Below are 57,671 nucleotides of genomic sequence, written 5' to 3' on the forward strand. Positions count from 1 at the left end.
AAGTGTTGCTGCGTTACCCCCGCACCCTGCATAAGCAGTACAGCGCCTTCAGTCAGCAACAGCGAGTCGGCTTCGGCGCGGAACCAAGCAATGGCATCGGCGTTTGACCAACTCAAGGCATTGTTGTGCGCGAAGAGTTTCTCGAGCACCCGATGAGCGAGGATGCCCAGCAGGCGGTTGCCCTCATCAACCCCCAGGACTGAAGTAGGATCTAGCTTCGCCACTCGTTTCAAAACGAATAGAGCCGCGTCATTGAAGAGCTCGTTGAGCGTAGTAAACGACTGTGAGGCGTCGCCGAGCTGCACGGGATGAGGGAGTTGGATGTGTCGTGGAATAGCGGGCAGCGCCTGAGGTGCAAGCACCTCGGCGGTTACCCCGAGAAGCGTGGAGTTGAGTGCAGTGTCCAAGTCAAGCGAAGTGGACTCGATATCCGGTACGAGCTTCTTAATAAGCTGGCGAATCGGATGTATTTCTGTACCAGGAGGAGGGCAGACGATGATGAATCTTTTTCTCGCGGCAAGTAGTGGCCGCAGCCACTTCAGTGCTAACGACACGAGTTCACGCGCCGGGTCTCGCAACTGCACACCTGATTGAGTCAGAGCGTTCACCTCGGCAGGAGACCAAGGTAGAGGCGAGGGCAGGGCAGGCGTCGACGGCATCCACCAGATCACTTCATCAGCTGCTTCGATGCACGCGGCTGCCGTACTGGTCGAGCGCATGCAACCAACTTGGGAAACCGCAGTGGGGTCGGTTGCTCCGGCGGGTGTGGCGTGGGCAACCAACTGCTCAACTTCTCGAGGCAATAGCGTAGCCATACCTTGCCGAGCCAGCTCGATTAACGCTTCTTGAACAGCCGCACATTGGCTATGCGCCGCAACAAAGCTTGCCGCGTCAGCGGGCTCACCTGAGAGGCGACGCCGCATAGCCTCCTGCATCCGATCGACACGAGCAATCAGTGCATCTAGCGGCACGCCAACTGTGCGTGACCAGCGCTCTGACTCCAGCCAGAAGGTGATTTCATTTGTCACTTCCTGGGCATCGTCACCTGCAGCGATCCTGTTCTTGACCGTCGTCCAAGCTTCGCCGCCTATCCCGGGTTGGTTGGCGACAGCGCGTGCGAGCTTGCTTCTCGCAGCGCGACTGAATGGGCCGACCGGATGGGTCAGGAAGTCCAACAATCGGTTCATGTCCACTGGGTCCCAGCACAGCTCCAATGCAAGGGATAGAGCCTGAAGGGCTGGGCGGAGCTGACTAGGGCGTTCGAACCCGCAGTTGACGTTGCCAGTCACGGACAGCGATACGTCCAACGAGTCTCCAGCCTCCTCGGCCAAGATCATTCGGTCTTCGGGCATGTGCGCGTGTTGCATGCTTAGCCAGTGTTCGGCAGTAGTGGCTGCGAGGGTGTGTACCAGCAAAACGCTCCCGTCGGTCTGCACGGCCAAACTCCCCGCAGAGCCTCCGTTCAGTACGGTCAGGGCGTGCTCCTGCACCTCGCGAAGTTGGCCTGCTCCCTGTGGTTCAGGAAGGCGAACTTCAACCTCGGGCAGGTAATCCAACACCTGTTGCCAGAGGCGCGGGAAGTCCTCCGGCGGGTCAACCAGGTGAACTGACTTGATGGGACCAGGGCCGGAAGCACTCAGAGTGTATATCACCAGATGCAAGCGTTCGGCCTCTCCTGGCGGTAGAGCTGCGAGAGCGGCGTTTTCGACGGCTGCAAGGTCCTGGATTCGCGGTGGGTGCTCCGGGTTCGCGCAACCGTCCCAGCCGCCAAGCCGCCACTCGTCACGCCAAGCAAGGAGGCGCGCGGCCGTACCGATACTGTCGACTTTCAAGGACTCACTGTAGAAGCGCGAGCCGTTGTCATTGGCCCGCAGCAGACCAGAGTAGATGGTCACGCGTCTGGCCGCTGAGGCTTCTGGCGCGCTTAGACCAAGGTAGGTCTCCAGCAGTGACAGAAAACCGAGGCGACCGACTATCGGGCTATTGAAGAAGTTCGTTGGGGACGGTCCCTGACGGGCATCCAAGAAAAGGCCAAAAGTGATGTGCATGCTGCGCTGACTTCCTTGACGGCAATCGAATGCAGGTGTCCTATTGCATCTTGTTCCCCTGCTCCTAGTCGACAAGACTAACCGAAAGTCAGCATTCGCGTACCGTTATTGGCCTCTGTTTGACTGATTGAAGGAGCGCCACCACTTGGCAACCATTTACTGCAACCTCGCAAGAAATATCGGTTTTCCGTCACGCACTGGGCGCCGTTCGCTCTGGATGAATCACCGCCTACAAGCATTGGCTGTGGTGGTTACGCACTAGAATGGAAATAGCACGGCCTATTCGCGCAGACTGGAACGCGTGCAAGTTGCCAGCACATGGCTTACCTCGCCCTGGACTGTACGCAGAGCGGGCTGAATGAGCATGAGTTCGAACAATCTTGCGCCTCACTATAATAAGATGTGAAACCAGCCGGGGAGTGGAGCCTAGCCACATGGAGAAGTACACGTTTATTGATCGGTATTTTCACAGCCAGCGCGAACTGTTGGACATCAGGCATTCTGAAGAGCGGGACATCAACACGCTGTTTACCTACCTGAATAACCTCCACTCTACGGCTGATAAGCTGCTTGAGCTATTCAACTGCAGCATCAAAACTGCTCCAGAATTCAAAATACTCCGGCTTATCAGAAACTATTTTCACCATGTCGACGACGTTGACGAAATTCGTCTCCGTGTCAAGGTCGAGGAAAATGTTCTCGTTAGCCATTCGCAACACCTTCTAATACCACTAGAAGTGCTCGCAAAAAGCGTGAAATCATTTATCGATAACACGATACCTGACGAAAAAAACAAAAATTACAAAGCCAAATTGCGATTCATTCAAAGGGAAATGAGTAATATCGCTGAGATCTTCGACTACGCCGCAAATCTCACGAAAGACCTCGAAATGTTCTGCCAAAAGCCTAGCCTAAGGCTTGACGGAAGGGTCTACGAACTCGGATTTGATATGTACAAATTCGTTTTCAACATTACGAATACTATTGCAGACAAATGCCGAGAAATCCCAGAGCTACGCGAAAAGAAGGTAATCCTGGAGCTCGATTGGTCTTATCGCGCTGAAAACAACATTGGCAAACACGACGTTTTTTGCAGCCCGTCCAACGTACCAATCACCACCACCGAAGGCTTCGTATACGCTAAGGACATTGATCTGGTTCGTTAACTTGCTTGCTGTGAACCGCCTGCGTTTGCAGCCCGCGGAAGCAATGCGCTGGTTCGACAACTCACTGGATTTTCAATCGCGGTTACCAACCCCTCGAAATTTGGTGGTGTCGGCGTACGCGGAAGGTTTCATCTACCTGTTCCGCACCGACGCTTCTGCGCTGACATTCACTCGTATTGTGGCGCAGTGGCAAAACACGATGCGCCCGTTATGCCGGCTCACTCTCATTGGCCTGTTCCTGGCCAGTGGCGGTTGCTTCTTGTGGTTTGTCTTCCTACAGCTGAAGATTCTCCTGCCGAATCTGCTTTGAGTTGCTGTCTGACGAAGTCTCAGCGGCAGGCAGTGAGCCTGCCGCATCAAACTCCCAAGCAAGAACCTAATTCAGGCTTGAGGGGAGGTTGGAGTGGGCGGTTTGACCGGCTCCGCCTCACCAGCCCGAGTCTGTCCACTCCGGGTTTTATCAATGCCCCACACCGCCTTCGCGACCTCCTCAATTTTCGCCACGAACTTGTCGACGTTGAAGCCGGCTATGAAGGCCAGTGCGAAAAATCCAATTTCGCTTGCTCCGGCGTTCGCGGTCGACTCCAGTACCAACAAGCCTGCCTTCAAGAAGAGGTAGCTCACCGCACCGGCGATTGTGCTGGTGATGGGGCGGATGAAATACCAGACGTGCCAGTCCGGATCCCAGCGCTTGTGGACGCACTTGTTGAGGTAAATCGCACGGAAGCAGTACAGGGCACCGCCAACGTAGGCGATCGCGCCACACATCAACGGCACTCTCAGAGGCCTATAGGGCTCAGAAAGCCAACCCAGAGCCATCGCACCGATGGAGTAGGTCGCGAAGACCAGAAGTGCCAGCAGATAGATGATGATGACGATCGTCAGATCTGTCTTTGGCTTGGCTGAAGTGGTTTCACTCATCTTCTGCTGACTCCTTGCGAGCATTCTCAATCCGAAGCATCACAATCTGCTGATGCTCACTGACCGGGTCGCCTGGCTTCACATTCAGGTTCAGCCGGCGGTTTAGGTAATACAACTGTGGCTTGCGAGCTCTGAGCCGAGCTTCGCCATTCACCATCTGGTAATCGTGCTCGATTGCTTTTTGCTTTTGTGGCGGGTAGCTCGGATTCGGGCCGATCACCACATCGATGAAGGTCTCCCATTCAACGTCCTCTGGCACCTCTGAAGGAGGGGCAAACGAAGTCTTCAGGGCGTTGATGCGACCTAAAACGAAATCCTTGAATATCCCTGACTTGAAGCAGAAGGCGCGGGTGTGCCAACGAAAGCCGTCATGGGCGAACGATGTGGGGAAGATAGTCCGAACAGCTGGCTCGTCGAAATTGGTCATTGATCGATAGTCGACGTCCACTGCCTCGCCTGCCTGGAGCGCCCTGATGAGCTTGATCAGGATCTGTTGATCAACCTGCCTCATGGGAGAAGGTAGGTTCGCCACTGGGGGCGCCCAGCCGATGAAACTATCCGTTGGGGCGATATTGCCTATGCCACGCTGCTGTAGCTCATTTAGATAGTGCGCTGGATCCGGGTTGGTCAAGACGGGTTTGAAGTCAGGGCCTGCCACGTACGCTTTCAGCGTTCGGTCATAGGCCATGTTGTCAGGAGCGAGTTCTTGATAGGTCGCGAAATCCAATGACGCTTGAGGAACAGAAATCCCAAAAAAAATGGTCAGGTCTGAGCGATTGAGTTTTCGCTCCCACAGCAGCCGAAAATCTATAAATTCAAGGCGGCGTTCCTGGCCCCAGCGTCCGGTACGAGTAGCGGTAGCAGTCATCTGAAATCAGCCTGGTAGGTAATTGGTATAAAAAATATTCGAATAGTATCTAGACGGGTTGAGTTTCTATACGTATCTTACAGTATCTGTAGCATTTCTCAAAGATGGCCCAGTGCCCGGGGAGGGATATATGGCTGCCAAGGTGACGTTTTTTCAAGTGGGTACCGGTGACATGACGTTGATCCGGTTGGCCGATACGTTGGTCACCACCATTCTGATTGACTCGCGGATCCGCCAGGCTGCGGACAACCCAGACGATGACACTCCTGACGTGGGCAGGGCATTGCGAGAGCGGCTGCAGTGGGATGCCAAAGACCGCCCATTCGTCAACGCCTTCCTATTGAGTCATCCTGACCAAGACCACTGTGCAGGCCTGAGAAATCACTTCTGGCTTGGCGATCCTGCGGACTACCCTGACGACGGCAAGGATCGTTGGGAGAGGCGGATTTTGATCCGTGAAATGTGGTCGTCGCCTCTGGTATTCCGTCGGAGTTCGAAGAACCACATCCTCTGTGACGACGCGAAAGCTTTCGATAAAGAAGCGCGGCGGCGAGTGATCTACTGGCGCAATTATCGCATTGCAGGTGATGGGAACCGCATTCGCATCATGGGCGAAGACAACCAGGGGAAGACTGACGATCTTGGCCCAATCCTGGTTAAAGCCGGTCAGACTTTCAGCCAGATCGCAGGTGAAAACCTTCCGCAGTTTTTCACCTCGCACCTGCTCGCACCGGCACCGCATGAAGATGATGCGGATCTTGAAGAAGACCTGACAAAAAACGAATCGAGCGTGATCATGAATATTCAGATCTCGCCGTCGGCTTACTCGCAAACCAAAACCAAATTCCTTGTTGGCGGTGACGCTGAGGTATTGATCTGGGAGCGGATGTGGAGTCATTACGAGTCCACGCCCGAGGTGCTTGAATATGATCTGCTCCTAGCTCCGCACCACTGTTCCTGGCACACGCTTTCGTGGGACAGCTGGTCGGGCAAGGGCGAGAACGCCAAGGTAAGTTGGGATGCCCGTCAAGCCCTGAGCCAGGCACGCAATGGTGCAACGATCGTTTCCAGCAGTGTTGAGATTCTCGACGATTATTGCGATCCACCCTGCATCCGGGCGAAGCGTGAGTATCAGGGCATCCTGGACGAAGTTGATGGTTGGTTCTCTTGCACTGGGGATCTCGGTGAGAAGGCTTGCATGGACTTCGAGGTTCGGTCGGATGGTAAGGTCAAACTGCTGGCCGTTGCTGCAGCGCTTGCTGGAGCTGTACCGAGTTCCGTAGCGGCGTCGATTCCGCCACGCGCTGGCAAGTTCAAATGATCGATTACTACGAGCTCGGTGAGGTTTTGGACTGTGCAGATGAGGATCACCTCTATCCCCATACCCAGGCACTCCTCAAAGCTTTACGTGCTTGTCCCTACACCGATGTTCGAGAAATCAGGAAGGACAAACCAGGGACGATAATCAGCGAATACATTGTCATCGATGCCGGCGACGGTACAGTGGATTCGGGTAATCTCGGAGGAGTCAGGCGACGCGAGCGATTGGCGGTCGGTGTAAACCCCGACTTCCGCGTGCCGGTAGTAGTCTACACGCTGCGCAAAGACTTCCCTGTGCTGTCGCACCAGCATCCACCTTCCATAGGCGGGGCTAGGGTGCTTTGTCTGTACGACAGCAATTGGTCGACGGTCGAGCGAACCTGGACGCCGGAGCGTTTCATCGCTCGAATGTTCTGGTGGTTGCGAGAGTCTGCTCTGTTGAAACTGCACCGGAGTGATCAGCCGGTTGAGCAGCTTTTTTACATGAGCCCTTACCAGCTTATCCTGCCTTCCAACTATACCGATTACGCAAAATCGGGTAGCAACACGTTGACCATTTGCAAAGTGGATGTAGGTGACTCGATCATCTTGAGGGCCGATCCCACTCGGCCAGGCGACCAGTCGAAGCTGGTCAGGATGGTCTCAATGGTGGTCAATCCTGTGGGATCCCCAACGTTGGCTCGCTATCCAGAGACCTTGGGTGATCTGCATGATCAACTCGTAAGCTGGGGCAGCGACCTCTATCAGTCGCTTCATGCGACCGTTTACGACGCCATTGAAGGCGGTGTTTCTGCTGCTCCCGCCCAAGGCCAAGGTGTACTCATTACTGTCTGGATTCCGCGCGTACGCGACGGCGAGGCTGAACGCTTTGACGTAGCTGGGTACATGCTGGACGTCTCTCTGTTTGACCTAGCAACGGCCCTAGATATGCTAGGCCCCCCTGATTCGAAAGGGCTGAGTCACCGTAGCGTGATCCTCGGTGGAGCTGGCAGTATTGCCTGGCGATTGATCCCGCTCATGTCGGTAGAAGTTCGAAGTGCTCTCACAGCCAAAGTCGCTCGTGATCTATCGGGCACCCCTGAGGAGAACAGTGACATCCAAGGCGTCCTGGCCGGGGTGGGGGCGTTAGGTAGCGTGTTGGCTGATCTATGGATTCGCCAAGGCTGGGGGCGATGGACGTTCATAGACCCTGATCGGGTGCTGCCTCACAATTTATGCCGCCATGTGGCGTTCGATTTATACATTGGCCGGCCAAAGGTCAACGTAGTGAGGGATCTGGCTGTAGAAATCTTTCCGAACTGGGATCCACCCAAGGCAATTGCCAAAAGCATACTTGAGGATACCGAGGAGATCGCCTCGTCGTTGAGCGTTGCCCAAATCTTGGTGGATGTAACGACAACGTTGGAGGCACCACGTGAGCTCGCCCGTAGACCGGAAGCTCCCCGCACCGTGAGCTTGTTCGTTACACCTTCAGGTCTCTCAAGTGTGATGATTCTCGAAGATCAGGACAGGCTTCGGCGCATTGACGGTCTGGAGGGACAGTACTACCGAGCGATACTGGAAAACGAGTGGGGTCATCAGCACTTGGCCCAGCCTCTGGGGGATCGCTGGGTGGGCGGTGGCTGTCGTGACATTTCGGTAAGGATGTCGGGTGAATCTATTCATGGTCATGCAGGAATTCTTTCCAGGCAGCTTCGGCAGTCAGTCGCCAAGTCGCAGGCAAGGATTTGTGTCTGGGAATCAGATGACCGATCCGGATCAGTTACCGCTCATGAGATCGACACCGCGCAAGTGCATACTGCGCAATCATCTGGCTGGACGGTGAAGTACGACGAGTCACTGGTTCAGAAATTGTACACCGCTCGACAGAAGGCCCTTCCGAACGAAACGGGTGGCGCAATCCTCGGCGTCACGGATCTCAAAACGAAGACGATTGTCATTGTTGACGTTCTGCCGGCACCGCCGGACAGCGAGGCCAGTCCGAGCCATTTCATTAGAGGGCAAGAGGGCCAGGCAGAAGCGCTGGAGGTAGTACACAAGCGTACTGCTGGCATGGTGGATTATGTGGGCGAATGGCATTCGCATCCCGACGGTTGTCCGGCTCGCCCGAGTGAGCTCGACGAGAATTTGCTGAGTACCCTGCATAGGCAGATGAGCGTTGAAGGATTGCCAGCGCTGATGGTGATCGCTGCCAAAGGTGCTGTAGGGATCTTTGTGTGTTGATTCACCAAGCACCCAGGCCCACTGCTCGTCAGTAGCCATGAGATGAACCTTTTGGCTAATAGAGGAGGCAGTGGGATGATGCCTCCCGCCGTCGGGGTAGAAATCGTATTTTTCTCTATCGGGCGAACTCTGGTGGGGGAATGCGTTGACGGCGTGATCCAGCAGGTTTTCTCATCACCCCTTTCAAGCGCTCAGCAGGACCTTCTAACTCGGACGGCGACTGAATCGCCCTGCGTTTTGTAGATACCTCGCTTCCCTAAACTGAGGCCGAGTACGAGGAGCCCTCAGCAAGCCGCGTCTGGTTGAAAACACAACGGCGATAAAAGGGTGAATACGAGGGAACGTCTTATGAGAGTTCAGAGCAATACAGCAGAAAGGCAAAAGCCCGGTCGTTACCGGGCTTTGCAGATCCCTCAAGGGGAGGTAAAGCTGAAGTGCCTCAAGGGCTACAAGCCAAACTCTACGAGCGGTTGGCGCTCATGTCAACGCTCTGCGTGTAGGTCGAAGTAGTTAGGATATGTGTACCGTAATGTGTAGTCGTCAGAGCTGAGACAGTCCTGTCTAGCACTGTGGGCAGGTTACCATGCCGCAATCTGTAGTCGATACGAAGACTACTAATCTTATCTATTGGGTGTTTCTCAACGGTGCCATAACTGACTCTACGTCCAGACCGTTCATGAGGCAGTTGTGTGCTATCACTGACAGAGCCTCGAAAAGCTTGTCTCGCTGTATTGCCAACGCAGCGTTCTCCGCTTGAAGACTTGCAATACGCTCTTCGAGACTCCTGCGCCGGCGGGCACCATCCGGATCCCTCCCGCTTTCCCTCATTTGAACAACACGAGCGGCCTCAATTCTGTCTCCACGGTCACCTCCTAGCGTAGCTCGGCTTGTCAGGCCCAACCGGCGCTGCACCTCCGGTCGGGAAATGGGAGCGATCTCCACTCCTGAGCTAATCATCTGGGCGAGGAGAGCGTCTATTGCTTCGTCAAGAGTGCCGCCCCTCAATGTCTGTCGTCGTGCCATAGTTGCCCCTAGTCATCTGATACCGAACTGTGTCGTTTGTCCGAGTCCACAACCGTGATTGGACGCCCGTTTGGAAACACGCGTTGCACACCTCCATTGGTATCGCGTGCAAGGACAGATTTTAAATTCTTGAGCTTGTTTTCCTGGTCTGCTAGCCATACATCGCTGCCTGCCTCCCCGGTGCCTGCGTCGCGCATGATGGATATTGCCTTCGTCAGATTCTTGGCTTGTTTTTCAAGGTTGACCCGCTCCGATGGAGTGCCCATCAGATGTAGATGCGAGCAGCCATTCCAGCATTGAAGATGCTTAGGGCAGGGGGCCTGGGAGAAATCGTGGATACAACCTCCGAAAGGGGTCACATGCAGCGCCGTGGCGTGTACGGTGAGGAATGCTTCTGCAGTTGTTGTACCTTTATCTGATAGCAAAGCATGGTAACTGTCGGTCAAAACGCCATGAATGCGCTTATCTCTTATGGCTGTATGTAGAAAGTCGAGGCGCTCGTGATAGCTATTGAACGCCAGAAACTCATGATTGGCAGCAGTGTTTTCTTCAATGCTCGTATGTTGGTAATAAACATTCTGGTCGAGGCGTTTTCGCCCCAGAGCCAACGCTTGCTGAACATCGCTCATACCGGTCAAGTGGTAAATTGTGTTCCGCCAGTGTCTAGGTTGGTGGCTTGTTAGCCTAATCGGAGTTCCATCGGATTCGGTTAATGAACGACGCGAAAAAATGGACGTATATTTTTCATCGTCACCTAATGCGTGATTGATATCCCCGAGGGTGACCCGACGCGGTACCGCACGAAACACATTCGCCTCACGTCCACCGAAACGAAATTGGCCGTCGAAAGCGATGGCAAGCGTTTCGCTGGTTCTAAGTACGATACGAACCTGTCCCCCGACATTTTCTGTCAATGCCGCGTGCCCACGGAGCCTCGGGACGATCAGTCGCTCAATCTCCCCGGCGACGTAACGTCGCTTTAACGACCTTCCTCGCTTTTCATCCGGTTCATCGTCAAATGGATAGACACCGTTGCGTGTGAGAAAAAGGTATAGATTTCTGCTTGCGCTTCTTGCTTCGCTAAAACCTAGCCAGTCCAAGACCTTTGCATCGGAGATCACTGACTGAGGGGGGTAGCTCCAAATACGTCCTGGGTGGAGTTCTTGCCAGGCGGCAATTTCTCGTTGTTCATTGGTTAGCGTTTTTAATCGCTCTACTGCGCGCCTGGCTAAAGGAATGTCGCTTTCAGCCAGCCAATGAACACGGGATTGAAATTGCTTTTCCGCGAAGTACCTAATTCCGCATTCGACCAGAGGCTTGCCATGGGCATCGACAACTACTTCTCCTGTCGTCCCTTTGATCGGCCTTTCGACCCAACAATAATAGGGTATTACGGCTACTTCGTTACCCCGTTGCCCAGTCGCTATCAATAAGTCGATCACTCGCAGCAAAATTTCTTCGCCGTCACTAAGTGGGTTGTTCGAGCATAGTGCATATGCCTCCATCGCCTCACGAGAAGGTAATCTATCATCAGATTTACGCTGTTTTACCGCAAGATCAGGGTCGTGCAATGAAATGTAATCGTGTCGGCGTTTTTCTGGTTTTGCATCATGCTCAAAGTGGATGGCGAACTCGGTTAATTGCAGATTATCAATCGTATTCGCTATTACTTGGAGGTGAGAGATCGCGTCATAGAGATTCTTGTAGCCGCTCTCACGGAGAAAGCCTATGACTCGGTCGAAATCGCCTCGCGTCAGGAGTGTGGGGTCGGATACGCCGCGCTCAAACAGGGTGTTGTACAGCCGTCGAACAGCAATATTGTATGCAGCCACCATCGAAAACTTCAGGCTTCTGGTGCGTTGTAAATACACAATTAGAGCCTTGCTAAAGTCTTGGAAAGCAAAGGGGAGTGGGCCCTTCGGCGGTGCAGGATAACCTGTCTTTTCCAGGGCTTGTCGGTGCGTCTCAAACGTAAGTGCATGTTTGTTAACATCCCTTTGCGGCAACCAATTTCCGATACCCCAGAATGATTCTGCCCATGGTGTTGAAATCGGTAATGACCGAAAAATCGCTTTCTCCTGTGCAATAAAGCTTTCGAGGCTCAGCCTTGCCCTAGACAGCGTCATCTTCGGCACCCTCCGTGTGCCGCCGGCAGCGTTCGATCGTAGCGCTTACTGCCAGGATGGTTGTCTGATGCTGGGCGAGGGGCCGGTTGTGACTCAGATCACCGGCTCGTTCTGCCATATCAATGAACCGTTGGGCCTCCCGCTGGAGCGCATCCTTTACCTGCTCGTGGTGGCCGTCAGCAAAGGGGTGGAACTTCTTGCAGGTGTAGCACGCGTATATAGGGTTGTAGGGACAGTGGGTATGAACGGGCAGGGCGCAGGCACCAATATCGCCTATGTATTGCGTATCAATGACGCCGCGGACGGCTGCTTCAGGAGCCGCATCGCGGCGTTGGACGATTTTCCCAGTTAATAAGCTGCGCATGATGCGTTGATAGGCCGGGCTCTTACCCAGTGCTTTCTCTTTGATCCGGGCAATGTTAGGGGTGGCCGTTACGTAAGCACGCGCTGCAACCGTGCTGTTGTGACCGAGCAGTTCGGCAATCATGTCTGCTGGAGTACCCTGATCCGCCAAGCCTTGCCCGAGGTGATGACGCAACAACATGGATACCTGATTCGGCCTATCTATCCCAGCTTCACGCAGCTCGTATTTGAGGCCTGTACCGATTTCAATAACCGAGAGACGCCTTCCACAAGGATTGACAAATAATGGTTCACAGTCGCTACCAAAACGGCGTTGAATTTCTAAAACGTGGTGTGAGATTTTCTCACCCAGGCGGGTGGTTATCTTGCGGGGGCGCCGCTCAGGTCTGCGCTGGCCGACTTTTTTGGCCATGGGTAACCACAGGGTGTAGTACTTCTCGTGATCAGCGCTCTCAATAAATTCAAAATCAGCAATGTCGAGCGAATGAAATTGAATCGACCGAGGTGCGAGTTCGAAACCCAAATGAAGCACTATATTAAACTGAACATCCTCCCAAGAGTCAGATTTGAGTTCTCGCTCAATGCGTTTGAGTAATCGAATTTCCTCATCAAGCTCTAAACCAGACTGCGAGAGAAAAATTCGAGCATACGGGTCAACACGATCTGACTTTACCTCCTTGATTTTTAAATATGTGATTGGATCGAAGCCATTGATTCCTCTATCCATTGCCCAACGATAAAGCCCTCGAAATCCTACCAGTACTGTCCTCGTTTTTTTGATTTCTTCGAGAGCAGTGATTAGTTCATGTGTGGCCCAAGGAAGTCCGACCGCGAGATTTGTACCAGGTAAAAATCGAAGGGTATCCGCGAACATTGCCGCAGTTCGAGGTGCATATTTCTCAAGTGCATAAGCCATAAAGCCTTTGCCTATTTCGATTAGCTCTGAATTCAACTGGATCGCAGTCCAATCGATTTTCATTGCAAGTCCACCGTCGTACCATGTCCACACCTTCAGCCGCGTATCGACGTAGCGTGGCTGGTCATTAGTACGAGTTCGAATTGCAACGTAAGCGGGCCCCCTGAACACGTAAGCTGGCAAAGAGGAGGGCGGTGACGCGTGTTCTTGATCGGCTGATTTGGTCACGGCGAACCTCCTTAACTGTCAAGTCGACTCCAGGCTGCCGAGCTGCGCTGGGCATTGTGGAGGTTGGCCGACTCGGCTAGATAACGACCTGCGTAACGGCGTGGCATAGTCGAGGTCTCAGACCAACCGCAGACTCGCCGCAGTTCGTCCGTGGCCCGCTCGAGGTCATGCCCACGCTTTTCGACCAGGTAAGCCAAAAAGTGGTCTGCAAAGGTGTGGCGAAAGTCATGCGCAGAAAGTGTAGGCAACAATCCTGGATGAGCCAGCTCAATGGTCAGAAACAGCCGATCAAGAACGTTAGACAACGCGCGGATCGACAGCGGGCGGCCACGATCCGAGATGAACAAATAGCGATACAGCAATTTCATCGGTTTACCGTCACGCAGAGGGCGCCGGTCGCGCTGGATATAGCGCTCGTAGACCTCATACAACTGTGCGGAGATGCCTACGGTCCGCCCATGTGTTTTGAGCGCAGGCTCTTCAACGCGCGGGTCGCGGGGATCATGTTCGCGATCATTGATGCTGACATAGGCGTGCTGAGAACCTTTATTGATATCCGTGGTGTAGAGCTTCAGAAGCTCTCCGCGACGGATGCCGGTCTCCAAGAGCAATTCAATCATTAGCCAGTTACGCAGTTGCAAACGTTCCGGGAACGGATTCGCCGCAGCGCCAGGGCGAATCAGTGTGCGAACGATCTGTAGTTGCGTATCTGTCAGGCTGCGGTAACGAGTGCGATCGGGACGAGCATTGATGATATGGCTCTCAAAGCGCCGCTCAATGACGTCGGCAACATCGGCAAATACCACGTTGATGTCAGCCTGTGTGGCTGAACTCTGACGGGCGCGCGGGATGTAACGGGTGACGCACCAAGACAGGTATTTCTTCAGCAGGCGCAGGTACTGGTCACGTGTTCGTGAACTGATCTGCTGAAAAAGTACAGTGCCAGCTTTGCCGATTCGGGCGATCAGATTATCGGCATGACGGCCACTTTGGAGCCAAATAGCGTAACCGTCCAGCAAAGCCAGAATCGCCTCAAAGTGGCAGGCCAAGATGGCCTCATCGATATCCAGATCTCGGCTTTTGGCATAGGCGTAGAAAGCCTGGATCGCGCGCAGGTGCGCCGCAGCCGTGTTGTAAGCCCGGTGCCTGAGTTTGAGTTGGACGTAGATGAACGGAATGAGTATGGGCAACGGCGTCGCATCACCAGCTTGTACAAGCAGCGGTAGTCGTTGACCTGAAGAGAACCTGCACTGAATCAGTTTCATCGACAGCTACCTCATTCAAGGACTCGCCATGAACACGAAACACATGGCCCGTTGAGAGAGTAGACGTCAAATACGAATTGGTCGAATCAGTGACTTACGTGGCTTATGAACATTTCTAACATGGCCTGTCGTTTAACATAATATACATTATGCGAACCGTCCTATACGGAGCTGGGGGGCTCTGGAGGCTATATTTCACCTGGTGATCAGCGCTCAGGTGTTGCTACTAGCAACACAGGTTCAGAACGATGAATCCTGGGCTTGGCCATCTGCCTCGATACGAATCTTGGCGCGTGCAACAACGGCCATAGCCTCGGCAATGAAAGCCGCATCACCGGTGTCGTGTGCATCAGCCAAAAATACAGCTACGGCCTCTGAATCAACCAGCGAGTCTGCTGGGTCATAATCATAAATTGCCTCTGTCATCTGACCACCTGGAGAAAATAATAAACCCGAAACCTAAGGCTAAAAATACGCTGGAAAGTAAAATGCCAGGATGCAGCTGATGGCACTGGCGATTTGATCATACCGCTGACTGACGATCTCCTGTCGGCCATCAAGTTGGCCTGCGGCGACACACTCGATCTGGAAGTAAAACCTAACGGCACGATAATCCTGACGGCAGTTCGTGCGTAGGATCAATTCAGCCATCCACACGCTTGATGGTTGCAGCCCATAAACGACGTGACTTGTTACCGACTACACGTGATTTCACTGGGTGCTAATTTCTAATCCTTGAGAGATAGCGTTCAAATTTGGAAGATAACGAGCAAGGATGAGCTACCCCGAGTTCATCTGCTGAGCTACCCTCCTCCTTTTTAATAGCGTTTGTACATAACTAAACTAAATGACTATTTAGTTGAGTTATAAGCTGTTACCCCAGATCAAAGCCTAAACCGATCCACCGACTGCGAAAGCTTCCCCGCCAAACTCGACAATTCATCCGTCGTCGACGCCGTCTCGCCAATCACCCGACTGTTACTTTCCGACATCCCCGCAATTCTCTCCACCTGATGAGCGATCTCATTACTGGCCAGGCTCTGCTCACTAATCGTGCGTGAAATATCGTTGACCAATTCAGTGGTACTCAGCGTAGCCTGGAGGATCTCGCGAATGGCGCGCTCCACCTCGGCAGTCACCGCCATGCCCTTGTCCACTTGGGCAACGCCCTCCTCCATGCTGATCACCGCTTCACGGGTGTTCTGCTGGATACTCCCGACCATGCTGGCTATTTCCTGGGTGGAGGCGCTGGTGCGTCCGGCCAGGCTGCGCACTTCGTCGGCCACGACCGCAAAGCCGCGCCCTTGTTCACCGGCGCGAGCGGCTTCGATGGCGGCGTTCAGGGCCAGCAGGTTGGTCTGGTCGGCAATCCCCTTGATCACCTGGATAATGCTGTAGATCGCCTCGGACTCCTTGTCCAGCGTGCGGATCACTTGGGCTGACTGTTGGGCAGAACGGGCGATGCCATCCATGTCGCTGACCACCTGGTGGATAACCCGGCCGCCGTCCTTGGCCAGGGTTTCAGCCTGGCTGGCCATGTCCAGGGCACGTTGGGCGTGACGGGTGATTTCTTCGATGCTGGCGGTCATTTCGCTCGCGGCGGCGGCCATGGTGCTGGCGGCGACGCTTTGTTGCTGGCTGCTGCCTGCCACTTCATGGCAACCCTGGCTGAGGCGCTCGCTCATGCCATTGACGCCGTGGGCGTTGCTGCGAACCACTTCGATCATGCCGCGCAAATCCCGCTGCATCGTCGCCAAGCTGCGAATCAGTGCACTGGCTTCGTCCTGGTTCTTGGGTTCGGCAATCGGCTCGCTCAGGTTGCCATGGGCAATGCTCTGGGCAATACGGCTGGCGGTGCGCAACGGCCCCATGATGCTCAGGGTCACCCAACGTCCTTGTGCCAGCAGCAACAGCAGGCTCGCCCCCAATACAATAATCAAGGTCCAGTTAGCGTTACTGATGGTTTGCCGGGTACCGGTGCTGGTGAGTTGGGTATTGTTTTCGATCAGTTCGCTCAACGCCGCCATTTGTTCTTCCAACTGGCTGAACGCGGCATTGAAGGTCTGCAGTTCGCCTCGTGCGGCCTCGGGATTGTCCAGGGCCAGCGCGACGATGCGCTCGCCGGCACTGATGTAGGTGTCCAGGCTGGGTTTGATTTTTTCCAGGCTGGCCTTGATCGAGGCGTCCAACGGCAGCTTGAGATTGTCCGCCAGCACCTCGCGAAAGTGCTCGGCATGCTCCTTGATCGAGCTGTTGACCTCGGCCGGCGTACTGGTGCTTTTGCCCAGCCCGACCAACATCGCCGACAGTACATCCGCACGCAGGGCGTCGTGCATCATGTCGGCTTCCATGTGGTTGCGCAGTACCGTCATGCTGACGTCGTTGTCCTGTACCGCATCGGCCATCCGCGTATTGCCCAGGTAGCCAGCCAGGCTCATGATCAAAGCGGTGAGCAACCCGGTCGCAATCAACAGCACCAAGCGTAATTTGATCGTCATAGTGGTACCCCGTGCCAGGACCGCCGGTTGGGAACCCAACCGTTTCAATGTCGCTGCTAGCTGTATCGGCAGCTGTTGCTTGTTAGTGAAGCCTAAGTTTGCGGATCTGCGCGGTTCCCTTAAGCTGACCGTCCGTTGCTCTACCTGGATCTGCCAAATGCCTCAACGTATCGCCCGCCTCGCCCTGTTGCTGGGCTTGATCACCGCCGTCGGCCCGTTTGCCATCGACATCTACCTGCCGGCGCTGCCGACCCTGGGCGCCAGCCTCCAGGCCTCGCCGGCGGCCGTGCAGATGAGTTTGACGGTGTTCTTCATGATTATCGGCGTGTGCCAGTTGTTCTACGGCCCCCTCAGCGACGTGTTCGGGCGTAAACCACCGATTTATGCGGGTTTGGTGATCTTTGCCATTGGCAGCGTCGGCTGCGCGCTGGCACCGACCATCGAAGTGTTGATTGGTTTTCGTGCGGTGCAGGCGTTCGGTGCTTGTGCGGGCATGGTGATCCCACGGGCGATTGTCCGTGACCTGTATACCGGCCATGAAGCGGCGCGTCTGATGGCTTTGTTGATGCTGGTGATGAGTGTTTCGCCGATCCTCGCGCCGCTGGCCGGTAGCCTGGTGATTTCGATCTGGAGCTGGCGCGAAGTGTTTGCCGTGTTGGCGGTGGTGGCCGTGCTGTGTCTGGTGATGACCGCCGTACAACTGCCAGAAACCCACCCGGCCGAGCGCCGCCTGGGCAAGACACTGGGCCAGGCGTTCGGCAGTTATGGCGCCCTCCTCCGCGACCCGGTCTTTACGGGTTTGTCGGTGGTGTGCGGGTTTGGCCTGGCCACCTTTTTCGTGTTCATCGGCAGCGCGCCCTTCGTGTACATCGAATTTTTTGGCCTGACACCGACCCAGTTCAGCCTGTGCTTTGCGCTCAACGCGGCTTCGTTTTTTGCCATGAGCCAATTGACCGCCCGCCTCAGCGCCCGCTTTGGCCTGGCGCCGTTGATTCGCTGGTCGGTGGTGGGCGTGGCGGCGGTCATGAGCTTGCTGGCGGCTACTACACTGTGGGGTGACAGCCTGGGCTTGATGATGGGGCTGTTGTTTATCGGTTTTGGCTTTCTTGGCCTGCTATTGCCGGCGGCCGGGGTACTGTCGCTGGAGGATCATGGTGCGGTGGCGGGTTCTGCGTCTGCACTGCTGGGCGCGATCCAGATGGTCACGGCGGCTGTGGCGATGACCTTGGTGGGGATCTTTGCCGACCATACACCGGCGCCGATGTTGATCGGCATTGCGCTGTGTGCGCTTGCCGCGATGCTGACCACCTTGTGGACGTTGCGGCGCTTGCCGGCTCACCTGGTTTCAAGCGTCCCGCCTTCCTCCTGAGCAGAGGAGCAGGCAGATTCAACATTCTGGTTGCCTGTGAGGCCCTCTTCGCAGGCAAGCCAGCTCCCACATTTGAATCGTGGTGTATCCACAAGCCTACAAATCAAATCGATCCACCGCCCGCCGCCGCTCATTGTCGTCACGCACGTCATAGCTGGCGGTGGTCTGGATATTGGTGTGATGCGCCAGTTTCTGCGCAATCGACAAATCATGCTCCTCGATCACCCGCGTGATAAACGAACGACGGAAATCATGGGGCATGATCTTGACCCCCACTTGATCGCCGCGCTGGCGCGCGATGTAGTAAATCGCATGCTTGGTGATGCGTTCCCGGGTGATATGGCTGCCTCGCCGGATACGGTTGAACAAGAAGCTGTCGTCCTGCTCGCCTTCCTTGAGGTGCTCGCGGCGGAACGCCAGCCAGGCCTGCAGCTTGGCAAACGCCCAGTCCGGCGCGTACTTGACCAGCTCTTTGTTGCCCTTGCCGATCACGCGCAAGCTGCGCTCGTCAAAGTTGATCTGTGCCAGGTCCAGGTTCACCGACTCCGACTTGCGCATGCCCGAGCCATATAACAGACCGATCACTGCGGCATCCCGCAGGCCCTGAGGCCGGGGGTCGGCGGCGCAGACGTCGAGCATCTCGCGGATCAAGGTGCGGCGCAGATTGCGGCCCTGGCTCAGGCGCGTGCCGGGTGTGGCCTTGACCGAGCGCATCTTCAACAGGTGGTCCTGGCTGATCAAGCTCATGCGCCACGCTTCATTCATGACCCCGCGCACCGCATTCACATACAGCGACGAAGTGTTCGGCGCTAAGCCGTCCTCGCGCAAGGCAGCCACCAGTGCGATGACGTGTTCGGGCTGCAGCAGGTGCCAGTCAATCTCTTCGAGGTTGAGATCTTCGAAACCCAGGCGGTCGGCGGCATCCTGCAGCACGTAGCGCATGGTCAACTGGCTGGAAGGCGCCAGACGGGTGAGGTAAAGGGTCAGCGGGTTGCGAATGGACTCGGTCAAGGTAGATCAGCCTTTGGATTAAATACATCGACCAACTATTTGATTAGTCGATGTATTTAGTGGGTTGGCGAAGGCCGAGTCTAACCCAGGAGCGGCCCTGGCACAAAATCACGGGGCTGTATCGTCGTCCTCACTGGCTGCCTGGGGTTGGGCCTGGGACTGGCTCCAGTCGGCGTCCTGTTGCTGCATCAGCGCGAACCACTGCTGGCGCATAAAAGCGAGGTAACTGTCCGGCGCCTTGGCAAAGTCCTTCTCGTCGCCATAGCAGCCTGGCAGGGGCAGTTCGGTGCCCTGCTCCTTGTATTGGCTGACCAACGCTTGCTGCGCCACGACGCTGCAGTCAGTGGGCAGTGGCATGCCGCGCAAGGCGCCCGCGTCCTCATCCCACCAACTTGCGCCCACGCGGTCGAGGCCGCGCAGACGATACTTCTCGGACTTTCCGGCATGCATGATCAGCTTGAATTCGTTGGGGCTGACATCACTGGTGCAGGCCCGCGAATAACCGACCGTGGCCTGGGTATTGCCGTCGCCCAGCAGGTCGGTGACCTTGGTGGCAGCCCGGTCAAAGCGCAGCCCGGCGTCGAATTCGCAGTGCTGTACATCGTCGTACAGCATCCACACGCGCTTGGGGCGCTCGCCTCCCAGCACGTATTGCGCCGCGTAGACAAAGGCCGACTGGGTACCATCGTCATCGCGCTCACCGACTTGCTCGGCGAGTACCAGCAGGTTTTTGCCTTGGCGGTCATCCCAGGTATAGGCGGCGACCTGCTTGCCGCGCACTTCCACCCCGTCCGGCACCTGGTCCAGTGGGGTCAGCGCGACGCCCTGATCAGCCCGCACGCTGGTGACACAGGCCACCGTCATCAACAATCCCATCAGCGCTGGCCGCAACTGGCCGCGTAAAAGCTGCACGCTATTCATCCGAGTACCCTGGCAAGAGAGGGCTTACTTTACCGGCACTTGAGCGCCAATGCAGAGAAGATTGTTGAAGGGCAAACATTGGGCTGATCGCCTCGCTCAGATTGAACCAAGCGTCTTGCACGAAGCTCCGATATCGCCCTGTGAGGCTTACATGTAACGCCTTGATTACTTAGCTGAACCCTAGCTGTCTGCCTGTCAAATAAACGAGTTTTTCATCCGCCTTTCATATTCGTTGCACATTTTTGCGCTTAACCTTGTAGGCAACACTTGAGAGCAATCCGTGGATTATCGACTAACCTATTGAAAACGCATCATCTTTAGCCCCGTTTTATATCCTGCGGGCTGTAGTTTTGCCCAATGAACGCTGCTGTTTTCACGCTTGAAGTCGCTTTAGCCCGAGGTCATGAATCTTTGAAACCCTACCCTATTCATTGCGTGTCGATCGTTATCCCGGTCTACAACGAACAAGAAAGCCTGCCTGAGTTGCTGCGCCGCACCACGGCAGCCTGCAAGCAATTGGCTTACGAATACGAAATCATCCTGGTGGATGACGGTAGCCGCGACAATTCGGCCCAACTGCTCGAAGACGCCGCCGCCGAAGACGGCAGCAATGTGGTGGCGGTAATCCTTAACCGCAACTACGGCCAGCACGCGGCGATCATGGCCGGCTTTGAACAGTGCCGTGGCGAAGTGGTGATCACCCTTGACGCCGACCTGCAGAACCCGCCGGAAGAAATCCCGCGCCTGGTCGAGCAAGCCGCCCTGGGCTACGACGTGGTCGCCACCGTGCGTAATAACCGCCAGGACTCGGCCTTCCGCCGCTGGCCCTCGCGCTTGATCAACCTTGCCGTGCAGCGCTCTACCGGCGTGGCCATGACCGACTACGGCTGCATGTTGCGCGCCTACCGCCGCACCATCGTCGACGCCATGCTCGCCTGCCGTGAGCGCAGCACGTTCATCCCGATCCTGGCCAACGGCTTTGCCCGCCACACCACGGAAATCCTGGTGCACCACGCCGAACGTGAGCACGGCGAATCCAAATACAGCGCCATGCGCCTGATCAGCCTGATGTTCGACCTGCTGACCTGCATGACCACCACGCCCTTGCGCCTGCTGTCCATCGTCGGTTTCAGCCTGGCGGCACTGGGCGTGCTGTTTGCCTTTGCCCTGATCGTCATGCGCCTGGCCTTCGGTGCCGACTGGGCCGGTGATGGCCTGTTCGTGCTGTTTGCGGTGTTGTTCGTGTTCACCGGTGGCCAGTTCATCGGCATGGGCCTTTTGGGCGAATACCTGGGCCGCATGTACAGCGATGTCCGCGCCCGCCCACGCTTCTTTATTGAAAAAGTGCTGCGCAACCAACCGGCAGCACCGGCTCCAGTCGTCGTGGTCGACGGCCTGGTGTCTTCCCATACGTCTACTTCTTCTTCGGATCAGGTCCAGTCATGAGTTCAAAAGCTGTTGTATTCGCCTACCACGATATTGGTTGCGCAGGCATTGAAGCGCTGCTCAGCGCCGGTTACGACATTGCCGCCGTATTCACCCATGCCGATGACCCCAAGGAAAACAACTTCTACGGTTCCGTCGCCCAACTCTGCGCCCGCAATGGCATCCCGGTGCATGCACCGGAAGACGCCAACCACCCGCTGTGGATCGAACGCATCGCCAAGCTGAACCCGGAGTACATCTTCTCGTTCTACTACCGCAACCTGCTGAGCGAGCCGCTGTTGGCCACCGCCCGCAAAGGCGCGTTCAACCTGCACGGCTCCTTGCTGCCTAAATACCGTGGCCGCGCCCCGGCCAACTGGGTGCTGGTCAACGGCGAAACCGAAACCGGCGTGACCCTGCATCGCATGGTCAAGCGTGCCGATGCCGGCGCGATCCTGGCCCAGCAGAAAGTCACCATCGAGCGCAGCGATACCGGCCTGAGCCTGCACGCCAAGCTGCGCGATGCGGCGACTGCCCTGCTGCGTGATGCCCTGCCACAGCTGGCCCAGGGCAAGCTGAGCGAAACCGCCCAGGACGAGAGCAAAGCCACCTACTTCGGTCGTCGCACCGCCGCCGATGGCAAGCTGGACTGGAAAAAGCCCGCCGAGCAACTGTTCAACCTGGTACGTGCAGTGACCCAGCCGTACCCGGGCGCCTTCTGCGCCGTGGGCGAGCACAAGTTGATCGTGTGGCAAGCCGACGTGGTCAAGGGCAACGAAGGTCTGGCGCCTGGCCGTGTAATCAGCGTCAACCCCCTGCGCATTGCCTGCGGTGAAGATTCCCTGGTGGTCAAGTTCGGCCAGCGCAACGAAAACGGCCTGTACCTGGCCGGCCCGTCCCTGGCCGATGAGTTGGGCCTGGTAGACGGTTCCGTGCTGCGCGGCGCCGAGTCGGGCCGCAAGCCGCGCCGTACCCGTGTGCTGATCCTGGGCGTGAACGGTTTTATCGGTAACCACCTGTCCGAGCGCCTGCTGCGTGACGACCGCTACGAAGTCTATGGCCTGGACATCGGCTCAGACGCCATCGAGCGCCTGCGCAGCCACCCCAACTTCCATTACGTGGAAGGCGACATCAGCATCCACACCGAATGGATCGAGTACCACATCAAGAAATGCGACGTGGTGCTGCCGCTGGTGGCCATCGCCACGCCGATCGAATACACCCGTAACCCGCTGCGCGTATTCGAACTGGACTTCGAAGAAAACCTCAAGCTGGTGCGCTACTGCGTCAAGTACAACAAGCGCGTGATTTTCCCGTCGACCTCCGAAGTCTATGGCATGTGCCAAGACCAGTATTTCGACGAAGACACCTCCAACCTGGTAGTGGGCCCGGTCAACAAGCAACGCTGGATCTACTCCGTCTCCAAGCAACTGCTGGACCGCGTGATCTGGGCCTACGGCGACAAGGGCCTGAAGTTCACCCTGTTCCGGCCATTCAACTGGATGGGCCCGCGCCTGGACCGCCTGGACTCGGCGCGTATCGGCAGCTCCCGCGCCATTACCCAGCTGATCCTGAACCTGGTGGAAGGCACGCCGATCCGTCTGTTCGACGGCGGTGAGCAGAAGCGTTGCTTCACCGACATTGCCGACGGCATCGAAGCCCTGGCGCGCATCATTGATAACGACAATGGCGTCTGCGACGGGCAGATCATCAACATCGGCAACCCCGAAAACGAAGCCAGCATTCGCCAGTTGGGCGAAGAACTGCTGCGTCAGTTCGAGGCTCACCCACTGCGCCACAACTTCCCGCCGTTCGCCGGTTTCCGCGACGTCGAGAGCAAGGCGTTCTACGGCACAGGCTACCAGGACGTGGCGCACCGCAAGCCGAGCATCGACAACGCCAAGCGCCTGCTGAACTGGGAGCCGAGCGTAGAGATGAGCGAAACCATCGGCAACACGCTCGATTTCTTCTTGCGTGAAGCCATGCTTGAAATTGCGGATAAAAAGTAATGCAGGCAGGTCTTCGCATCGACGTCGACACCTACCGCGGCACCCGTGAAGGTGTGCCGCGGTTGCTCGACTCCCTGGCCGAAGCCGGGGTCAAGGCGACGTTCTTCTTCAGTGTCGGGCCGGACAACATGGGGCGTCACTTGTGGCGCCTGATCCGCCCGCAGTTCCTGTGGAAGATGCTGCGCTCCAACGCGGCCGGCCTGTATGGCTGGGACATCTTGTTGGCCGGCACTGCCTGGCCAGGCAAGCCGATTGGCCGAGACCTGGGGCATTTGATGCGCCAGGCCAAGGCGGCCGGGCATGAAGTCGGCCTGCACGCCTGGGACCACCATGGCTGGCAGGCCAACACCGGGCGTTGGAGCGAGGCACAACTGGTCGAGCAGATTCGACGCGGCGTAGACACCTTGAGCGACATCCTCGGCGAGCGCATCGACTGTTCAGCGGCCGCCGGCTGGCGTGCCGATGAGCGTGTGGTGCAAGCCAAGCAAGGCTTCAACTTTCGCTACAACAGCGATTGCCGGGGCTCCAGTCTGTTTCGACCAACCCTGGCCGATGGCAGCGCGGGCACCCCACAAATTCCGGTAGACCTGCCGACCTTCGACGAAGTCGTCGGGCCGGTGGTGGCTGCCAACGATTTCAACCGCTTCATTCTTGATCGGTTCAACGCGTCAAAGCTGAACGTCTACACGATCCACGCGGAAGTAGAAGGGATTCTGATGGCCAATGATTTTCGCCAGTTGCTCGCCCAGGCCGGGCAGCGCGGCATCGAGTTCAAACCCTTGGGCGAGCTGTTGCCCGCGGATGTGTCCACCCTGCCCCAGCAACAGCTGGTGCGCGGCGCCTTGAGCGGCCGCGAGGGTTGGCTGGGAGTGCAGCAGGCATGATCCGCCGCTGGGCTTTGCCCCTGCTCCTGCTGGCATTCGCCGTGTTCTACCTGCTGCCGTTGGCCACCCATGGCCTGTGGATTCCCGATGAGACCCGCTATGCGCAAATCAGCCAGGAGATGCTGCTGACCGGCAAGTGGGCCGCGCCGCACTTCATGGGCATTCGCTACTTCGAAAAGCCCGCCGCAGGCTATTGGATGATCGCGCTGGGCCAGGCGATCTTCGGGCAGAACCTGTTCGGCGTGCGGTTTGCCTCGGCGTTGAGCACCGGTTTGGGCATTTTGCTGGTGTACCTGGTCTCTCGTCGGTTGTGGAATGATCCGCAAAAAAGCCTGGTCAGCACGTTGCTCTACATGAGCTTCGTCAGCGTGGCCGCGCTGGGCGGCTATGCCAACCTGGACCCGCAGTTCACCTTCTGGGTCAACCTGACGGGCGTGGCCTTGTGGTTCTGTTTCGACAGCACCACGCGGCGCGCGCGCTTGTGGTCCTGGGCCTTGCTAGGCCTGGCGTGCGGCATGGGCTTCATGACCAAGGGCTTCCTGGCCTGGTTGCTGCCGGTGCTGGTCGCCCTGCCCTACGCCGTCTGGCAAAAACGTTTTGTCGAGTTGTGCAAATTTGGCCCTGTTGCCGTAGTGGTGGCGATTGCTGTCAGCGTGCCGTGGGCGTTGGCTGTGCACCTGCAAGAGCCGGACTACTGGCATTTCTTTTTCTGGCACGAGCACATCCAACGCTTTGCCGGTGAAGACGCCCAGCACGCCGAACCCTTCTGGTATTACCTGCCGCTGCTGGTAGGGTTCGCACTGCCGTGGGTCGCGCTGTTGCCGTCCGCGCTCAAGCAGGCCTGGCTGCAGCGGCGCGTGCCGAAAACCGCGTTCCTGCTACTGTGGCTGTTGATGCCCCTGGCCTTTTTCAGCCTGGCCAAAGGCAAGCTGCCCTCCTACATCATGCCGTGCATGCTCCCCCTGGCCTTGCTGATGGGCTCGGCCCTGAGCGACAAACTGGCTCAAGGCCGCGGCCGTGTGCTGCGCATCAATGGCTGGTTGAACCTGGTGATGGGTGTGCTGGTGTTGCTGGCCCTCAGCTGGTTCCAGTTGAAGAAGCCGGTCTACGAACCGGGTGAGGAAACCGTCAGCCTGGTGCTGGTGTTCATCTTTTTGTTCGGCTGGATCGTGGTCAATCTGCTGCAAGCGGCACGCCCCTTGGCATTGTGGGCCGCGCCGCTGATCGGCAGTGGATTGCTGGTGCTGCTGGTGCCTGCGGCGTTGCCCCATTCGGTGGTTTACAACAAGACCCCGGATCAGTTCATCATTGATCACATCGACGAGTTGCAGCCCAGCGTTGCCCTGCTGAGCAACGACCTGGGCGCCGCGTCGGCGCTGTCCTGGCGCCTCAAACGCCCGGATATCACGCTGTACAACACCTCGGGTGAGGTCAAGTACGGCCTGGCTTACGAGGACACGGCCCCGCGTCTGGTCGACCGTAACCGCATCCAGACGTGGATGGCCGAAACCCGTCGTACCGGTGCGGTGGGCGTGGTGATGCGCGTCAATAGCACCGGCGAAAAGGAAGAACTCGCGCTGCTGCCCACTGACGGCAAGCGTTATGCGCAAGGCAAGATCGTGATCCTGATTTTCCCGCAGGTCGCGCCATGATCACCCTGCTGCTACTGCTCACGGCCTGCCTGCTCACCTGCATGGGCCAGGTCTCGCAAAAATTCGCCGTGGAGAGCTGGCGCGGCGTGCCGGACGGCTGGGCACCGAAACTGCGCTCGCCGTGGTTGTGGTCGGCGCTGGTGTGCCTAGGCCTGGGCTTGCTGGTGTGGCTGCTGGTGTTGCAGCGCCTGGAAGTCGGCATTGCCTACCCCATGCTCAGCCTGAATTTTGTGCTGGTCACGCTGATGGCGCGCTTTGTGTTTCACGAACCCATTGATGCCCGTCATTGGCTGGGTGTGGGGCTGGTGATTGCCGGCGTGGTCTTGCTGGGGCGCCAGGTATGAGCCGCATGCGGGGTTTCGCCCTGGCCCTGGGCAGTGTCGGCCTGGTGAGTGGCGCCCAATTGGGCATGCGCTGGAGCATGACGCGCCTGCCGCTGCCCACCCAATGGCTGGCTGCCTTCACGGACAACAGCATCGACCTCGGCGCCCTGGGCGTGGTGATCCTGGCGATCATCGCCTATGCGCTGTCGATGCTGTGCTGGCTCGGCGCACTGAAGCACTTACCCCTGGGCCGCGCCTATTCGCTGCTCAGCATCAGTTACGCGCTGGTGTATTTGCTGGCCGCCAGCCTACCGGTGTTCAACGAAGATTTTTCGCTTTCAAAAACCCTGGGGGTGGCCTTGGTCATCCTCGGCGTACTGGTTATCAACTCTCGTCGTGCTAGCACCTCAAGTCCCAGGAATACCCCATGAAAATCAGTGTATTTGGTAGTGGTTACGTTGGTCTGGTTCAGGCCACGGTATTAGCCGAAGTCGGTCACGATGTCATTTGCATGGACGTTGACAAGCACAAAGTCGAGTCGCTGCAGAAGGGGCATGTGACCATCTTCGAGCCGGGCCTGGCAGCCATGGTCAAGGACAACCTGGAAAGCGGACGCCTGCGCTTTACCCACGACGAAAAACTCGCCGTCGAGCACGGTGAAGTCTTGTTTATTGCTGTGGGCACGCCGTCGGATGAAGACGGTTCGGCCGACTTGAAATACGTGCTGTCGGTGGGTGATGCAGTTGCCCGCCATCGCGTGGCGCCGGTGATCCTGGTGGAGAAATCCACCGTACCGGTAGGCACCGGCGACACGTTGCGTGACCACATCCTCAATAACCTGCGTGCCGCCGGCCGTGAGCTGCAGTTCGATATCGTCTCCAACCCGGAATTCCTCAAGGAAGGCTCCGCCGTTGCCGACTGCCGCCGCCCGGACCGGATCATCATCGGCTGCGAGCGTGAAGAGGTGCGCGACGTGATGCGCGACCTGTACGCACCGTTCAACCGCAACCACGACCGCATCATCTTCATGGACCTGCGCAGCGCAGAACTGACCAAGTACGCCGCCAACTGCATGCTGGCCACCAAGATCAGCTTCATCAACCAGATCGCCGAGTTGGCTGAACACCTGGGTGCCGACATTGAGTCGGTGCGCCTGGGCATCGGTGCCGACTCACGCATCGGCTACCACTTTATCTACCCCGGCTGCGGTTATGGCGGCTCGTGCTTCCCCAAAGACATGCGCGCCCTGATCCACAGCGCCAAGCAGGCCAACTGCTCCAGCGACCTGCTCGAAGCCGTGGAAGCCATCAACCAGCGCCAGAAGAGCAAGTTGTTCGAGCGCATCAACGCGTTCTTCCAGGGCAACCTCAAGGGCAAGACGTTTGCCCTGTGGGGCCTGGCCTTCAAGCCCAACACCGATGACATGCGTGATGCCCCCAGCCGCGTGCTGATGGAAGCGCTGTGGGCTGCCGGCGCCAATGTGCGCGCCTTTGACCCTGAAGCCATGCAGGAAACCCAACGCATCTACGGCGATGACCCGCGCCTGATGCTGATGGGCACCCCGGAATCCACCTTGGGCGGCGCCGATGCGTTGATCGTGTGCACCGAATGGCAGCAATTCAAGGCGCCGGACTTTGACCTGATTCACCAGCGCCTGAAAACCCCGGTGATCTTCGACGGCCGTAACCTGTACGACGGCGAGCGCCTGGCGCGCAAAGGCTTCAAATACTTCCCCATCGGCCGCGGCGATTCCTGCGAGTTGCCGATCCCCCAGCAAAACTGGGTGGAACAGGTCAAGGACGCTTGCTAGGTGAACAACGCCTTACCGTCCGCGCAGCGCGCAACGATCCGCCACCAGTCGCTGGGGCTTGGGCTCTTGGCGCTGGTGCTGTTTATCGTCGGCAACTGGCACCAGGCGATCATCGGCTTTGATTCGCGCTTTGTGCTGTTTGCCCAGGAAATGCTGCGTCACGGGCCGAGTTTCTTTCCCACCACCTATGGTCAGCCGTATGCCGATTACCTGGCGACGTCGACCCTGTTGACGTGGCTGCTGTCGGTGCCCTTGGGCCAGGTCACCAGCCTGACGGCGTGGCTGCCCACTGCGGTCGCGTCGGCGCTGATTGTGGTGCTGGTCTATCGCCTCACTGCACCCTACTCGCCACGTTGGGGCCTGCTGAGTATTGCGATGCTGCTGCTCAGCAGTACGTTCATCAGCGAAACCCGTGCAGTCTCCCTCGACCAGATGCTCGCCGCCGTGGCGTTGGCGGTGTTCTACCTGGGCTACGCCCATGATCATTTCGCCGCAGCCAAGCGCCTGCATTGGGTGTTTTTGCTGGTGCTGCTGGGGTTTGCCATTCGCGGCCCGATCGGCCTGGTGATCCCTACGGGCGTGTTGTGCAGCTACTACCTGATCAACCGCCAGTGGCGCCAACTGTTCAGCTTCGGCCTGCTGGCACTGGCGCTGCTGGCGGCGTGCGTCGGCCTGTTGCTGCTGCTGGCCAAGCTCAGCGGCGGCGAAGATTTTATGCATGACGTGATTCGCATGCAGTTCCTGGGGCGCATGGATGGCAGCGAAGGCTCCGGCGGCGTGCTGTATTACTTCACCAGCTCCCTGGGCAACTACGCCCTGGCCTATCCAATCGCGTTGTTGGTGCTGCTGGCGGTGCTGATGGGCGGTCGACGTGCGCCGGACCCGGCATTGAAGCTGGTGCTCTACTGCGCGGCAGCCGGTGTGTTGGTGATGCTGGGGCTGTCGGTGCCCCAAGCCAAGAAAGCGCGCTATATCCTGCCGATGTTGCCGATGGCCGCGATCATTGCCGCGTATCCCTTCGCGGTCACACAAGGGCGACTGTTTGCGTGGCTGCGCGCCTTGATGCTGGGCATCTGGACGCTGTTGCCAACGCTGTTGGCCATTGGCTTGGTGGTGGCGCGGCGGCGCTACCCGGAACCGCTGGCCGACCTTGAGCTGATCTTCGTCGTGCTTGGCTTGCTACAGGTGCTGGCCCTGCTGGCATTGTTCCGCTCGCGGCTGCGCACCTACGGTCCCGCCTTGGCCGCCGTGCTCTCACTCTGGGCCACCTACATCATGGTGGTTGAACCCCTGGAACGTCAGGTGTACGACACCCGCACCTTCAGCCTCGCCGTCAAGGCGCAGGTTCAACAGCAACCGGCGCCGCTGGTGTTGCACGCACTGGGCAAAGACGCGAAAGCCATCAAATTCATGGTCAACTTCGATTGCGACAAGGTTCCGCTGTTTACCCAATTGCCTGCCGAATTGAAACCGGTCCAGGCGCCGGCATGGTTGGTCATGAGCCAGGCTGATTTCCAGGCGCTGGACGATCCGCGCCTGCGTTCAATCACGCCAACGCTTACCGCAGCGTTCGACAAAACCCCCTATGTGTTGCTGCATTTGGCAAAAGCCTCGACGCCTTGAGTGCTTTTCCGGCTGCACTGTAAGAAGAACGCCCACTCCCTCCACGAGTGGGCGACTTTCATCATAGGTACCAAGAAAACACCTACATTTGTTTGCGTAATGGCTGGTGCACTTTCCCTTCCGGTGCTCGGAGCCCAACTGTAGACTCGCTGCCACGTGCACTTACTATCTACCACCCGATCGTCAGGACTGCCCTGAAACGCTTGGGTCAGGGCACTTCACAACAAGGACGTTGTAGGCTGCCCGCGCGCGATGGCTTACTTCATTGAGAGGACAATGCCGTGCGAGAAGACCTGTTAACCGTACCCTTACCCAGGCTGGATCGTTTGATGGCATTGCGTGACGCACTGGTGGCGTTAAAGGGGCCGTTGGCCGACGACCCCAGGCTGCGCGAAGACTTGCAAGCGCGCCTGTTCAACGAAGAAACCCATAGTCGCGTGCTGGGCAAGATCAACCCCGCTGCATCCGCGTCCACCGGGCAGATAACCTATGGCGAAGCCGGTTAACTGCATTTATTTTGCATTCAATGTTCATTAATATGCAGTGGCGCCACCAGATCAAGCGCGGCACACTGCGCAGGTTCCTTCCCCCAATGTTGGAACCTTCAAAGGGCTGTTCCGGGAAACCAGGCAGGCCTTTTTTTTCGCCCGCTGTTTATGGACCGTCTTTCAATGCTCGCTCGCTGGTTACCCGCTGCAATCAACACCCGTCCCGCCGAATGGAGCCGTGCAGCCATCGGCATGGCCCTGGGCACGCTGTTCAGTGTCTGGGCCTGTGCCCAGGTGTTCGGCATGGAGGTGGCCCTGCACCTGCTCGGCCCTCTTGGCGCATCGGCCGTATTGCTGTTTGCCGTGTCGTCGGGGGCGCTGGCCCAACCCTGGTCGATAATCGGCAGTTACCTGTGTGCAGGCGTCGTCGCGTTGCTGGTCGCCCGCGTCCTGGGGCGCACCTTGGGCAGCGCCTGCCTGGCGGCAGGCATGACGGTGATCCTCATCTGCTGGCTGCGCTGCCTGCACCCGCCGGCCGGCGGCCTGGCCATGACCCTGGTGCTGGCCGATCCGGCATCGGTCGGCCTCGGCTGGTACGAGCTTGCGCCGGTGATGCTAGGGGCCGGCGCCCTGCTCGCCTGCGCGCTGGCCTATAACAATGCCACGCGCACGCGTTATCCCAAGGGGCTTGCCGAGCCTGCCCCGGTTATCCTGGGCACTGCCACCGCCGTGAGCGAGCCGAGCATCACGGCAGCCGACCTCAAGCTAGCGTTGGCCGAGATGGAGCAGTTCTACGATGTCGAACCGACAGAGCTTGAACAACTGATCCACGCCGCCGAGGGCCATGCCCGGCGTCGCAGTATCGGTGAGGTTCTGGCCAGCCGGGTGGTTTGAGCGACACTGCATAAATGCAACAACGACCTGCATGATTCCAAGTTGTACGAGGCAAATTTGCACTGGTACGATCACGAGAGAGTTCGCCCGCGAACGTCTTGATAAAGAACAATAAAAGCAGGGAGTTAGAGATGACTGCTCAGGTTTCATCCCAAGCAAGCCACGCCGAGATCCAGCAGGATGCAGTTCTGGCACAGGTGCGTAACCATATCGGCCACCTCACCCTCAACCGCCCCGCAGGCCTTAACGCCATCACCCTGAACATGGTCCGCCAATTGGCCGCGCACTTGCAGGTCTGGGCCGACGACCCTGAGGTCTATGCCATCGTCCTGCGCGGCGCCGGTGAGAAGGCCTTTTGCGCCGGTGGCGACATCCGTTCGCTGTACGACAGCTTCAAGCAAGGCGACACCCTGCACCAGGATTTCTTCGTCGAGGAATATGCCCTCGACCTTGCCATCCACCATTACCGTAAACCCGTACTGGCATTGATGGACGGCTTCGTACTCGGCGGTGGCATGGGCCTGGTGCAAGGCGCGGACCTGCGGGTGGTCACCGAACGCAGCCGCCTGGCGATGCCGGAAGTGGCCATCGGGTACTTCCCGGATGTGGGCGGCAGTTATTTCCTCTCGCGTATTCCTGGCGAACTGGGCACCTACCTTGGGGTGACCGGCGTGCAAATCCGCGCGGCGGATGCCTTGTATTGCGGGCTGGCGGACTGGTACATCGACAGCGCCAAGCTGGTTGAACTGGATCAGAAGCTCGACCGTCTGCAATGGAGCGAGTCTCCCCTCAAGGACTTGCAAGGCGCACTTGCCAGGCTGGCCGTGCAGCAATTGCCCGACGCCCCGCTGGCGGCCTTGCGCCCGGCCATTGACCACTTTTTCGGGTTGCCGGACGTGCCCAGCATCGTCGAGCAACTGCAACAAGTCACCGTGGCCGATAGCCATGACTGGGCGCTGACCACCGCCAACCTCATGCAGACCCGCTCGCCCCTGGCCATGGCCGTGACCCTGGAGATGCTGCGCCGTGGCCGCCACCTGCCACTGGAACACTGCTTTGCCCTCGAACTGCACCTGGACCGCCAATGGTTCGAGCGCGGCGACCTGATCGAAGGGGTTCGCGCCCTGATCATCGACAAGGACAAGACGCCGAAGTGGAACCCGCCCACCCTCCATGCGCTGGATGCCAGCCATGTGGAGAGCTTCTTCCGCGACTTCGCGCAGATTGAGAAATAAGCCATGCAAGATCTTGAATACACTGAAGAACAAGTGATGATCCGCGACATGGCGCGGGATTTTGCCCGTGGCGAAATCGCCCCCTACGCCCAAGCCTGGGAAAAAGCCGGCTGGATCGACGACGCCCTGGTGGCGAAGATGGGGGAGCTGGGCCTGCTGGGCATGGTGGTCCCGGAAGAATGGGGTGGCACCTATGTCGATTACGTGGCCTACGCCCTGGCCGTGGAAGAAATATCCGCCGGTGACGGCGCCACTGGCGCCTTGATGAGCATCCATAATTCAGTCGGTTGCGGGCCGATCCTCAACTACGGCACCACCGAACAGAAACACACCTGGCTGGCCGAACTCGCCAGCGGCCAGGCCATCGGTTGCTTCTGCCTGACCGAGCCCCAGGCCGGCTCCGAAGCCCATAACCTGCGCACACGCGCCGAACTGCGTGATGGCCAATGGGTCATCAATGGCGCCAAACAGTTCGTCAGCAACGGCAAGCGCGCCAAATTGGCCATCGTGTTCGCCGTGACCGACCCGGAACTGGGCAAGAAAGGCATTTCGGCGTTCCTGGTGCCGACCGACACCCCAGGTTTCGTGGTCGACCGCACCGAGCACAAGATGGGCATTCGTGCGTCAGACACCTGCGCCGTCACCCTCAACCAATGCAAGGTTCCCGAAGCCAATCTGTTGGGTGAGCGCGGCAAGGGGCTGGCCATCGCCCTCTCCAATCTGGAAGGCGGCCGCATTGGTATCGCCGCCCAGGCCCTGGGCATCGCCCGCGCCGCGTTTGAAGCCGCGCTGGCCTACGCCCGTGAGCGGGTGCAGTTCGACAAGGCAATCATCGAACACCAGAGCGTGGCCAACCTGCTGGCCGACATGCAAACCCAGCTCAACGCTGCGCGCCTGCTGATCCTCCACGCCGCGCGCCTGCGCACCGCCGGCAAACCCTGCTTGTCCGAAGCCTCCCAGGCCAAGCTGTTCGCCTCGGAAATGGCCGAGCGGGTCTGCTCCAAGGCAATGCAGATTCATGGAGGGTATGGGTATCTGGAGGATTACCCGGTGGAGCGTTACTACCGGGACGCACGGATCACGCAGATTTACGAAGGCACCAGCGAGATTCAGCGGATGGTGATTGCCAGGGAGTTGAAAAACTACCAGCTCTGATGGGCATGACCCAAAGCCCCGTGGGAGCTGGCTTGCCTGCGATGCAGACACCTCGGTACATCATAAACCGAGGCGATGCCATCGCAGGCATGCCAGCTCCCACCTTTGCTTTGCGGCGTTTGGCAGGGGTTACTTATCCTTGAATTCCGGCGCCCGCTTGGCCACAAACGCGGCCATGCCTTCTTTCTGGTCCTGGGTCGCGAACGCCGCATGGAACACCCGGCGCTCAAAGCGCACGCCTTCGGACAGGCTGACTTCAAACGCACGGTTCACGCTTTCCTTGACCATCATGCTGATCGGTACGGATTTACCGGCGATCAGGGCGGCCACTTTCAGCGCTTCTTCCAGCAATTCATCGGCGGGCACGATGCGCGCCACGATCCCGCAGCGCTCGGCCTCTACCGCGTCGATAAAACGCCCGGTCAAGCACATCTCCATGGCCTTGGCCTTGCCCACTGCGCGGGTCAGGCGCTGGGTGCCGCCCATGCCTGGCAGCACGCCCAGGTTGATTTCCGGCTGGCCGAACTTGGCGGTGTCGCCGGCAAGGATAAAGTCACACATCAGGGCCAGTTCGCAGCCACCGCCCAGGGCGAAGCCATTCACGGCGGCGATGATCGGCTTGCGGCGGTTGGCCACGCGGTCGCTGTCGCTGAACAAGTCGTCCATGTAGATCTGCGGGTAGGTCAGCTCGGCCATTTCCTTGATGTCGGCACCGGCCGCGAAGGCTTTTTTCGAGCCAGTCAGCACGATGCAGCCAATTTCAGGGTTGGCTTCCAGGCTGTCCAGCGCCTGGTTCAGCTCACTGACCAGTTGTGCATTCAAAGCGTTCAGGGCGTTGGGGCGGTTAAGCGTGATCAGCCCCACACGGCCCTGGACGTCAAGCAGGATGGTTTCGTAACTCATGTATCGGCTCCTTAAAGATTGCGTGAGATGACCATGCGTTGAATATCGCTGGTGCCTTCGTAAATCTGGCAGACCCGCACATCGCGGTAGATCCGCTCCAGGGGGAAGTCGTTCAGGTAACCGTAACCGCCCAGGGTTTGCAAGGCGGCCGAGCAGACTTTCTCGGCCATTTCGGACGCAAACAGCTTGGCCATGGACGCTTCCACCAGCGCCGGCTTGCCACTGTCACGCAGGGCGGCGGCGTAATGCACCATCTGCCGGGCGACGGCGATCTGGGTGGCCATGTCGGCCAGGCGAAAGGCCACGGCCTGGTGTTCGACCAACGGCTTGCCAAAGCTTTCACGCTCACGGGCATAGTCGCGGGCCGCTTCGAAGGCGGCACGGGCCATGCCCACCGACTGGGAGGCGATGCCCACGCGGCCACCTTCCAGGTTGGCCAAGGCGATTTTGTAGCCCTCGCCCTCCTCGCCCAGACGGTTGGCCACCGGTACTTTCACGTCTTCAAACAGGATCTGGCAAGTGTCCGAGGCATGCTGCCCCAGCTTGTCTTCCACCCGTGCCACGGTATAACCGGGCGAATCGGTGGGCACGATAAACGCGCTGATCCCACGCTTGCCTGCGGCGGGGTCGGTGACCGCAAACACAATCACGATCCCGGCGTTTTGCCCGGAGGTGATGAACTGTTTGCAGCCGTTGAGTACATAGTGGTCGCCTTCAAGGCGCGCCCGGGTTTTCAGGCTGCTGGCATCGGAGCCTGCCTGGGGTTCGGTCAGCGCGAAGGCACCGAGCATGGCGCCACTGGCCAGGGGCGTGAGGAACTGCTCTTTCTGCTGGTCATTGCCAAACTTGAGGATCGGCACACAACCCACCGAGTTGTGCACGCTCATGATCGTGGAGCAGGCACCGTCGCCGGCGGCGATTTCTTCCAGGGCCATGGCGTAGGCCAGGTAGCCAGTGTCGCAACCGCCCCACTGTTCCGGGACCAGCATGCCGAAAAAGCCCAGTTCGGCCATTTGCGCAATGGCCTCCTTGGGAAAACGATGCTCGCGGTCCCACTCGGCGGCGAAGGGTTTCAAACGTTCCTGGGCAAATTGCCGGGCGGCGTCGCTGATCTGCAGTTGTTCGTCATTGGGCAACATAGGTCATCCTCAATACAAGCATTCAACGGCCATGGCCGTGGCTTCACCGCCGCCAATGCAGATAGCGGCGACGCCACGCTTGAGGCCCTTCTGGCGCAGGGCCGCGAGCAACGTCACCAGGATGCGTGCGCCGGAGGCACCAATCGGGTGGCCTAATGCACAGGCACCACCATGCACGTTGACCTTGTCATGGGGAATCTCCAGCTTGCTCATGGTCACCAGGCTGACCACGGCGAAGGCCTCGTTGATTTCGAACAGGTCCACCTCGTCGAGGCTCCAGCCGGTCTTGCTCATCAGTTTGCGAATCGCCCCCACCGGCGCCACCGGAAACAGCCCAGGCTCATCGGCAAACGCGGCGTGCCCGTGGATCACTGCCAACGGCTTGAGGCCGCGCTTGAGCGCCTGGGACTCACGCATCAGCAACAACGCCGCGGCGCCATCGGAGATCGAGCTGGAGTTGGCTGCTGTCACTGTACCGCCGTCACGGAACGCCGGTTTCAGGCTGGCAATCTTGTCCAGCCTGGCTTTCGGCGGTTGCTCATCGTGCAGAATGGTTTTTTGTTCTTTGCCCACGGTGACCTGCACCGGGACGATTTCACTGGCAAAGCTGCCGTGGGTGATAGCCTCTTGTGCGCGGGTCAGGGAAGCGATGGCAAACGCGTCCTGAGCTTCACGGGTAAAACCATTGTGCTCGGCGCAGTCCTCGGCAAAGGTGCCCATCAGGCGCCCCTTGTCGTAGGCATCTTCAAGGCCGTCGAGGAACATATGGTCCAGCACCTTGCCGTGGCCCATGCGGTAGCCGCTGCGCGCACGGTCCAGCAGGTACGGGGCGTTGGACATGCTTTCCATGCCGCCCGCGATCACCACATCGACACTGCCAGCGCGCAGCGAATCGTGGGCCAGAATCGTCGCTTCCATGCCGGAACCGCACATTTTGTTGAGGGTGGTGCAGCGCGTGCCCTTGTCCAGCCCGGCGCCCAAGGCAGCCTGGCGAGCAGGCGCTTGCCCAAGCCCGGCGGGCAGTACACAGCCAAACAGCACTTCGTCGACGGCATCGGTGGCGATACCGGCACGCTCGACCGCCGCACGAATGGCGGCTGCGCCCAGTTGCGGCGCGGTCAGGCTTTTGAGGTCGCCCTGGAACCCGCCCATGGGCGTGCGCACGGCGCTGACAATAACAATTGGATCGTTCATAGCCATTGCTCCTTATTTGGCGGCCATGCGCAAGGCACCGTCGAGACGGATCACCTCACCATTAAGCATGCTGTTTTCAATGATGTGGCGTACCAGCGCGGCATATTCGGCGGGTTTGCCCAGGCGTGGCGGGAACGGCACGCCGGCAGCCAGGGAGTTGCGGACTTCGTCGGTCATGCCGGCCATCATCGGGGTTTCGAAAATGCCGGGTGCAATGGTCATCACCCGGATACCAAAGCGCGCCAGTTCCCGCGCGGCAGGCAAGGTGAGGCTGGCGATCGCGCCCTTGGACGCGGCGTACGCAGCCTGGCCGATCTGCCCATCGAATGCCGCCACCGAGGCGGTATTAATGATGACGCCCCGCTCGCCGTCGGCATTCGCCTCGGTTTCAGCGATCGCCGCAGCGGCCAGGCGCAGCAGGTTGAAACTGCCGATCAAGTTGACGTTGATGACTTGGGCAAAGCTCGCCAGGCCGTGCGGGCCGTTCTTGCCGAGGATCTTCTCGCCACGCACGACACCCGCGCAGTTGACCAGGCCGTGCAAGCCCCCAAAGGCCTCGACCGCCGCCGTCACGGCCGCTTCTGCAGCGGCTTCCTGGCTGATGTCCGCCACGGCGCTGCGGGCATTGTCGCCCAGTTGCTTGGCCTTGGCAGTCACGGCGTCGGCGTTCAAGTCCACCAGCATCACCTTGGCACCCGCGGCGACCAGCATTTCGGCCGTGGCCGCGCCGAGGCCCGACGCGCCGCCGCTGACCAGGAATACCTTGTTTTCAATCTGCATCGTTGTTTCCTTTTAAAAGGGTCAAGCCACGGCCGCCTGGGCCTTGGCTATTTCCTGATTGCGCAAAATAAAGCGTTGCAGCTTGCCGCTCGGGGTCTTGGGCAAGTCGCTGACAAATTCGATTTCCCGCGGGTACGCATGGGCGGCCAGGCGCTGGCGCACATGCAGGCGCAGCTCTTCAGCCAGCTCCGGGGTGGCGCGGTATTGCTCGCTGATCACCACAAAGGCTTTGACCAGCTCAGTGCGCTCCGGGCAAGGCTTGCCGACCACGGCAGCCTCGACCACCGCCGGGTGTTCGACCAACGCGCTTTCCACGTCGAAGGGGCCCACGCGGTAGCCGGATGTAGTGATCACGTCGTCGCTGCGTCCGACAAAGCTGATGCTGCCGTCCGGGTTCAGCTCCACGGTATCGCCGCTGAGGTAGTACTTGCCGACGAACGCCTTGGTTTTCACGCCGTCGTACCCGGCAAACCAGCACATAGGCGATTGCTCGCGGTCGATGGCCAGGATGCCGGGTTGGCCGGCTGGCAGCTCCTGATGGTTGTCATCCAGCACCACGATGCGATGCCCTGGCGAGGCAAAACCCGCCGAGCCCACATGCACCGGATGCGCCAAACCATGGTGATTGCACAGCACCATGCCCAGCTCGGTCTGGCCGTAATGGTCGTGGATGGTCACGCCCAGGTGGTCGGCGAACCAGCGGATCACCTCCGGGTTCAAAGGCTCACCGGCACTGCTGACGATGCGCAGCTTGCCCTTGATCGAACCGGCGAACTGTTCGCCACCGGCAATCAACAGCCGATACGCCGTGGGCGAACCGGTCAGGTTGGTGATCGCGTATTTATTGATGACCCGGCAGGTGCTTTCCAGGGTGAACGGGCCATCGTAGAAGGTGATCGGGTGCCCCATGGACAACGGCCCGGTCACGCCGAAATAGATGCCATAGGCCCAGCCAGGGTCGGCAACGTTCCAGAATGCGTCCTCGGGGCGCAAGTCCACGGCGTCGCGCATGTAGCCCTGGAACGCGACGATGGCCTTGAGCGGTACCGACAGCGCCTTGGACGGGCCGGTGGTGCCGGAGGTGAACATCAGCAGGAACGGCTCCTCTGCGCCCAGCAGCACCGGCTCGCAGTGAGAAGAGTAGCTGGGCAGTTCGGCCCAGAAGCTGTAGTCGCCCCGCGCGATACCTTCGCCCTTGGCCCCGGCGACCGTGACGATGGTCGGGCAGTCGGCGACTTCCGCCAGCTTGGGACGGTTCACTGCATCGGTGACCACCAGCGCTGCGCCCGAGCTGTTCAAGCGATGTTCAATTGCCTTGGGTCCGAACGCGGTAAACAGCGGCTGATAGACCGCGCCGATGCGCCACGTCGCCAGCACGACCACCAACAATTCGGCAGTACGGGGCAACAGGCCCGCCACCTTGTCACCGCGCTTGACGCCCTGGGCCAAGAGGAAGTTGGCGAAACGCGCGGCCTGCTCTTGCAGTTCGGTAAAGGTTGACGTGGCGCTGCGTCCGTCCTTGCCCTCCCAGAACAACGCGATGCGCCCCGGCAACGCGTGACGGTCACAGCATTCCACGCAGGCATTGAGCGCTTGCAGGTTGCCGGCCAGTGCGGCGTCGACGGTGTGCTGGTAATCAAACTCGGTGGTGGCAGCCAAATACTCACGCATCGCTTCCTATCCTTCTGTGTTTTTATTTTCAGGACGTTTTCAACTCGAGAAAAGCGCTGAAATAGTCGCTCCAGAGCGGCGCAGCGGCAATGGTCAAAGCTTTCAACTTGGCTGACTGGTTTGGCCAGTCCGTAGCGAAACGCGGGGGGCTTTTTCGCTTTTCGGTGGGAGCGGGCTGGCCCGCGAAGGCGGTGGGTCAGTCACCACAGCTGTCACTGCACCACCGCTTTCGCAGGCAAGCCCGCTCCCACAGGGTTATGTACTGCCCGGCTCCCACGTTAGTCATTGAGTCGACTGATCAGGCGGTCGATCCAAGTGATTGGACGCGATGCATAGCAGCTTCTAATCTGACCGCCTGCACGCCACAGAAGCCCTCCATGATCGTTCGCCCTAAACCCAACGTCCTGGGTATCCTGTTCTCCCTCAAAGGCTCCATTGCCAAGCGCATTGCCTGGCGCAGCCTGCTGGTCACGCTGTTGGCCTCGGTCATCGTGCTGGTGGAAACCCTGCACCCCGCCTATTTTTCCAAGGTCAACGCTACGCCCTTCACCTTGTTGGGCCTGTCACTGTCGATCTTCATGAGTTTTCGCAACAACGCCTGCTACGACCGTTGGTGGGAGGGCCGCAAGCAACTGGGGCAAATGGTCATTGACGTGCGCTCGCTGATTCGCGAGACCCAGGTGCTGGGGGACACCGCCGAGCGTGCTGGCCTGCTGCGCGGCCTGTGCGGTTTTGCCCATGGCTTGGTCGCGCATTTGCGCCATGAAGATCAAGCCCGGGCGATACACCCTTGGATCAGCATGCCAGTGGGCCACCCCAACCTGCCGGACAGCGTGCTGCAAACGGTCGGTGCGCGCTTTTCGGTCCTGGCACAACAGGGCGTGATCAGCGAATGGCGCTACACCCAACTGGAAGCCCGGCTAGTCAGCCTGAGCCAGGTGCAGGCGGCATGCGAGCGCATCAAGACCACGCCACTGCCCTTTCCCTACACCCTGCTGTTGCACCGCACCATTTACCTGTTCTGCATCTTGCTGCCATTCGCCATGGCCGAGCCACTTGGCTGGTTGACGCCAGTGTTCACCGCGATTGTCAGCTACACCTTCTTTGGCCTGGATGCGATTGGCGACGAATTGGAAGACCCCTTCGGCTTCGACGAAAACGACTTGCCGTGTGACGCTATCCTGCGGACATTGGAGCGCGAGATCCTCGCCGCCCTTGGTGAAGTCAACCTGCCGCCAGCGTTGGAGCCAGCGGACTACGTGCTGACCTGACGCGGGTTTGACACTCGCCTCGCACTGACCGAAGCTTGGAACTTTGCTGCCCAAGCTTTCGGACGCCTGCATGTCAAAGTCACGCCGTTACTCCATCATCGGCCTGTGCGCCCTGTTGTTGATCGTACTGATCACCTGGTTTTTCTCCCGCACCCCTGCAGTGGCCGTACCCCCAGCCATCGCCCATGGCTATTCCAAGGCCTTGAAGCAGGCGCATAACGGCGAGCCCGGCGCCGCACGTGTGTTGTACCAACAGTTGGGCCGGCCGGACCTGTCGCCCGAGCGCCGCGCCGCCTTGCATGCTGAGCTGCCCAATTACCCCAGCCCCCAGGCGCTGAAGCTGGCCGATAAAGACCTCGCCAATGAGTCGGCGCTGGTGCGCGAAGCCGCTATTCACAGCATCGTCGGCCTGGTGCCCACTGGCCAGCGCACCTTACTGCTCGGTCCGGTGCTGGACGATCCGGAACAATCGGTGCGCTTTGCCGCCGCCAACGCCTTGCTGGGCCTGTCGCCCGATACACTGGGTTTGTACTTTGGCCCACTGCAGCAGGTGCTCGATGAATTCGTGACAACGCTCAAGGCCCAGCCCGAAACCGCTGAAGGCTGGATTCAATTGGCGCGCCTGTACATCCACAGCGCCCTGCTGCCGGAGGCGCAAAACGCCCTGGAGCAGGCAATGCGCTTGCAGCCGGACAACCTGCAAGCGGTGGTATCGCAAATCGAACTGCTGGACAAGCAAGGCAAGACCGACGAGTCGCGCCAACTGCTGGCCCGGCAACTGGCGGCGCATCCGGAGTCGGCCTACCTGCAACATGCCTTGGGCATGTGGCTGTTGCACCATGGCGAGCGCCCCTACGCCCTGCTCGGCCTGTCCAAGGCGGTGGAGCTTGCGCCGGACAACCCGGATTATCGCTATGACCTGGCCACCACCCTGCACGCCCAGGACGAAGTAGAGGCGGCCCAGCGCCAGTTGGAAGAAATCGTCCAGCGGCATCCCGCCAATCGCAAAGCCCGCGTGTTGCTGGTCAATTACTGGAAAGAGACCGGGCAGTTGCAGAACGTTCAGGTGCTGCTCGCCCAACTGGAGCAACAGAACCCGGATGATCCGGCGTTACAACAGGGCCTCTGATAGGCGATCAGCTCAGCACTGCAAAAAAACGTGTAAAGCGACCTCTCTTCGTACAATTCATCCAAAACGTTGAACCGCTAGTGGCCACTACGGTCAAGTGAATATGGCACGTCCCAGTCGGCGTGCCCCTCTACTTGTACGTGACCTGAGGGCACTTCTTGAGTACATCCAAACAGCTGTTGAGTGAAAAGGCGGCCACCGGCGTCGAAGGTCTTGATGACATTCTTGCCGGGGGGCTATCGCGAAGCCACGTGTTTTTGCTCGAAGGCGAACCCGGCACCGGTAAAACCACCGTGGCCCTGCATTTTCTGCGGGCCGGTGCGCAGAACGGCGAACGTTGCTTATATATCACCCTGTCCGAAACCGAGCACGAACTGCGCCAGGGTGCCAAATCCCACGGCTGGGACTTGGATGAGCATATTCATATCTTCGAGCTGACCCCACCGGAAAGCCTGCTCAACGCCGATCACCAGCAAAGCCTGCTGTACTCCTCCGACCTGGAGCTGGGTGAAGCCACCCGCCAGATCTTTGAAGTGGTAGAGCGGGTCAAGCCGACCCGCGTGGTGGTCGACAGCCTGTCTGAGATCCGCCTTCTGGCGCAAAGCTCGTTGCGCTATCGCCGGCAGATCCTGGCGATCAAGCACTACTTCGTGCGTTATGACGCCACCGTGTTACTGCTGGATGACTTGACCACCGAATCCCTGGATAAGACCGTGCACAGCGTTGCGCACGGGGTGATTCGCCTGGAGGAGCTGACGCCCAACTATGGCGCCGAGCGTCGGCGTATCCGTGTGGTCAAGTACCGGGGCCAGAAATACCGTGGCGGCTTCCACGACTTCACCATCATGGGCGACGGCATTCACGTATTCCCGCGCCTGGTGGCGGCCGAACATCGCGGCGGTTACAACCGTCAAACCTTGAGCAGCGGTATCGAGGAGTTGGATTCTCTGCTCGGCGGGGGGATCGAGACCGGCTCCAGCAGCCTGATTCTCGGCCCGGCCGGTACCGGCAAGTCTTTGATCTCGATGATCTTCGCTGCCGCCGCCGTGGCCCGTGGCGAAAAGGCTGCGCTGTTCATCTTCGATGAAGAGCTGGGCCTGCTGTTCGAGCGCATGAAGAACATGGGCATCGACCTCGCCGCCTTACGGGACACCGGAAACCTGCTGATCGAACAGGTCGACGCGGCCGAACTCTCCCCCGGCGAATTTTCCCACCGGGTTCGCCGCTGCGTGGATGAGCGCGGTATCAAGACCGTGGTCATCGACAGTATCAACGGCTACCAGGCGGCCATGCCCGAAGAAAACGCGCTGATCCTGCATATGCATGAACTGCTGCTATACCTTAACCGCCGTGGTGCAGCCACCTTCATGACGGTGGCCCAGCACGGCCTGGTCGGCGACATGCAGACGCCGGTCGACATCACCTACCTGGCCGACACCGTGATCTTGCTGCGTTATTTCGAGGCCCTGGGTAAAGTTCGCCGGGCCATTTCGGTCATCAAAAAAAGAACGGGCTCCCACGAGTCGACCATTCGTGAATATCGCATCGGCAGCCGCGGTATGACGGTAGGTGTACCCCTGGATAACTTCCAGGGTGTGCTGCGGGGCATTCCAACCTATATGGGTGCCGGCTCCCCTCTGCTCAAGGATGAGGGCTAGTGCCGGCCCTGTCTCCCGTCTACGAGCGTGCCATCGTGCTGGCGCCCATGGGCCGCGATGGCTCATTGGCGCTGATGATGCTTAACGAAGCCGGCTACAGCGGGATTGTCGCCAACAGCCTGGCCGCTTTGTGCGAAGAGCTGACGCAAGGCGCCGGGCTGCTCATCATTGCGGCTGAGGCACTGCGTGGCGTCGACCTTGAGCCGTTACTCGAGCTGTTGCATCAGCAACCGGCCTGGTCCGACCTGCCTATCGTGCTGATGACCCAGCATGGCGGCAAAGAGCAGAACGGCTCGACGCGGCTGAGCGGCTTGCTGGGCAACGTCACGTTTCTGGAGCGGCCGTTCCATCCCATCACCTTGATCAGCCTGGTGAGCGCGGCCCTGCGCGGTCGACGGCGCCAGTACGAAGCGCGGGACCGGTTGATTGACTTGAGCGAGAGTGAGTTGCGTCTCCAGCGCACTTTGGAAACGCTTGAGCAGCAAGTGGAGGAACGCACCGCCCAACTGCGTCACAATGAAGAAGCCCTGCGTCAATCGCAGAAAATGGAAGCCGTTGGCCAGTTGACCGGTGGTATCGCCCATGACTTCAACAATATGCTTACCGGCATTATCGGTAGCCTGGAACTGCTACGCCGACGTGTGTCCCGGGGCAAACTGGATGACCTGGACAGCCTGATCGACCTGGGCGTGACCTCGGCCAACCGCGCGGCGAGCCTCACCCATCGACTGTTGGCGTTCTCCCGTCGACAATCACTGGACTCCAAGCCTGTGCAGATCAACCAGTTGGTCACGTCCATGGGCGAATTATTGCAACGCAGCATCAACGAAAGTATCAACCTGGACATGCGCCTGAGCGACGCCTTGTGGACGGCCGAGGCCGACCCGAACCAGCTCGAAAGCGCCCTGCTCAACCTGGTGATCAACGCGCGCGACGCCATGCCCACGGGTGGCACGCTGACCGTGGAGACCACCAATCGTCACCTCGACAGTGTCTTTACCGCCGCCTACGGCACCTTGACCCCGGGCGACTACGTAGAACTGAGTGTCAGCGACAACGGTTGCGGCATACCGCAACACCTGATGGATCGCGTGTTCGATCCGTTTTTTACCACCAAACCCATCGGCCAAGGCACCGGTCTTGGGCTGTCGATGATCTACGGCTTCGCTCGCCAGTCTCGTGGGCATGTGACCATCCACAGCGAAGTCGGCAAAGGTACGACGGTCAGTTTGTTCCTGCCGCGCTTTATCGGTGAGCCCCAAGCTCAGGAGCCGCTCAACCCGACATTGCTGCCGTTTGCCAATGCAGGGGAAACGGTTTTGATCGTCGAGGATGATCCCGCAGTTCGGGTGTTGGTCAGCGCGGTGCTCAAAGAACTGGGTTACGGGTTTATCGAGGCTGGGGACGCGAATGCGGCGGTGCCGATCATTGAATCCGAACAGCGCATCGACCTGATGATCAGCGACGTCGGTTTGCCGGGGATGAACGGCCGACAACTGGCGGAAATCGGCCGGCAGATTCGTCCGGAACTCAAAGTATTGTTTATTACCGGATACGCCGAGCACGCCGCGGTGCGGGGTGGCTTCCTGGACCCGGGGATGCAACTGATCACCAAGCCTTTTACGTTTGATTTGTTGACGGCCAAGGTGCGGGAGATGATCCAGGCGTAGAGCGGCCACATGTGGCAATAAGTCGTCACGGTTTAGCAGGCAGCAGATGGAATCGATGTGAGTTTTTTTCCACATACGTTGGCGAATAACGCACTACCCACATCGACCAGGAATATTTCTGATGACTGCCATTTCCAATTCACGCTTTTCCGAGCTTTATACGCCCCAACTGGCAAGCGCCGTTCCACAACCGCAATCTGCCCGCCTCGAGGTCGCGACAGAGCTTCCGGGAACAAGACAAACCTCTCTGCAAGATAAGGATCAGTGGTTAGCCAGCATATACGGTGGTACGTTGCGAGATTTGTTGGGTGACAATCAAGACTATCGCGAAGTTGAAGTTGACAGAATTCCGTGGAATTCGTCCTTAGGGCAGACGCGTGCGCTGATGCTTAAACTACTTGGAAGCCCTGCGTTCAAGGACTGGGCCAAGCAGAATGATGTAGACCTATCAAAGCCGCTTACTATCAATGTCGACAGCGGTACCCTCGACGTCACTACCACGGGGGCCAAACAGCGAAACCCCTTCGACTTTTCACCGCCCACGCCCACCGCCAAATCCTTGGATATTCACAGCTTTACGGGTTGGCCCCTGCTCATGAGTGTTGCCAAAACGCTGGCAGGCCCCGGCAATGTCGTAAGTTTCGATACCGCATCCACCGCGACCACCGCAACGATCGCAGACATCGCACGGTTTCATGGTCATGCCGTGCCCTCCGACCGCATACTATCGCCTTCTCAGCGACAGGCATCCATCCAGCAGCTACTTGATAAACTGCAGGATCCGGATTCTGACACCTACAATGAGAGGTTTAATTTCCCTCCCCAGCAATACCTGAATAATCAAGTGTCGGAGTTGGGGGATCTGAACAATCGAAATGCCGTGATTGGGGTAATATCAAACGTCGTAAACGAAAAAGCTAAGGACCTTGAGGACCTGGAGGCCGAGCTCCAATTCTGGCAAAAAAGATCTGGTTACGAAGAAACTATCGAAAAGCTCCAGCTAACCATTAAGCAACGGTTGCAAAATGTTCTGGATACGCCAGTTGAGATAGATCCCACCTCTTCCTACTTCCGGGACCACAATCTGAAACCGGATGTGGCGGTGACGCTGCGCGACTACCTCGTAGGGCATGGCATAGTACTTCCAACTAATGCGTCGGAGTTAAAGAACATTGCGCAGTCGTTGGCAAGCCCTCCCATTGAAAAACCGGCGCATGGCAATCTAGGTGGGGCGCACTCATGGCCAACGCCGATGAGCAATGATGATCGGCGTGCACTTGCCGCCATGACCAGTAAGTTTTTGGAAGGTCAGCCAGAAAACACCCTGCTCGCCTATTTGACTCGCGGGGTTGAATATCGACAGAATTTCGGTGCAAGCTTTCTGGAAGATCGTAGCCGCGGCATTGACAACGTCCTGGAGTTTCCCAATGTTAAAAAATTCGCCCTTGCGGCGGAGCGCGAATTTGGCGAAATTGCATCGCCTAACGTGATCGCTGATTGGATGTTGACAGCGCTCTACGACTCGTTGGACCCCCTCAGCATCAACGCAACTTCACCCGATTCGAACAGGACTAAAGTTGCAGGCTTCGACCTCGCCAACATGAACCTCTCCGGAATGAACGCCCAAGACATATACGCAACGCTGTCTGATCACTTGCGCGAAACCGGAGTGACGAACCATTACAACGGCGTGCTGGCCATGGAAGTTCTATTGGCCCGCAAGGCTCCGGAACTCCTGGTCAAAGACATACCCGAAACATTGACCAAGGGTACCCACTCTTGGGTCAGTTTCGTTACGGCAGTAGCCCGTATAGAGGCTGAGGCTCCTGGCTCGACCAGCCGAATGACGTATGCCCAAGTCATGATGCGACATGAACTGGCGCCAATAACGCTGGCAGACAAACTGGTTGAGCAGCAGGCTCAAACGGACGCCCTGAAAGACTGGGGCGTTTACAATGGTGTGCTGACCAGGAGCAGCACAGATCAATACTCAGAAGAAGATATGGCAAAGGTACGCGCTGCATTCAATGAGCAGATGCATCAGTTGAATGAGTCTTCCAAGACGTTTGCGACGCCGTTCCCTGTGTTGCATGAAATGGCAGTGGCCAGCATCAAAGAGCAAAATCCGCACTTGTCGGAAGAGCAAATAAAACGAAAAGTGCTGACACCAAAGGACTCTGGCTTTTTGGAATTTCCAGGGCCCTACTCATTGGTGGATATATTGATTAACGCGGAGCGACACCATAAGGATGTCGCTTTGGATAGCTATACATCCAGCGATAAAGATATCGACCTTAGCACCATCGCCTTGCGAAAGTTTACAAATAGTTCCGTAGTTTATACATTCGAAACACAGCTTTCTGTTTTATTCGATCGCTTTGAACGAGCCACGCAAACGCAAGTCAAGAACTTGATTTCCAAACTCCCTATTGAGGATCGAAAAATAATTGAGCATGGGAAAGTTACGATTTCTAAAGAAGTAGACGTTTCGTACGAAGCTTATTCGCAGGTACAAAAAAGAAAAGACTCGTCACCGACCAGTATATTTTTACAAAGCGAGTTTGTGGATGCACAAGGCAATAAAGGCACCCATACCTATGAAATAGACAGCGCAAAAAATACCATTCGAAAACGTATCGATTTGAACGACAAAATTCCAGGTGCCATTTCGGACGATAAGATTAACTCCAAGCGCCTTGTCCCCATCGCCCCTGATGGCAATTACAGCGATAACGTTCTTGCGGCCGGGTCCACCGACGCGGTCAACGATGCCCCCAACAGCTTCGCCAGCGAAAAGACCCAGTACATCGCTGATGCCATGGTAAAAAAAATCAGTATTCGGGATAACGCAGAGTCACTGCGGGGCACCACTGCATTCGATGGTGAAGTCCCTTTCTGGCAAAAAATCGAAGATTTTGTGGTAGGGCTTATTCCGGGTTATAACGCCGTCAAAAACTTTATCGCAGGAAACTGGCGCGAGGGCCTTATCGATGTGGCGTTTGATGTTTTTGGCTTTCTTCTTGCCGGCGCCGGTGGGGCGGTGCGGGCCGCTGGCGCTGGTGCCAGAGCGGGCTCGTCTGCGTTTGGAAGTACCGCAAAAAGATTGGTGCGTGGCGCCATAGGCGCACTCAACCCTATCGATCCAAAGGGTATTGCGCAAGGCTTCGTGCAAGAAGGTATAACTTACTTGGCGAACAGTGGTCCCGGACGGAATAATCAACCTTCGTTTAAAATCAAGTATGACCCTGTAAAGATCTTCAGGAACGTTGAGAACGCCACAATAGGCAACGCCAACATGCAAGGGACAACAACAGCAATCGCTGCCACCCAGAAAAACGGCAAATGGTATGCCCTTGACCCTGTCAGTAAACAGCCGTTTGGTCTTCCCTTGAAGGATTTCGTGCCTTCGGCATAAAGGATGTCGTCAAGCGGGAAAAACGCGCAATACCTCAAAAAGGTTCTTCTCGGTGGTTCGAGAAGAACTTTTGCTATCGCACAAAACTTGCGCGTCTCGTTTGAATCATCACGCCAATAAACGCTGGATATGCTCCTGCAGCGTATCCAGATCAAACGGCTTGGCCAAAATCGGCGCGTTGCGCGTGATCGGGCTGTTGCAGTCGAGAATTTCCTGCGGATAGCCGCTGATAAAGATCACTTTCAGTTCCGGTCGCAGCTTGAGCGCCGGCTCAGCGATCTGCACCCCGGAAATTCCACCCGGCAGGCGGTAATCGGTGACCATCAAGTCCAGGTGCGGTTTGGTCGCAAGGATTTCGAAGGCCTGCTCCCCGTCGATCGCCTTCAAGACCCGGTAGCCCAAGCCTGCCAGGTACTCACCCAGCACAAACATAATGGATTCGTCGTCCTCGACGATCAGTACGACATCTTGTGCATCTTCACTCATGGGAAGCCTTTGTCCGGTCAATTGCTGCAGTTACGACCATGGGGTCACGCAGAGGTTGCGTCGAGCTGACGATTGATTTCACGCGGTCGCCTCAAGGGGCAAGCACACACGAAACAAGGCGCCCTCGCCTATCTGGCTCTCCACCTCGATGGTGCCGCCATGGGCCGCTACTATCTGCTCGGAAATAAACAATCCCAGGCCCAGGCCGGCGGCGGCATGATTGGCGGAAACCCGTTCGAACTGCTGGAAAATACGCTTCTGGTTGTCTTCACTGATACCAATGCCACGGTCGCGCACTTCCACGCGCGCCTCGCCATGCTCGGTATACACCCGTACATCCACCGGGCTTTTAGCCCCGTAGCGCAGGGCATTGGTCAGCAGGTTGGTGATCACCTGCTCGATACGGAATTCATCCCAGTGGCCCTCTACAGGCTCGTCTGCCACCAACTGCATCGACGATTCAGCCGCGGCGACCTGTGGCTCGAAGTTGTGCACGAGGTTGCGCACCAACTGCGCCAGGTCAAAACGCGCCGGGCGTATGGACAGCTTGCCGGTACGGATGCGTGACACGTCAAGCATGTCTTCGATCAGACGGATCAGGCTTTTGATCTGGCGCTCATCGCGGTCAACCATGGCGTGCATCTTGTCCAGAGTGAACGCGGCGGCGTTGTCCCGGGCCAGGTGCATCTTGCGCAACTGGGTCTCCAGAATCAGCCCGTTCAGGGGTGTACGCACTTCGTGGGCGACAATCGACATGAAATCGTCACGCATGCGCACCGCTTGTTCCAGTTCGGCCTGAGTGGCCTGCAGGCGCGTGAGCAACAGTTCCTGCTCGCGGCGGCTACGCTCCAGCTCTTCGACTTGCAGCTTCATCGCCTTGCTCTGGCGATACAGGTCGACGAACACATTGACCTTGCTCTTGACCGCATGGATATCCAAGGGCTTATGCAGGAAGTCCACCGCGCCGCTCTCATAACCCTTGAAGGCGTAGTTGAGTTCGCGCCCGGCGGCGCTGACGAACACGATGGGGATGTTCTTGGTCTTTTCGGTGCCGCGCATCAGTTCGGCCAGCTCGAACCCGTTCATGCCAGGCATCTGCACGTCGAGGATCGCCATGGCGAATTCATGTTCCAGCAACAGGGACAACGCCTCATCGGCACTCAATGCCTTGAAGACCTGGCGATCCTCACGCTTGATCAGCGCCTCTAGGGCCAGCAGGTTTTCCGGCAGATCGTCGACGATCAGCAGTTTGGCCTGGACAGTACTTAACATGGGAAGGGTTCCAGGGAAGCCAGCAATGAGCCGATTCGGCTCAAGGAAAGAATATGGTCAGGTGTGTGCAAGGCCAGGGCCGCCAGGGGCATGACGGCAATGCGTGCCTCTTGTGGGTCCTGCACGATGGTAATGCCACCCGATTGCTTGACGTGGGCCAGCCCACTTGCGCCGTCCTGGTTGGCGCCAGTCAACAAAATGGCGAGCAGGCGAGGCCCATACACATCGGCCGCCGAGGAAAACAGGTAGTCGATGGCGGGTCTGGAATGGTGCACCCGGTCTTCCTGGCTCAGGGACAGGCTGCGGTCCTGCTCTACCGACAGGTGATAACCGGGCCCGGCAAAGTACAAGGTGCCCGCCTCCAGCGCTTCTTTGTCCCTTGCCTCCTTGACCGGGATGTTCAGGCGCCGGGCAAAGACTTCCGCCAATTGGCTGCGGCGCTCGTCCGGCAGGTGCAGCACGGCAATGATCGGCAGGCCGAAGGTACTGGACAACTGGCCGAAAATACTCAGCAACGCCTCGACGCCGCCGGCGGACGCGCCGACGACGATGGCTTCGATCCCCGAAATCGGGGTGTCCGGCGCGTCGCTCATGATTTTCGGTAGATCCGTTCCTGCTTGACCAAGGGTTCGAATTGCTTGCTGTAGGCGGAAAAATCCAGGGTTTCCTTGCTGCCCAGCACCAAAAAGCCGCGATGACACAGCGACTCATGAAACAAGCCAAACGCTCGATCTTGCAATTTTTTATTGAAATAAATCAATACGTTACGGCATGAAATTAATTGCGTTTCTGAAAATACGCTGTCGGTCGCCAGGCTGTGATCGGCAAAGGTCACGTTCTCGCGCAATGTCTTGTCAAAGATCGCGTAATCGTAAGCTGCTGTGTAGTAGTCGGCAAATGAACGTTGCCCGCCGGCCTGCTGATAATTGGCGGTATAGGCGCGCACGTTCTCCAGGGAAAAGATGCCCTGCTTGGCTTTATCCAGCGACGCCGGGTTGATGTCCGTGGCGTAGATGATGGTGCGTTCCAGCAAGCCTTCTTCACGCAGCAGGATGGCCATGGAGTACACCTCCTCGCCTGTGCTGCAGCCGGCGATCCAGATCTTGATCGACGGGTAGGTCTTGAGCAGCGGCACGACTTCCTGGCGAATCGCGAGGAAGTGCGACGGGTCGCGAAACATCTCGCTCACCGGGATGGTCAAGAATTGCAGCAACTGCATGAACGCTGCAGGGTCGTGCAACACGCGCTCTTGCAGTGCGGAAATGGTCGCGCAGTCGAACTGACGCAAGGCATGGGCCACACGGCGTTTGACCGACGCGCCCGAATAGTCGCGAAAGTCGTAGCTGTACTTGAGGTAAATCGCCTCGATCAACAGGCGCAGCTCAATATCGCTGCTCTTATCCAAGAAACACTGCTCCACTTAAATGCGTTCCATCTTCGGTAGCCATACGCGAATCAGTGAGAACAGGCGGTCCAGGTCAATCGGCTTGGCCAGGTAATCGTTTGAGCCTGCTGCCAGGCAACGCTCCTGATCGTCCTTCATGGCCTTGGCCGTCACGGCAATGATTGGCAGTTTTTTCCAGCGTGGGTCCTGGCGGATCAAGGCGGTGGCCTCGTAACCGTCCATCTCCGGCATCATCACGTCCATCAGCACCAGGTCGATATCTTCGACTTCATTGAGTTTATCGATAGCCTCCTGGCCGTTACGCCCGATCACCACCACAGCACCTTTGTGCTCCAGGGCGCTGGTCAGGGCGAAGATATTGCGCACGTCGTCGTCCACCAAGAGGATTTTGCGCCCCTCGAACACCTTGTCGCGGCTGCGGGCGGTCTTGAGCATCTTCTGGCGGTCATGGGACAACTGGGATTCGACTTTGTGCAGAAACAGCGTGACTTCATCCAGCAGACGCTCGGGCGAGCGCGCCCCCTTGATGATGATCGAGCGTGAATACTTGCGCAGTTCGGCCTCTTCGTCCCGGGTCAGGTTGCGCCCGGTGTAGACGATCACCGGCGGGAACGAGCAGATGTCCTCGGTGGCCATGCGCTTGAGCAGCTCGTTGCCGAGCATGTCCGGCAGCTTGAGGTCGATGATCATGCAGTCGTAGATGGTGGTGCGCAACAGGTCGAGGGCCTCTTGGGCGAAGCCTACGGCAGTGATCTCGATGTCATCGTCGCCGATCAGGCGGGCAATGCTGTCGCGCTGCAGGTCATCGTCTTCCACCAGCAGGATGCGCTTGACCTTCTGGGTCAACTTGGCTTCCAGGCGCGCGAACACGTCCTTGAGCTCTTCGCGGGTGGTGGGCTTGACCGCATAACCGATGGCACCCATGTGCATGGCGGCTTCGACACGGTCTTCCACAGAGATCACGTGCACCGGGATGTGGCGCGTGTTGGCGTGCTCCTTGAGGCGTTGCAGCACAGTCAGTCCTGAGTGGTCGGGCAGGCGCATGTCCAGCAGAATCGCGTCGGGGATGTATTGCTCGGCGAGGCTGTAGCCCTCGTCGGCACCGTGGGCGACCAGGCAGTGGTAACCCAGCTCGTGGGCAAGATCGAACAGAATGCGCGCAAAATTCGGCTCGTCTTCCACTACCAGGATGCAGCGAGTGCTGAACGGCGCTTTTTCGCGGTCATCGGCAAAGCGCGGGATCAACTCGGCATCAGCCACCGGCAGCGGCGATACCTTGACGGGCGTTGGTGCCGGCGCGACCACCACTTGGCGCGGTGGCTCGATCGGCGCCGCGGCCTCGTCGCGTTCTACATACTGTTCAGGCAATACGAGCGTGAAAATACTGCCTTTGCCCGGTTCGCTGGTCACACTGATATAGCCGCCCAGCAAGGTGGCCAGGTCACGGGAAATCGACAAGCCCAGGCCTGTACCGCCGTAACGGCGATTGGTGGTGCCGTCGGCCTGGCGGAAAGCTTCGAAGATGCTTTCCTGTTGATCCGGGGCGATACCAATGCCGGAATCGCGCACGGTAAAGGCAATGCCCTCCCCCGGCGCGCGGGACACCGACAGGCTGACCTCGCCCTGTTCAGTGAACTTGATGGCGTTGGACAACAGGTTCTTGAGGATCTGCTCCAGGCGTTGGCGATCAGTAAACAGCAGGGTTGGCGAGCCTTGTTGCACGTCCACCTGGAAGCCCAGTTTGCGGTCCATTGCCAGCGGCTCGAACATGCCACGCAGGCCATCCACCAGGCGCTCGACGCTGGCGTTTTCCGGGCGCACTTCCAGCTTGCCGGCTTCGACCTTGGAAATATCCAGGATGTCGTTGATCAGGTTGAGCAAGTCATTGCCGGCCGAATAGATCGACTCGGCAAACTTGACCTGCTCGGCGCTGAGGTTTTCCTGCGGGTTATCCGCCAGCAGTTTGGCCAGGATCAGCGAACTGTTGAGCGGTGTGCGCAGCTCATGGGACATGTTGGCAAGAAATTCGGATTTGTACTTGCTGGAGCGCTGCAACTCATCGGCGCGGTCTTCCAGCTCAAGCTGGGCCTGGTTCAGCTCGATGTTCTTGCGGTCCATGGCGTCGCGCTGTTCGGCCAGGGTCTGGGTCTGTTCGGCGAGTTGCTCGTTGGTCTGTTCAAGCTCAGCCTGTTGGGTTTCCAGGTGAGCCTGGGACTCCTTGAGGATGCGCGATTGCTCTTCGAGCTCTTCGTTGGCGGTCTTGAGCTCTTCCTGCTGCACTTGCAGCTCTTCGTTGAGTTGCTGGGTCTCGGCCAGCACTTCCTGCAAGCGCTGGCGATAGCGCGCGGCTTCGATGGAGGTGCCGATATTGCCGGCGATCAGTTCCAGCAGTTCGATATCACGCTCATCCAGAGGGCGCAGGAAGCCCAGCTCGACTACGCCGTTGACACGGTCATCATCGCTGGTCGGCATCACCAGGATGCTGCGAGTGGCCCCTTCGCCAAGACCGGAACTGACCTTGAAGTAATCCACCGGCACATCGTCCAGGCGAATCAGACGATTGAGCTGAGCGGCCTGCCCGACGATGCCTTCGTCGCTGTAGATCGACTGTTCTTGCTGTTCCTGCTCGCGGGAGAAACCATACGTGGCCACGCGCTTGAGGCCGCCGTGTTCTTCACGCACGTACAGCGCGGCGACCGCAGAGCCCATGTACTGGGCGAAGAATTGCAGGATATTGCGTCCCAGCATGTTCAGGGTCAGTTGGCCGAGTACTTGCTCGGCCAGCTCGGTCTGGCCATTGCGCAGCCAGGCGGTTTGCTCGAGGCGCCGTGCAATCTTCTGTTGTGACGCGAGGTTTGCGCTGTAACTCTTTGAAAGTGAGATTAAATTCTTCCTGCCGATGTAGGCCAGAAAACCACTCAACCCCAGTACAAACGCCAGGTACAACGTGACACTGATCACCGTCGTGCGGGTGACCTCTGCGTTACGGGTGATACGGAACTGCTGCTCCATCGCCACCGCGTCTTCGTATTCCTTGCGAATTTCATCAGTGAGCCGCTTGCCCCGGCCCGCCTTGACCGCGCCACGGTAATCACCGCTGTTGCGCTGCAGCTCAATCATCGACTGCGCGTAGGTGTTCCATTCGGTCTGCAAGGTTTCCAAGCGCTTGAGCCGGTCAACCTGCTGCGGATTGTCGGCTACCAGGTCTTGCAGATTGCGCAGGTCGGCAATGATCCGCGGCTTGGCCACTTCGTACGGATCAAGGAAGTGCTCGTCACCGGTGATCAGGAACCCGCGCATCCCTGTTTCCAGGTCAACCGTCAGTTTGGACGTCTCATTGAGGTTGTTAATGACGCGGTCGGTGTGCTCCACCCACTGGATCACCGAGAGCAAATAGGTAATCAGGCAGACGAAAAACACCGCGCTGAGCACGCCCACGCCCAAGGGCAGGGCCACGTTCCGGCTCAGCAGGGTACGAAAGCTTTTTTCATCGACGGACGACGCGGGTGTCATGGGCATGCCTTGGCCAAATGCGGGAAAACCGCAAGTTTGCCCGAATAACATCGCTCAACGCTATGTTTGTGCGTTGATTGACAGCGGATGCGGTCAAGCGCATGGCGCCGGTACCTTGGTGAGTCGACACGCAAGCGGACGGGACTTTTTGCGCCGCTAAGGTCACAATGCCAGCAATTGCTTCGGAACTTGCTGGCATTGTTATTACTCACAATCTAGTTGCCTTTAAGCCCAGCGCTCTCACTGTTCAGGAAAGTTCACTATGTCCCACACCTCCACCATCCTTGTAGTCGAAGACGACGCCATCGTGCGCATGCTGATCGTCGATGTCCTCGAAGAGTTGGAGTTCACTGTGCTCGAAGCCGCGGATGCTGGGGAAGCACTGGCGCAGGTGCAAAATACCGACCAGATCATCGACCTGATGATGACCGACGTCGGCCTGCCCGACATGGACGGCAAGCAACTGGCAACCAAAGTCCGCGAACTGCGCGCTACCCTGCCTATCCTGTTTGCCAGCGGCTATGCCGAAAACATTGATGTGCCCGCCGGTATGCAGGTGATTGGCAAGCCGTTCTCCATTGATCAATTGCGTGACAAAGTCAAATCCATGCTCTAACGCCCCTTCCTCATCGTCCTTTTCAGAGATTAACGTGACGACCGGCCAATAAAACAGGAAACTCAGCGCCTTCACGCCACGCTCTCAGATAGCACTCAGGAAGGACGCAACAACATGATTGGAAAACCGACGCGCCTGCTGTTGGCGAGCCTCTGGATACTCATGAGCTCCGGCGCCTGGGCTGACTTCACCGCAAGCCCCAGCGAAGCCAGGGCCATTGCCAAGGAAGCCTACTTGTACGGCTTCCCGGTGGTGCAGATGTACAAGACGCTCTACACCCAGGCCGTTGATAAAGGCGGTGCCCACTTCAAGGCGCCGTTTAACCGTATCGACAACGGCGTCCAGGTGCTCACCCCCAAGGACAACGCGGTTACCACCCCCAACGTCGACACGCCCTACTCGTTCGTGTGGATGGACCTGCGTAGAGAGCCGCTGGTGCTGACCCTGCCCAAGATTGAAGACAAGCGCTATTACTCGGTGCAGTTGATCGACCTCTATACGCAGAATTTTGCCTACCTGGGTACCCGCAGTACCGGCAATAACGGCGGCCACTACATGATCGCCGGGCCAGACTGGAAAGGTCAGCAGCCGGTGGACATCGACCGTGTGGTCTACAGCGAAAGCAACATCGCCTACGCCCTTTACCGCACGCAGCTGTTTGATGACAAAGACCTGGGCAAGGTCAAGCAGATCCAGAGCGGCTACAAGGTGCAGGCGCTGAGCAGTTATGTGAAGCAACCCGCGCCTGCCACTGTGCCGAAGATCCAATGGCCCAAGCCGATGGCAACCATGACCGAAGGCCCGCAGCTGTTTCGCTACCTGAACTTCATGCTGGCCTTCGCCGCGCCCCAGGACAGCGAAAAAGATCTGCTGGCACGCTTTGCCAAGATCGGTATCGCCCCAGGCGCGCCGTTCAAGGTCAAGCAGTTGACTACCGAGCAGCGCAAGGCCCTGGAGGACGGCATCGCCGATGGCCGCGCCGAATTCGCCGCGTTCAAGAAGGCCAAGGTGGATACCCACCAAGTGACCGACGCAGACCTGTACGGCAGCCGCGACCACCTGCAAAACAACTACCTGTACCGCTACGCCGGTGCCGAGCTGGGGATGTTCGGCAACTCCAGTGATGAAGCCGCGCACTTGAGCTACGTCATCGACAGCGAGGGCAAGCCGGCTAATGGTGCACGCCACAGCTACACCGTGCATTTTGCCAAGGACCAGCTGCCGCCGGCCGATGCGTTCTGGTCACTGACGATGTATGACGCAAAGACCAAATTGCTGGTGCCGAATCACAAGAAGCGCTACCTGATCAACTCGCAGATGCTGCCGACCCTCAAGCTCGATGCCGATGGTGGCTTGACCCTGGCGCTGCAGCACCACGAACCTCCCAAGGCTGAGCAGAGCAACTGGTTGCCGGCCCCACCCGGCCCGTTCTACGCGGTGTTGCGCATTTACCTGCCCAAGCCTGAAGTCGCTGGCGGCCAGTGGAAGCTACCAGCGTTGACGCCGCTTAAATAAGCTCGGCGAAAAAAAAAGCACGGCGGGCGATGACCCACCGTGCTTTTTTTGACTCAGTGTTTTTTCAGCTTCACGTAGGACTGGTGCAGGTCCGACGCCCAACCATCGATGACGCTTTTCACATCGTCGGCCTTCATCACTTGGGAGTCATTAGCCAGCGGCTTGCCGGTGCCTTTGCGCACCACTTGGGCCAGCACTTTATGAGTGGCGCCGTCGAGAAACTGCGCCTCGGTGCCCAGGGTGGTCTCCTGGTCGCGAATGCCGGTGCCG

General features: G+C 58.3%; 45 protein-coding genes and 1 pseudogene (2 of these 46 cut by a window edge). 24 read left to right on the forward strand and 22 right to left on the reverse strand.

Annotation, left to right across the window (positions count from 1 at the left end):
• Positions 1-2,048, reverse strand: partial view of a PD-(D/E)XK nuclease family protein gene (locus AC4PS6_RS19955; protein WP_155766397.1) — the 5' portion only. Its footprint begins 571 nt before the window's first position; the window shows 2,048 of its 2,619 coding nt (coding positions 1-2,048); the start codon lies at positions 2,046-2,048; the stop codon falls past the left edge of the window.
• 434 nt (positions 2,049-2,482) lie between these two features.
• Here AC4PS6_RS19955 and AC4PS6_RS19960 point away from each other — a divergent pair, with 434 nt between their 5' ends.
• Both AC4PS6_RS19960 and AC4PS6_RS19965 read left to right on the forward strand, forming a co-directional pair.
• Positions 2,483-3,214 carry a hypothetical protein gene (locus AC4PS6_RS19960; protein ID WP_160049574.1) on the forward strand — a complete coding sequence of 244 codons (732 nt, stop codon included), beginning with the start codon at positions 2,483-2,485 and terminating at the stop codon, positions 3,212-3,214.
• Between the two features lies 1 nt (position 3,215).
• A complete protein-coding gene (locus tag AC4PS6_RS19965) occupies positions 3,216-3,524 on the forward strand; it encodes a hypothetical protein (protein ID WP_155766398.1) in 309 nt (102 codons plus the stop codon).
• Positions 3,525-3,595: 71 nt separating this feature from the next.
• Here AC4PS6_RS19965 and AC4PS6_RS19970 read toward each other — a convergent pair whose 3' ends face one another.
• Together AC4PS6_RS19970 and AC4PS6_RS19975 are read right to left on the reverse strand one after the other, a co-directional pair.
• Positions 3,596-4,135, reverse strand: coding sequence for a hypothetical protein (locus AC4PS6_RS19970; RefSeq protein WP_050572377.1), 540 nt, complete (start codon positions 4,133-4,135; stop codon positions 3,596-3,598).
• Complete coding sequence (locus tag AC4PS6_RS19975; RefSeq protein WP_069076003.1) at positions 4,128-5,003, reverse strand: BrxR family helix-turn-helix transcriptional regulator; 876 nt, start codon at positions 5,001-5,003, stop codon at positions 4,128-4,130. Before AC4PS6_RS19975 ends, AC4PS6_RS19970 begins: the two co-directional genes overlap by 8 nt.
• A 130-nt stretch (positions 5,004-5,133) precedes the next feature.
• Between AC4PS6_RS19975 and mblB the strand changes: the two genes are divergently transcribed.
• Together mblB and cap2-3 are read left to right on the forward strand one after the other, a co-directional pair.
• Positions 5,134-6,324, forward strand: a complete 1,191-nt coding sequence (mblB, locus tag AC4PS6_RS19980; RefSeq protein ID WP_069076004.1) for an anti-phage 6A-MBL system MBL-fold protein — start codon at positions 5,134-5,136, stop codon at positions 6,322-6,324.
• Positions 6,321-8,546, forward strand: a complete 2,226-nt coding sequence (gene cap2-3, locus AC4PS6_RS19985; RefSeq protein ID WP_069076005.1) for an anti-phage 6A-MBL system cap2_3 protein — start codon at positions 6,321-6,323, stop codon at positions 8,544-8,546. Before mblB ends, cap2-3 begins: the two co-directional genes overlap by 4 nt.
• A gap of 1,031 nt (positions 8,547-9,577) precedes the next feature.
• On the opposite strand, the gene AC4PS6_RS19990 is transcribed toward cap2-3, so the two are convergent.
• From AC4PS6_RS19990 to AC4PS6_RS20015, 6 genes and pseudogenes are all read right to left on the reverse strand, one after another.
• Positions 9,578-11,695 (reverse strand): hypothetical protein, encoded by a 2,118-nt coding sequence (locus tag AC4PS6_RS19990; RefSeq protein ID WP_492180940.1) that lies wholly within the window; start codon positions 11,693-11,695, stop codon positions 9,578-9,580.
• The gene (locus tag AC4PS6_RS19995) at positions 11,682-13,202 is read right to left on the reverse strand and encodes a site-specific integrase (protein ID WP_492180941.1); all 1,521 of its coding nucleotides are present in this window, start codon (positions 13,200-13,202) and stop codon (positions 11,682-11,684) included. The genes AC4PS6_RS19990 and AC4PS6_RS19995 overlap by 14 nt, the downstream gene beginning before the upstream one ends.
• Before the next feature lie 11 nt (positions 13,203-13,213).
• Positions 13,214-14,467 carry a tyrosine-type recombinase/integrase gene (locus tag AC4PS6_RS20000; RefSeq protein WP_133633728.1) on the reverse strand — a complete coding sequence of 418 codons (1,254 nt, stop codon included), beginning with the start codon at positions 14,465-14,467 and terminating at the stop codon, positions 13,214-13,216.
• A 240-nt stretch (positions 14,468-14,707) separates the two neighbouring features.
• Complete coding sequence (locus AC4PS6_RS20005) at positions 14,708-14,893, reverse strand: helix-turn-helix domain-containing protein (protein WP_019817047.1); 186 nt, start codon at positions 14,891-14,893, stop codon at positions 14,708-14,710.
• A gap of 458 nt (positions 14,894-15,351) precedes the next feature.
• Positions 15,352-16,215: a methyl-accepting chemotaxis protein gene (locus AC4PS6_RS20010; RefSeq protein ID WP_370694803.1), complete on the reverse strand. Its 864-nt coding sequence runs from the start codon at positions 16,213-16,215 to the stop codon at positions 15,352-15,354.
• Positions 16,210-16,965 (reverse strand): annotated as a pseudogene (locus tag AC4PS6_RS20015) (MCP four helix bundle domain-containing protein); the annotation flags it as partial. The gene AC4PS6_RS20010 and the pseudogene AC4PS6_RS20015, both read right to left, overlap by 6 nt.
• 157 nt (positions 16,966-17,122) lie before the next feature.
• Here AC4PS6_RS20015 and AC4PS6_RS20020 point away from each other — a divergent pair.
• Positions 17,123-18,334 (forward strand): multidrug effflux MFS transporter, encoded by a 1,212-nt coding sequence (locus AC4PS6_RS20020; RefSeq protein ID WP_014718460.1) that lies wholly within the window; start codon positions 17,123-17,125, stop codon positions 18,332-18,334.
• 96 nt (positions 18,335-18,430) lie between these two features.
• Here the strand turns inward: AC4PS6_RS20020 and AC4PS6_RS20025 are convergent, their stop codons facing one another.
• Together AC4PS6_RS20025 and AC4PS6_RS20030 are read right to left on the reverse strand one after the other, a co-directional pair.
• Positions 18,431-19,345 (reverse strand): site-specific integrase, encoded by a 915-nt coding sequence (locus AC4PS6_RS20025; RefSeq protein WP_014718461.1) that lies wholly within the window; start codon positions 19,343-19,345, stop codon positions 18,431-18,433.
• Positions 19,346-19,453: 108 nt separating this feature from the next.
• Positions 19,454-20,266 carry a M949_RS01915 family surface polysaccharide biosynthesis protein gene (locus tag AC4PS6_RS20030; protein ID WP_032902545.1) on the reverse strand — a complete coding sequence of 271 codons (813 nt, stop codon included), beginning with the start codon at positions 20,264-20,266 and terminating at the stop codon, positions 19,454-19,456.
• A 411-nt stretch (positions 20,267-20,677) separates the two neighbouring features.
• On the opposite strand from AC4PS6_RS20030, the gene arnC reads away from it, so the two are divergent.
• The 12 genes from arnC to AC4PS6_RS20090 all read left to right on the forward strand — a co-directional run bounded on the left by arnC (position 20,678) and on the right by AC4PS6_RS20090 (position 33,764).
• On the forward strand, positions 20,678-21,712 hold the full coding sequence (arnC, locus tag AC4PS6_RS20035) for an undecaprenyl-phosphate 4-deoxy-4-formamido-L-arabinose transferase (protein WP_003191219.1): 1,035 nt from the start codon (positions 20,678-20,680) through the stop codon (positions 21,710-21,712).
• A complete protein-coding gene (gene arnA / locus AC4PS6_RS20040; RefSeq protein WP_014718463.1) occupies positions 21,709-23,700 on the forward strand; it encodes a bifunctional UDP-4-amino-4-deoxy-L-arabinose formyltransferase/UDP-glucuronic acid oxidase ArnA in 1,992 nt (663 codons plus the stop codon). The genes arnC and arnA overlap by 4 nt, the downstream gene beginning before the upstream one ends.
• Positions 23,700-24,584, forward strand: coding sequence for a 4-deoxy-4-formamido-L-arabinose-phosphoundecaprenol deformylase (gene arnD, locus AC4PS6_RS20045; protein WP_336826593.1), 885 nt, complete (start codon positions 23,700-23,702; stop codon positions 24,582-24,584). The genes arnA and arnD overlap by 1 nt, the downstream gene beginning before the upstream one ends.
• Positions 24,581-26,236: a lipid IV(A) 4-amino-4-deoxy-L-arabinosyltransferase gene (arnT, locus tag AC4PS6_RS20050; RefSeq protein WP_336826595.1), complete on the forward strand. Its 1,656-nt coding sequence runs from the start codon at positions 24,581-24,583 to the stop codon at positions 26,234-26,236. Before arnD ends, arnT begins: the two co-directional genes overlap by 4 nt.
• Entirely contained in the window at positions 26,233-26,580 is a 348-nt protein-coding gene (gene arnE, locus AC4PS6_RS20055) for a 4-amino-4-deoxy-L-arabinose-phosphoundecaprenol flippase subunit ArnE (RefSeq protein ID WP_014718466.1), read from the forward strand. Before arnT ends, arnE begins: the two co-directional genes overlap by 4 nt.
• Positions 26,577-26,990 carry a 4-amino-4-deoxy-L-arabinose-phosphoundecaprenol flippase subunit ArnF gene (arnF, locus tag AC4PS6_RS20060; RefSeq protein ID WP_014718467.1) on the forward strand — a complete coding sequence of 138 codons (414 nt, stop codon included), beginning with the start codon at positions 26,577-26,579 and terminating at the stop codon, positions 26,988-26,990. The genes arnE and arnF overlap by 4 nt, the downstream gene beginning before the upstream one ends.
• The gene (locus AC4PS6_RS20065; protein ID WP_014718468.1) at positions 26,987-28,369 is read left to right on the forward strand and encodes a UDP-glucose dehydrogenase family protein; all 1,383 of its coding nucleotides are present in this window, start codon (positions 26,987-26,989) and stop codon (positions 28,367-28,369) included. Before arnF ends, AC4PS6_RS20065 begins: the two co-directional genes overlap by 4 nt.
• Complete coding sequence (locus tag AC4PS6_RS20070) at positions 28,370-29,992, forward strand: ArnT family glycosyltransferase (RefSeq protein ID WP_032903059.1); 1,623 nt, start codon at positions 28,370-28,372, stop codon at positions 29,990-29,992.
• A gap of 317 nt (positions 29,993-30,309) precedes the next feature.
• A complete protein-coding gene (locus AC4PS6_RS20075; protein WP_256200704.1) occupies positions 30,310-30,498 on the forward strand; it encodes a type VI secretion system contractile sheath small subunit in 189 nt (62 codons plus the stop codon).
• Between the two features lie 165 nt (positions 30,499-30,663).
• Positions 30,664-31,374 (forward strand): HPP family protein, encoded by a 711-nt coding sequence (locus AC4PS6_RS20080; RefSeq protein ID WP_019817055.1) that lies wholly within the window; start codon positions 30,664-30,666, stop codon positions 31,372-31,374.
• 131 nt (positions 31,375-31,505) lie between these two features.
• Complete coding sequence (locus tag AC4PS6_RS20085; RefSeq protein ID WP_060767292.1) at positions 31,506-32,609, forward strand: enoyl-CoA hydratase/isomerase family protein; 1,104 nt, start codon at positions 31,506-31,508, stop codon at positions 32,607-32,609.
• A gap of 3 nt (positions 32,610-32,612) precedes the next feature.
• Positions 32,613-33,764, forward strand: coding sequence for an acyl-CoA dehydrogenase family protein (locus AC4PS6_RS20090; protein ID WP_073844709.1), 1,152 nt, complete (start codon positions 32,613-32,615; stop codon positions 33,762-33,764).
• Positions 33,765-33,893: 129 nt separating this feature from the next.
• Here the strand turns inward: AC4PS6_RS20090 and AC4PS6_RS20095 are convergent, their stop codons facing one another.
• From AC4PS6_RS20095 to AC4PS6_RS20115, 5 genes are read right to left on the reverse strand one after another with little or no spacing between them, the layout of a single operon-like run.
• Entirely contained in the window at positions 33,894-34,667 is a 774-nt protein-coding gene (locus tag AC4PS6_RS20095) for an enoyl-CoA hydratase (protein WP_019817057.1), read from the reverse strand.
• Positions 34,668-34,678: 11 nt separating this feature from the next.
• Complete coding sequence (locus AC4PS6_RS20100; protein WP_019817058.1) at positions 34,679-35,806, reverse strand: acyl-CoA dehydrogenase; 1,128 nt, start codon at positions 35,804-35,806, stop codon at positions 34,679-34,681.
• 9 nt (positions 35,807-35,815) lie between these two features.
• On the reverse strand, positions 35,816-37,000 hold the full coding sequence (locus tag AC4PS6_RS20105; protein WP_032903056.1) for an acetyl-CoA C-acyltransferase: 1,185 nt from the start codon (positions 36,998-37,000) through the stop codon (positions 35,816-35,818).
• A gap of 12 nt (positions 37,001-37,012) precedes the next feature.
• Positions 37,013-37,780: an SDR family NAD(P)-dependent oxidoreductase gene (locus AC4PS6_RS20110; RefSeq protein WP_014718477.1), complete on the reverse strand. Its 768-nt coding sequence runs from the start codon at positions 37,778-37,780 to the stop codon at positions 37,013-37,015.
• A 21-nt stretch (positions 37,781-37,801) separates the two neighbouring features.
• Positions 37,802-39,451: an AMP-binding protein gene (locus tag AC4PS6_RS20115; protein ID WP_336826601.1), complete on the reverse strand. Its 1,650-nt coding sequence runs from the start codon at positions 39,449-39,451 to the stop codon at positions 37,802-37,804.
• Between the two features lie 377 nt (positions 39,452-39,828).
• Between AC4PS6_RS20115 and AC4PS6_RS20120 the strand changes: the two genes are divergently transcribed.
• From AC4PS6_RS20120 to AC4PS6_RS20140, 5 genes are all read left to right on the forward strand, one after another.
• Complete coding sequence (locus AC4PS6_RS20120; protein ID WP_014718479.1) at positions 39,829-40,722, forward strand: bestrophin family protein; 894 nt, start codon at positions 39,829-39,831, stop codon at positions 40,720-40,722.
• Positions 40,723-40,792: 70 nt separating this feature from the next.
• Complete coding sequence (locus tag AC4PS6_RS20125; protein WP_003191245.1) at positions 40,793-41,851, forward strand: tetratricopeptide repeat protein; 1,059 nt, start codon at positions 40,793-40,795, stop codon at positions 41,849-41,851.
• Positions 41,852-42,009: 158 nt separating this feature from the next.
• The gene (locus AC4PS6_RS20130) at positions 42,010-43,509 is read left to right on the forward strand and encodes an ATPase domain-containing protein (protein WP_014718480.1); all 1,500 of its coding nucleotides are present in this window, start codon (positions 42,010-42,012) and stop codon (positions 43,507-43,509) included.
• Positions 43,509-45,179, forward strand: coding sequence for an ATP-binding protein (locus AC4PS6_RS20135; protein WP_020302775.1), 1,671 nt, complete (start codon positions 43,509-43,511; stop codon positions 45,177-45,179). Before AC4PS6_RS20130 ends, AC4PS6_RS20135 begins: the two co-directional genes overlap by 1 nt.
• A gap of 121 nt (positions 45,180-45,300) precedes the next feature.
• On the forward strand, positions 45,301-48,594 hold the full coding sequence (locus AC4PS6_RS20140; RefSeq protein ID WP_336826604.1) for a hypothetical protein: 3,294 nt from the start codon (positions 45,301-45,303) through the stop codon (positions 48,592-48,594).
• A 108-nt stretch (positions 48,595-48,702) separates the two neighbouring features.
• Here AC4PS6_RS20140 and AC4PS6_RS20145 read toward each other — a convergent pair whose 3' ends face one another.
• The 5 genes from AC4PS6_RS20145 to AC4PS6_RS20165 all read right to left on the reverse strand — a co-directional run bounded on the left by AC4PS6_RS20145 (position 48,703) and on the right by AC4PS6_RS20165 (position 55,270).
• Positions 48,703-49,080: a response regulator gene (locus AC4PS6_RS20145; protein ID WP_005788286.1), complete on the reverse strand. Its 378-nt coding sequence runs from the start codon at positions 49,078-49,080 to the stop codon at positions 48,703-48,705.
• Positions 49,081-49,158: 78 nt separating this feature from the next.
• On the reverse strand, positions 49,159-50,352 hold the full coding sequence (locus tag AC4PS6_RS20150; RefSeq protein WP_020302773.1) for a hybrid sensor histidine kinase/response regulator: 1,194 nt from the start codon (positions 50,350-50,352) through the stop codon (positions 49,159-49,161).
• The gene (locus tag AC4PS6_RS20155; protein ID WP_336826607.1) at positions 50,346-50,945 is read right to left on the reverse strand and encodes a chemotaxis protein CheB; all 600 of its coding nucleotides are present in this window, start codon (positions 50,943-50,945) and stop codon (positions 50,346-50,348) included. Before AC4PS6_RS20155 ends, AC4PS6_RS20150 begins: the two co-directional genes overlap by 7 nt.
• Positions 50,942-51,772: a CheR family methyltransferase gene (locus tag AC4PS6_RS20160; RefSeq protein WP_019817062.1), complete on the reverse strand. Its 831-nt coding sequence runs from the start codon at positions 51,770-51,772 to the stop codon at positions 50,942-50,944. Before AC4PS6_RS20160 ends, AC4PS6_RS20155 begins: the two co-directional genes overlap by 4 nt.
• Entirely contained in the window at positions 51,773-55,270 is a 3,498-nt protein-coding gene (locus AC4PS6_RS20165; protein ID WP_014718486.1) for a response regulator, read from the reverse strand.
• A 262-nt stretch (positions 55,271-55,532) separates the two neighbouring features.
• On the opposite strand from AC4PS6_RS20165, the gene AC4PS6_RS20170 reads away from it, so the two are divergent.
• Both AC4PS6_RS20170 and AC4PS6_RS20175 read left to right on the forward strand, forming a co-directional pair.
• A complete protein-coding gene (locus AC4PS6_RS20170) occupies positions 55,533-55,886 on the forward strand; it encodes a response regulator (protein ID WP_014718487.1) in 354 nt (117 codons plus the stop codon).
• Positions 55,887-56,000: 114 nt separating this feature from the next.
• The gene (locus AC4PS6_RS20175; protein WP_336826609.1) at positions 56,001-57,401 is read left to right on the forward strand and encodes a DUF1254 domain-containing protein; all 1,401 of its coding nucleotides are present in this window, start codon (positions 56,001-56,003) and stop codon (positions 57,399-57,401) included.
• A 53-nt stretch (positions 57,402-57,454) separates the two neighbouring features.
• Here AC4PS6_RS20175 and AC4PS6_RS20180 read toward each other — a convergent pair whose 3' ends face one another.
• Positions 57,455-57,671, reverse strand: partial view of a DUF3313 domain-containing protein gene (locus AC4PS6_RS20180; protein ID WP_014718489.1) — the end only. 455 nt of this gene lie beyond the right edge of the window; the window shows 217 of its 672 coding nt (coding positions 456-672); its start codon lies beyond the right edge, outside the window; its stop codon occupies positions 57,455-57,457.

Source organism: Pseudomonas sp. DW-iso17 (genome assembly GCF_058725345.1).

Excerpts from the sequence above, each read along its gene's own strand:
- AC4PS6_RS20175 (WP_336826609.1), top strand. The coding sequence starts at position 56,001 with ATGATTGGAAAACCGACGCGCCTGCTGTTGGCGAGCCTCTGGATACTC.
- AC4PS6_RS20105 (WP_032903056.1), bottom strand. The coding sequence starts at position 37,000 with ATGAACGATCCAATTGTTATTGTCAGCGCCGTGCGCACGCCCATGGGC.
- AC4PS6_RS20100 (WP_019817058.1), bottom strand. The coding sequence starts at position 35,806 with ATGTTGCCCAATGACGAACAACTGCAGATCAGCGACGCCGCCCGGCAA.
- AC4PS6_RS20165 (WP_014718486.1), bottom strand. The coding sequence starts at position 55,270 with ATGACACCCGCGTCGTCCGTCGATGAAAAAAGCTTTCGTACCCTGCTG.
- AC4PS6_RS20030 (WP_032902545.1), bottom strand. The coding sequence starts at position 20,266 with ATGAATAGCGTGCAGCTTTTACGCGGCCAGTTGCGGCCAGCGCTGATG.
- AC4PS6_RS20005 (WP_019817047.1), bottom strand. The coding sequence starts at position 14,893 with ATGACAGAGGCAATTTATGATTATGACCCAGCAGACTCGCTGGTTGAT.
- AC4PS6_RS20150 (WP_020302773.1), bottom strand. The coding sequence starts at position 50,352 with ATGTTAAGTACTGTCCAGGCCAAACTGCTGATCGTCGACGATCTGCCG.
- AC4PS6_RS20140 (WP_336826604.1), top strand. The coding sequence starts at position 45,301 with ATGACTGCCATTTCCAATTCACGCTTTTCCGAGCTTTATACGCCCCAA.
- AC4PS6_RS20085 (WP_060767292.1), top strand. The coding sequence starts at position 31,506 with ATGACTGCTCAGGTTTCATCCCAAGCAAGCCACGCCGAGATCCAGCAG.
- cap2-3 (WP_069076005.1), top strand. The coding sequence starts at position 6,321 with ATGATCGATTACTACGAGCTCGGTGAGGTTTTGGACTGTGCAGATGAG.
- AC4PS6_RS20020 (WP_014718460.1), top strand. The coding sequence starts at position 17,123 with ATGCCTCAACGTATCGCCCGCCTCGCCCTGTTGCTGGGCTTGATCACC.
- AC4PS6_RS20170 (WP_014718487.1), top strand. The coding sequence starts at position 55,533 with ATGTCCCACACCTCCACCATCCTTGTAGTCGAAGACGACGCCATCGTG.
- AC4PS6_RS20155 (WP_336826607.1), bottom strand. The coding sequence starts at position 50,945 with ATGAGCGACGCGCCGGACACCCCGATTTCGGGGATCGAAGCCATCGTC.
- AC4PS6_RS20095 (WP_019817057.1), bottom strand. The coding sequence starts at position 34,667 with ATGAGTTACGAAACCATCCTGCTTGACGTCCAGGGCCGTGTGGGGCTG.
- AC4PS6_RS20110 (WP_014718477.1), bottom strand. The coding sequence starts at position 37,780 with ATGCAGATTGAAAACAAGGTATTCCTGGTCAGCGGCGGCGCGTCGGGC.
- AC4PS6_RS19960 (WP_160049574.1), top strand. The coding sequence starts at position 2,483 with ATGGAGAAGTACACGTTTATTGATCGGTATTTTCACAGCCAGCGCGAA.
- AC4PS6_RS20125 (WP_003191245.1), top strand. The coding sequence starts at position 40,793 with ATGTCAAAGTCACGCCGTTACTCCATCATCGGCCTGTGCGCCCTGTTG.
- mblB (WP_069076004.1), top strand. The coding sequence starts at position 5,134 with ATGGCTGCCAAGGTGACGTTTTTTCAAGTGGGTACCGGTGACATGACG.
- AC4PS6_RS20000 (WP_133633728.1), bottom strand. The coding sequence starts at position 14,467 with ATGAAACTGATTCAGTGCAGGTTCTCTTCAGGTCAACGACTACCGCTG.
- AC4PS6_RS19970 (WP_050572377.1), bottom strand. The coding sequence starts at position 4,135 with ATGAGTGAAACCACTTCAGCCAAGCCAAAGACAGATCTGACGATCGTC.
- arnE (WP_014718466.1), top strand. The coding sequence starts at position 26,233 with ATGATCACCCTGCTGCTACTGCTCACGGCCTGCCTGCTCACCTGCATG.
- AC4PS6_RS19990 (WP_492180940.1), bottom strand. The coding sequence starts at position 11,695 with ATGACGCTGTCTAGGGCAAGGCTGAGCCTCGAAAGCTTTATTGCACAG.
- arnT (WP_336826595.1), top strand. The coding sequence starts at position 24,581 with ATGATCCGCCGCTGGGCTTTGCCCCTGCTCCTGCTGGCATTCGCCGTG.
- arnA (WP_014718463.1), top strand. The coding sequence starts at position 21,709 with ATGAGTTCAAAAGCTGTTGTATTCGCCTACCACGATATTGGTTGCGCA.
- AC4PS6_RS19975 (WP_069076003.1), bottom strand. The coding sequence starts at position 5,003 with ATGACTGCTACCGCTACTCGTACCGGACGCTGGGGCCAGGAACGCCGC.
- AC4PS6_RS20115 (WP_336826601.1), bottom strand. The coding sequence starts at position 39,451 with ATGCGTGAGTATTTGGCTGCCACCACCGAGTTTGATTACCAGCACACC.
- AC4PS6_RS20090 (WP_073844709.1), top strand. The coding sequence starts at position 32,613 with ATGCAAGATCTTGAATACACTGAAGAACAAGTGATGATCCGCGACATG.
- arnF (WP_014718467.1), top strand. The coding sequence starts at position 26,577 with ATGAGCCGCATGCGGGGTTTCGCCCTGGCCCTGGGCAGTGTCGGCCTG.
- AC4PS6_RS20145 (WP_005788286.1), bottom strand. The coding sequence starts at position 49,080 with ATGAGTGAAGATGCACAAGATGTCGTACTGATCGTCGAGGACGACGAA.
- AC4PS6_RS20080 (WP_019817055.1), top strand. The coding sequence starts at position 30,664 with ATGCTCGCTCGCTGGTTACCCGCTGCAATCAACACCCGTCCCGCCGAA.
- AC4PS6_RS20010 (WP_370694803.1), bottom strand. The coding sequence starts at position 16,215 with ATGCAGCGGGATTTGCGCGGCATGATCGAAGTGGTTCGCAGCAACGCC.
- AC4PS6_RS20065 (WP_014718468.1), top strand. The coding sequence starts at position 26,987 with ATGAAAATCAGTGTATTTGGTAGTGGTTACGTTGGTCTGGTTCAGGCC.
- AC4PS6_RS20120 (WP_014718479.1), top strand. The coding sequence starts at position 39,829 with ATGATCGTTCGCCCTAAACCCAACGTCCTGGGTATCCTGTTCTCCCTC.
- arnD (WP_336826593.1), top strand. The coding sequence starts at position 23,700 with ATGCAGGCAGGTCTTCGCATCGACGTCGACACCTACCGCGGCACCCGT.